Annotated in this window: 41 protein-coding genes and 1 pseudogene (2 of these 42 cut by a window edge); 19 read left to right on the top strand and 23 right to left on the bottom strand. The window is 60.5% G+C overall.

The window, feature by feature from the left end:
• From AOA61_RS18045 to AOA61_RS18025, 5 genes are all read left to right on the top strand, one after another.
• Nucleotides 1-1,296, top strand: the 3' portion of a protein-coding gene (locus AOA61_RS18045; protein WP_099602297.1) for a BatD family protein. It extends 345 nt beyond the left edge of the window; 1,296 of the gene's 1,641 nt are visible here — the last part of the coding sequence; its start codon lies off the left edge, out of view; it ends in the stop codon at nt 1,294-1,296.
• A gap of 181 nt (nt 1,297-1,477) precedes the next feature.
• Nucleotides 1,478-2,014, top strand: coding sequence for a hypothetical protein (locus AOA61_RS18040; protein WP_032887214.1), 537 nt, complete (start codon nt 1,478-1,480; stop codon nt 2,012-2,014).
• A gap of 168 nt (nt 2,015-2,182) precedes the next feature.
• On the top strand, nt 2,183-3,424 hold the full coding sequence (locus AOA61_RS18035) for an exonuclease SbcCD subunit D C-terminal domain-containing protein (protein WP_032887216.1): 1,242 nt from the start codon (nt 2,183-2,185) through the stop codon (nt 3,422-3,424).
• A complete protein-coding gene (locus AOA61_RS18030; protein WP_099602296.1) occupies nt 3,421-7,059 on the top strand; it encodes an AAA family ATPase in 3,639 nt (1,212 codons plus the stop codon). The genes AOA61_RS18035 and AOA61_RS18030 overlap by 4 nt, the downstream gene beginning before the upstream one ends.
• Nucleotides 7,056-7,649 carry a glutathione S-transferase gene (locus AOA61_RS18025; RefSeq protein WP_032887219.1) on the top strand — a complete coding sequence of 198 codons (594 nt, stop codon included), beginning with the start codon at nt 7,056-7,058 and terminating at the stop codon, nt 7,647-7,649. Before AOA61_RS18030 ends, AOA61_RS18025 begins: the two co-directional genes overlap by 4 nt.
• A 33-nt stretch (nt 7,650-7,682) precedes the next feature.
• Here AOA61_RS18025 and AOA61_RS18020 read toward each other — a convergent pair whose 3' ends face one another.
• The 3 genes from AOA61_RS18020 to AOA61_RS18010 form a co-directional block, all read right to left on the bottom strand.
• A complete protein-coding gene (locus AOA61_RS18020; RefSeq protein WP_032887221.1) occupies nt 7,683-7,862 on the bottom strand; it encodes a hypothetical protein in 180 nt (59 codons plus the stop codon).
• A gap of 156 nt (nt 7,863-8,018) precedes the next feature.
• Complete coding sequence (locus AOA61_RS18015) at nt 8,019-9,194, bottom strand: lactonase family protein (RefSeq protein ID WP_032887222.1); 1,176 nt, start codon at nt 9,192-9,194, stop codon at nt 8,019-8,021.
• On the bottom strand, nt 9,181-9,471 hold the full coding sequence (locus AOA61_RS18010; protein WP_032887223.1) for a DUF5629 family protein: 291 nt from the start codon (nt 9,469-9,471) through the stop codon (nt 9,181-9,183). Before AOA61_RS18010 ends, AOA61_RS18015 begins: the two co-directional genes overlap by 14 nt.
• 208 nt (nt 9,472-9,679) lie before the next feature.
• Between AOA61_RS18010 and AOA61_RS18000 the strand changes: the two genes are divergently transcribed.
• Both AOA61_RS18000 and AOA61_RS17995 read left to right on the top strand, forming a co-directional pair.
• Entirely contained in the window at nt 9,680-14,299 is a 4,620-nt protein-coding gene (locus AOA61_RS18000) for a hypothetical protein (RefSeq protein WP_143521219.1), read from the top strand.
• Nucleotides 14,300-14,413: 114 nt separating this feature from the next.
• The gene (locus AOA61_RS17995; protein ID WP_099602294.1) at nt 14,414-19,306 is read left to right on the top strand and encodes a DUF6543 domain-containing protein; all 4,893 of its coding nucleotides are present in this window, start codon (nt 14,414-14,416) and stop codon (nt 19,304-19,306) included.
• Between the two features lie 50 nt (nt 19,307-19,356).
• Here the strand turns inward: AOA61_RS17995 and AOA61_RS17990 are convergent, their stop codons facing one another.
• Nucleotides 19,357-21,732, bottom strand: a complete 2,376-nt coding sequence (locus tag AOA61_RS17990) for an RND family transporter (RefSeq protein ID WP_032886494.1) — start codon at nt 21,730-21,732, stop codon at nt 19,357-19,359.
• 15 nt (nt 21,733-21,747) lie between these two features.
• Nucleotides 21,748-22,788, bottom strand: a complete 1,041-nt coding sequence (locus tag AOA61_RS17985; protein WP_178075200.1) for a YCF48-related protein — start codon at nt 22,786-22,788, stop codon at nt 21,748-21,750.
• Nucleotides 22,789-23,095: 307 nt separating this feature from the next.
• On the opposite strand from AOA61_RS17985, the gene AOA61_RS17980 reads away from it, so the two are divergent.
• A complete protein-coding gene (locus AOA61_RS17980; RefSeq protein WP_032886496.1) occupies nt 23,096-24,211 on the top strand; it encodes a Gfo/Idh/MocA family protein in 1,116 nt (371 codons plus the stop codon).
• Between the two features lie 132 nt (nt 24,212-24,343).
• On the opposite strand, the gene AOA61_RS17975 is transcribed toward AOA61_RS17980, so the two are convergent.
• From AOA61_RS17975 to AOA61_RS17915, 11 genes are all read right to left on the bottom strand, one after another.
• Entirely contained in the window at nt 24,344-26,047 is a 1,704-nt protein-coding gene (locus tag AOA61_RS17975; protein ID WP_099602292.1) for an AMP-binding protein, read from the bottom strand.
• A gap of 31 nt (nt 26,048-26,078) precedes the next feature.
• Nucleotides 26,079-27,377, bottom strand: coding sequence for an acetyl-CoA C-acetyltransferase (locus AOA61_RS17970; protein ID WP_099602291.1), 1,299 nt, complete (start codon nt 27,375-27,377; stop codon nt 26,079-26,081).
• Nucleotides 27,374-28,264 carry a MaoC/PaaZ C-terminal domain-containing protein gene (locus AOA61_RS17965; RefSeq protein WP_099602290.1) on the bottom strand — a complete coding sequence of 297 codons (891 nt, stop codon included), beginning with the start codon at nt 28,262-28,264 and terminating at the stop codon, nt 27,374-27,376. The genes AOA61_RS17970 and AOA61_RS17965 overlap by 4 nt, the downstream gene beginning before the upstream one ends.
• Nucleotides 28,265-28,267: 3 nt before the next feature.
• A complete protein-coding gene (locus tag AOA61_RS17960) occupies nt 28,268-29,611 on the bottom strand; it encodes a 3-oxoacyl-ACP reductase (protein WP_099602289.1) in 1,344 nt (447 codons plus the stop codon).
• A gap of 149 nt (nt 29,612-29,760) precedes the next feature.
• On the bottom strand, nt 29,761-32,286 hold the full coding sequence (locus AOA61_RS17955) for an acyl-CoA dehydrogenase (RefSeq protein ID WP_099602288.1): 2,526 nt from the start codon (nt 32,284-32,286) through the stop codon (nt 29,761-29,763).
• 290 nt (nt 32,287-32,576) lie between these two features.
• A complete protein-coding gene (locus AOA61_RS17950) occupies nt 32,577-33,992 on the bottom strand; it encodes an outer membrane protein transport protein (RefSeq protein ID WP_099602287.1) in 1,416 nt (471 codons plus the stop codon).
• Nucleotides 33,993-34,119: 127 nt separating this feature from the next.
• Nucleotides 34,120-34,623 carry an alkane oxidation protein activator PraB gene (gene praB / locus AOA61_RS32490; protein WP_277419341.1) on the bottom strand — a complete coding sequence of 168 codons (504 nt, stop codon included), beginning with the start codon at nt 34,621-34,623 and terminating at the stop codon, nt 34,120-34,122.
• A 222-nt stretch (nt 34,624-34,845) separates the two neighbouring features.
• The gene (gene praB, locus AOA61_RS17935) at nt 34,846-35,349 is read right to left on the bottom strand and encodes an alkane oxidation protein activator PraB (protein WP_081797686.1); all 504 of its coding nucleotides are present in this window, start codon (nt 35,347-35,349) and stop codon (nt 34,846-34,848) included.
• A gap of 133 nt (nt 35,350-35,482) precedes the next feature.
• Complete coding sequence (gene praA / locus AOA61_RS17925; protein ID WP_032886505.1) at nt 35,483-35,977, bottom strand: alkane oxidation protein activator PraA; 495 nt, start codon at nt 35,975-35,977, stop codon at nt 35,483-35,485.
• 113 nt (nt 35,978-36,090) lie between these two features.
• Nucleotides 36,091-37,371: an alkane 1-monooxygenase gene (locus tag AOA61_RS17920; protein ID WP_095184567.1), complete on the bottom strand. Its 1,281-nt coding sequence runs from the start codon at nt 37,369-37,371 to the stop codon at nt 36,091-36,093.
• A gap of 294 nt (nt 37,372-37,665) precedes the next feature.
• Complete coding sequence (locus tag AOA61_RS17915; protein WP_032886507.1) at nt 37,666-38,655, bottom strand: alpha/beta fold hydrolase; 990 nt, start codon at nt 38,653-38,655, stop codon at nt 37,666-37,668.
• A gap of 276 nt (nt 38,656-38,931) precedes the next feature.
• On the opposite strand from AOA61_RS17915, the gene AOA61_RS17910 reads away from it, so the two are divergent.
• Genes AOA61_RS17910 through AOA61_RS17900 form a run of 3 tightly spaced genes read left to right on the top strand, consistent with a single transcriptional unit; the run spans nt 38,932 to nt 42,206 of the window.
• Nucleotides 38,932-40,470 carry an NAD(P)/FAD-dependent oxidoreductase gene (locus AOA61_RS17910; protein WP_095184565.1) on the top strand — a complete coding sequence of 513 codons (1,539 nt, stop codon included), beginning with the start codon at nt 38,932-38,934 and terminating at the stop codon, nt 40,468-40,470.
• Nucleotides 40,467-41,357 (top strand): SDR family oxidoreductase, encoded by an 891-nt coding sequence (locus AOA61_RS17905; protein WP_032886509.1) that lies wholly within the window; start codon nt 40,467-40,469, stop codon nt 41,355-41,357. Before AOA61_RS17910 ends, AOA61_RS17905 begins: the two co-directional genes overlap by 4 nt.
• A gap of 15 nt (nt 41,358-41,372) precedes the next feature.
• On the top strand, nt 41,373-42,206 hold the full coding sequence (locus AOA61_RS17900; RefSeq protein WP_099602284.1) for a metal-dependent hydrolase: 834 nt from the start codon (nt 41,373-41,375) through the stop codon (nt 42,204-42,206).
• On the opposite strand, the gene AOA61_RS17895 is transcribed toward AOA61_RS17900, so the two are convergent.
• Nucleotides 42,203-44,278, bottom strand: coding sequence for a PTS sugar transporter subunit IIC/EAL domain-containing protein (locus AOA61_RS17895; protein WP_095184563.1), 2,076 nt, complete (start codon nt 44,276-44,278; stop codon nt 42,203-42,205). The genes AOA61_RS17900 and AOA61_RS17895 overlap by 4 nt on opposite strands.
• Before the next feature lie 285 nt (nt 44,279-44,563).
• Here AOA61_RS17895 and AOA61_RS17890 point away from each other — a divergent pair, with 285 nt between their 5' ends.
• On the top strand, nt 44,564-44,893 hold the full coding sequence (locus tag AOA61_RS17890) for a DUF6388 family protein (protein ID WP_032886512.1): 330 nt from the start codon (nt 44,564-44,566) through the stop codon (nt 44,891-44,893).
• Between the two features lie 8 nt (nt 44,894-44,901).
• On the opposite strand, the gene AOA61_RS17885 is transcribed toward AOA61_RS17890, so the two are convergent.
• From AOA61_RS17885 to tssA, 5 genes and pseudogenes are all read right to left on the bottom strand, one after another.
• Nucleotides 44,902-45,744, bottom strand: a complete 843-nt coding sequence (locus AOA61_RS17885) for a serine/threonine-protein kinase (protein ID WP_099602283.1) — start codon at nt 45,742-45,744, stop codon at nt 44,902-44,904.
• Nucleotides 45,741-46,463, bottom strand: coding sequence for a PP2C family serine/threonine-protein phosphatase (locus AOA61_RS17880; RefSeq protein ID WP_099602282.1), 723 nt, complete (start codon nt 46,461-46,463; stop codon nt 45,741-45,743). The genes AOA61_RS17885 and AOA61_RS17880 overlap by 4 nt, the downstream gene beginning before the upstream one ends.
• Nucleotides 46,460-48,352, bottom strand: a pseudogene (tssM, locus tag AOA61_RS17875) (type VI secretion system membrane subunit TssM); the annotation flags it as partial. The gene AOA61_RS17880 and the pseudogene tssM, both read right to left, overlap by 4 nt.
• Nucleotides 48,353-48,439: 87 nt before the next feature.
• Nucleotides 48,440-48,937 carry a type VI secretion system contractile sheath small subunit gene (tssB, locus tag AOA61_RS17870; RefSeq protein ID WP_032886528.1) on the bottom strand — a complete coding sequence of 166 codons (498 nt, stop codon included), beginning with the start codon at nt 48,935-48,937 and terminating at the stop codon, nt 48,440-48,442.
• 29 nt (nt 48,938-48,966) lie between these two features.
• Nucleotides 48,967-50,514 (bottom strand): type VI secretion system protein TssA, encoded by a 1,548-nt coding sequence (gene tssA / locus AOA61_RS17865; protein ID WP_099602280.1) that lies wholly within the window; start codon nt 50,512-50,514, stop codon nt 48,967-48,969.
• 476 nt (nt 50,515-50,990) lie between these two features.
• On the opposite strand from tssA, the gene AOA61_RS17860 reads away from it, so the two are divergent.
• Complete coding sequence (locus tag AOA61_RS17860) at nt 50,991-51,506, top strand: Hcp family type VI secretion system effector (RefSeq protein ID WP_032886529.1); 516 nt, start codon at nt 50,991-50,993, stop codon at nt 51,504-51,506.
• 53 nt (nt 51,507-51,559) lie between these two features.
• Here the strand turns inward: AOA61_RS17860 and AOA61_RS17855 are convergent, their stop codons facing one another.
• The gene (locus AOA61_RS17855) at nt 51,560-52,381 is read right to left on the bottom strand and encodes an aldo/keto reductase (protein WP_032886530.1); all 822 of its coding nucleotides are present in this window, start codon (nt 52,379-52,381) and stop codon (nt 51,560-51,562) included.
• Between the two features lie 106 nt (nt 52,382-52,487).
• Here AOA61_RS17855 and AOA61_RS17850 point away from each other — a divergent pair, with 106 nt between their 5' ends.
• From AOA61_RS17850 to AOA61_RS17825, 6 genes are all read left to right on the top strand, one after another.
• Complete coding sequence (locus AOA61_RS17850; RefSeq protein WP_032886531.1) at nt 52,488-52,982, top strand: DUF1543 domain-containing protein; 495 nt, start codon at nt 52,488-52,490, stop codon at nt 52,980-52,982.
• Between the two features lie 89 nt (nt 52,983-53,071).
• Complete coding sequence (locus AOA61_RS17845; protein WP_005788801.1) at nt 53,072-53,353, top strand: peptidylprolyl isomerase; 282 nt, start codon at nt 53,072-53,074, stop codon at nt 53,351-53,353.
• A 130-nt stretch (nt 53,354-53,483) separates the two neighbouring features.
• Nucleotides 53,484-55,343, top strand: coding sequence for an extracellular solute-binding protein (locus tag AOA61_RS17840; RefSeq protein WP_032886532.1), 1,860 nt, complete (start codon nt 53,484-53,486; stop codon nt 55,341-55,343).
• Entirely contained in the window at nt 55,343-56,404 is a 1,062-nt protein-coding gene (locus AOA61_RS17835) for a microcin C ABC transporter permease YejB (RefSeq protein ID WP_032886533.1), read from the top strand. Before AOA61_RS17840 ends, AOA61_RS17835 begins: the two co-directional genes overlap by 1 nt.
• On the top strand, nt 56,404-57,426 hold the full coding sequence (locus AOA61_RS17830; RefSeq protein ID WP_034104518.1) for an ABC transporter permease: 1,023 nt from the start codon (nt 56,404-56,406) through the stop codon (nt 57,424-57,426). The genes AOA61_RS17835 and AOA61_RS17830 overlap by 1 nt, the downstream gene beginning before the upstream one ends.
• A gap of 10 nt (nt 57,427-57,436) precedes the next feature.
• A protein-coding gene (locus AOA61_RS17825; protein ID WP_099602279.1) for an ABC transporter ATP-binding protein crosses the window boundary here: on the top strand, nt 57,437-57,671 show its start. The gene runs 1,340 nt beyond the window's last position; 235 of the gene's 1,575 nt are visible here — the first part of the coding sequence; the start codon lies at nt 57,437-57,439; the stop codon falls past the right edge of the window.

Below are 57,671 nucleotides of genomic sequence, written 5' to 3'. Positions count from 1 at the left end.
CAAGTGGTGGAAACCGCCAGCCAGAACAGCAATGCCGAATTGGCACCCGTCTTTATCGAAGCCAACCTCGACCAGACCAGCGTGTACGTGCAGGCACAGGCGCTGCTGACCGTACGTGTTTACCACTCGGTGTCGCTGTATGACGACAGCAGCCTCACGCCGTTGCAGATTCCGGATGCCCGCGTGGAGCAACTGGGCGAGTCGCGCACGTACGAAAAAGTCATCAACAGCATCCGCCATGGCGTGATCGAAACCCGCTATGCGATCTACCCACAGCACAGCGGCGCCCTGGAACTGCCGACGCAGACCTTCAGCGCCACGCTGGTAGAATCGCGCCCGCCTCAGGAAAACACCCTTCAGGGCACCAAGCCCGGCAAGCTGATCCACGTGAGCTCGGCGCCGCTGACGTTGCAGGTCAAACCCAAGCCCGAGTTGTATCCCGCCGACACGCCCTGGTTGCCGGCGCGCAGCCTGACGCTGACCGAGGCCTGGAACCCAGAACCTGAACATGTGCAAGTCGGCGACTCTTTGACCCGCAGCCTCACGGTCAAGGCCGAGGGCCTGTCAAGTGCCCAACTGCCAGCCTTGCCCAGCACCGACATCAATGGCCTGCGCCGCTATCCCGACCAACCGGTGCTCGGCAACCAGACCAGCGACCGTGGCCTGATCGGCAGCCGCGAAGACCGCGAAGCCCTGGTGCCCAACCGTGTTGGCCCGCTGGAACTGCCGTCCGTGGAAGTGGTGTGGTGGAACACCCACGAAGACCACCTCGAACGCACCAGCCTGCCCGCCCGCACGCTGCAAGTGGCCAACAACCCCAGCCTGGTGGTGGACACCCCCGCCACGCCGACCATCATCACCGCGCCGGACGACAGCCGTTTGTGGCTGTGGCAACTGAGTACGCTGATCCTGGCCTGCACCACGCTGCTGGGCTTCGGCCTGTGGTGGCGTGCGCGCCGACAACCGGCGGTACTGCGCGCTGCACAAACCGGCCCGAGCCCGCGCACCTTGCTCGACGACCTCAAACGCGCAACCCAGGCCAACGACCCCCAGGCCACCCGCCAGGCGCTCGACGCCTGGGCACGCCAACAACCGGAAACCCTGGCCGACATGGCGGCGCGCTTTGTGCCGTTGTCGGACGCGTTGGATGGGCTCAACGGCGCGCTGTACAGCGAGAGCGGCCAATACTGGCTGGGCGAAGACCTATGGCGCGCGATAAAAGCCATCCCAATCGCCGAACGCGAGCTGGACTCATCGACCGACACCACCAGCCTGCCGCCGCTCTATCCCAAGTAGCCCATTGCCCAGCAAAAAACCCTCGCGATTGAGAGCCCACACGCCAGTCAATTTCCTACACGGGAGTTGACGCTTTCTGAACCAGCAGATTAGTCCGATTCAGCAAATACCTCCCCGCCAGTCAAACTTCTGCAGCGGTCGGCAATACCTGCCGTACGCTTGAAATCAGAGGATTTATTGGATGGACTTTTACCGAGGTGACGACCGCAACCCAGCGGACAGCGTGATTCGTAAACAAGGGTTCACCGCAAAACCGCCTATCCCGACCATGAACGGCAACCAGGCACGTCTATATCTCGCTCAACAATTCATGAAAGGAAACATGCGCCTTTCATGCCATGACGTGGGCATGACCTGGCGCGAACAAACCCCTGGCGGGCTGGTGGCAACCGCTCAAACGCAGGAGGGCGCATTCGCGAAAAGCTATTTCTACAAGATTTCAATCCCCGACCGTGAGCTCATGGCGTGGGAACTGACCAACAAGGGCGATCGAGAACGACAGATACCGTTGTCGAACGTCGGTACCACCCGCAAATACTGCATCATTCACAACGGCAACACCTATGAGACGGCAACAATTATCGCGCTTTGTCACCCGGTACATACCCGAGAGGCCACCTTCCTGACGGCGATTCCCGCGCAATACATTGTAGGAACGCGAACAGGCAAGGATGTCCTGAATGAAAGTTTGCCGTTTTCCCCCTTCACTCCGGCGTAAGCCAGCCAGCAAGCTGCCCGCCCCCGCCAGACACCTCACTCAGTCGACAAAGTTGCGTCGTTGGCTGAGTAGGTTCACTGCTCTGTAAGGTAAACTCCCCCTCCTTTTCACCGCCACTCTCTGTATACGGCGGCCACTCACTTCTCTATTTTTTTCACGGAGTTCGCCTTGCGTTTGTTCCACACCTCCGACTGGCACCTTGGCCAAAACCTCCACGGCCAGGAACGCGACTACGAACACGCTTGTTTCCTGGAATGGCTGCTGCGCCAGATCGGCGCCCAACATCCCGATGTGCTGCTGATCGCCGGCGATATCTTCGACACGGTCAACCCGCCGCTCAAGGCACAGGAGCGGCTGTATGACTTCATCATCAGCGCCCACGAGCAAAACCCCAAGCTGACCATTGTGATGATCGCCGGCAACCACGATTCCGGTTCGCGCATCGAGTTGCCTGCACCGTTGATGCGCCGTTTGCGCGCCCATGCCCTCGGGCGCGTGCTGTGGCTCGATGACGGCCAGTTGGACGCCGAACGCCTGCTGATTCCACTGCCGGATGCCAAAGGCAAGATCGCCGCGTGGTGCCTGGCATTGCCCTTCTTGCGCCCGGCGGAAGTGACCGGCGCGCACCTGGGTGACGACTACCTGCGCGGTATCGGCCAGGTACATGAATGGTTGATCGCCGCCGCCAACGCCAAACGCAAAAGAGGCCAGGCGCTGATTGCCATCAGCCACGCCCATATGGCCGGTGGTTCAGTGTCGGAAGACTCCGAGCGCAGCCTGATCATCGGCAATGCCGAGGCGCTGCCCGCCAACCTGTTCGACAAAAGTGTCGGCTATGTTGCCCTCGGCCACTTGCACAAGCCGCAAAAGGTGAACGGCGAAGAACGCATTCGCTACAGTGGCTCGCCGATCCCGCTGTCGTTTTCCGAGATCGGCTACAAACACCAGATTCTCGACGTGACGTTCCAGGGCGAACGACTGGTCAGCGTCGAACCGCTCCTGATCCCGCGCTCGGTCAACCTGCAACGGCTGGAGGCCGCGCCCCTGGCCGACATCCTCAAAGCGTTGGCGGACTTGCCCGATGTCGACCTGCTCGCCGAAACCCAGCGCCACCCCTGGCTCGAAGTACGTGTGCGCCTTGACGAGCCGCAGCCTGACCTGCGCCAGCAAATCGAAAGCGCCCTGCAAGGCAAGGCCGTGCGCCTGGTGCGCATCGCCGCCGAATACGCAGGCAAACGCGGCAGCGATGCCACTGACGAAGAACGCTTGATCGAACTCGACCAACTCACGCCGCAAGAGCTGTTCAGCCGCGCCTGGCAGGACAGCTACGGCAGCGAAGTGGATGAACAGACCTTGAAGGACTTCGCCGTGCTGCTCCAGGAAGTGCAACAGCAGGAGGAACAGCCATGAAAATTCTCGCCATCCGCCTGAAGAACCTCGCCTCCCTGGCCGGCCCGTTCGAGATCGACTTTACCGCCGAGCCCCTGGCCAGCGCGGGCTTGTTCGCAATTACCGGGCCTACCGGCGCCGGTAAAAGTACCCTGCTCGATGCGCTGTGCCTGGCGCTATTCGGCGCCGTGCCACGGCTGGGCGATACCGGCCAGGCGAAAATGCCGGATGCCGACAGCGATATTTCCATCGGCGACCCGCGCACCCTGATCCGTCGCGGCACCGGCGGCGGTTATGCCGAAGTGGATTTTGTCGGTGTCAGCGGCCGTCGCTATCGCGCGCGCTGGGAAGCCAATCGTGCCCGCGACAAAGCCAGTGGCAAACTGCAAAACAGCCGTCAAAGCCTGATTGACCTGGACAGCGACCAACTGCTGGCCAGCCAGAAGACCGAATACAAGACCCAGCTGGAACTGGCCCTGGGCCTGAATTTCGAGCAGTTCACCCGCGCCGTGCTGCTGGCGCAAAGTGAGTTCAGCGCGTTTCTCAAGGCCAACGACAACGAGCGCAGCGAACTGCTGGAAAAGCTCACCGATACCGCGTTGTACACCCAGCTCGGCCGTCGCGCCTTCGAAAAGGCCAAGGAGGCCAAGGACGCGCACAAACAGTTGCAGGACCAGGCCACCGGCGTAGTGCCCCTGGCCGCTGAAGCGCGCGCCGAACTGGATCAGCAACTGGCCGACGCCCAGCAACAGCTCAAGGCCCAGCAGGCCCAGCTCAAGCAACTGGAGTTGCAGCACACCTGGCTTAAGGAGTTGCGTGAGTGGCAGGATCGCCAACGCGCTGCCACCGAGCAGTTGCAACGCGCAGAGATAGATTGGGCTAACCAGGGCTCAGAGCGCCAGGACCTCAATCGCCTGGAGCAATTGGCACCGCAGCGCCATCATTTCGCACGCTTGAGTGAACTTGACACGTTGCTTCAGCCATTGGCCGTGCAGATTCAGCAGCATATCGAGCAGCAAAACGCCCTGCATAGCCGTCAGCAACAAGCCCAACAGCAACAATCGAACGCGCAAACGGCCCTGGCCCAGGCCTTGAAAAACCAGGCAGACGCTGTCCCGCTATTGCGCCAGGCCTTTGAAGCACAAAGCACCCTGGCTCACTTGACTCGGGACTTGAGCAAGCGCGCCGAGGAAAAACAGCAGCAGGAACACGCCTGCACCGAAGGCCACGCCCTGCTCAAGGGCCTGCAAGACAAACACACCCACGTCGCCGAGCGGCTGCAACGCTTGTCGGCCGAGCTTGAGTGCAATGCCGCACTCGCCCCTCTGAGCGATGCCTGGAACGCCTACCGTGACCGCCTGCAACAGCTGATGCTGATCAGCAACCGCCTGAAAAAAGGCCAGGCCGAACTGCCTCAACTGGAACAGCGCGCCACCACGGCCTCAGAGAAATTTTCCCAGCAACGCGAAGCCCTCGACCTGCTCTATCAAGAAGCCGGCGCCGAACCCCACGCCGTGGCCGAACAGGTGCAGTTGCTGGCCAGTCTGTTGCACGACAACCGCAAACAACAACGTGCCTTCGAAGACCTGATACGCCTGTGGGACAGCCAGCAGCAGTTGGACCAGCAAGCGGCTGCGCTCACGCAAAAGCTCGCCGATGCCGCGCAGAAACGGGAGCAGTTGAACCAGACAGGCCTGCAAACCAAGGCCGAACTGGCCGTGGCCGAACAGACCCTGACGGTGACCAAACACCTGCTGGAACGCCAGCGCCTGGCGCGCAGTGCGAGCGTCGAGGAACTGCGCGCACAGTTGCAGGATGACCAGCCGTGCCCGGTGTGCGGCAGCCATGAGCACCCGTATCATCAGCCCGAAGCGTTGCTGCACAGTCTCGGCCGCCATGATGAAAACGAAGAGGCCAGCGCGCAGAAAACCGTCGATACCCTCAAGGAAAAACTCAACGAACTGCGTGGTGAAGTGGGCGGTTTGATCGCCCAGCAAAAGGAATTCCTGCACCAGCAGGAGCAGTTGGCAAACCAACAGCAGGGCCTCACACCCAGCCTTGAGGCGCACCCATTGTCCGCCTCGCTGTTCAACCAGGACGTGGCCCAGCGAAGCAGTTGGTTGACCCAGCAACTGAGCCAACTGACCGAACGCACCACCCAGGACGAGCAACGCCAGAGCGCCCTGCTCAACCTGCAACAAAATGCCGGACGCCTGCAGCAGCAACTTCAGATCGCTCAGGATGCGAGCCAGCAGGCCCGCCAATTGATGCTGGATCAGCAGCGCGAACTGTCCAACGACCGCGAGCGTCTTGAAGAAGAACTACACGCCTTCGCCAGCCTCTTGCCGGCCGAGACCCTTGAAGGCTTGCGCAGCGAACCGGCCGCGACCTTTATGCTGCTCGACCAGCAGGTCAGTCAGCGCCTTGAACAACTGGGCCAACAACGCGATGAGCTGGTCGAGCAGCAGGAACGCCAGCAGGCCATCGAGAAAGAGCACACCCATCAGCAACATCGTCTGGCGCAGCTCGAGACACTAAGCCAACAAGTCAGCGAGCTGGCAGCGCAACAACAGGCCGCCCAGGAAACTCTCGGCACCTTGCTGGGCGAGCACGCCAGCGCCGAACAGTGGCAGCAGCAACTGGAACAGGCCGTGGTGCAATCGCGCCAGAGCGAAACCGACGCCAACCAACAGTTGCAGGTCCTGCACAACGAACTGATCCAACTGGCGGCCGATCTCAAGGCTCAACAGGAGCGTGCGCAAGCGCTGCATGCCGAGCAACAGGCCCTTGATACGCGCCTGGCTGAGTGGCGTGCCCAGCACCCGGAACTCGACGACACTGGCCTCACCCGCCTGCTGGCCTTCGACGACGCTCAGGTCAACGCCCTGCGCCAGCATCTGCAGGCCAGCGAAAAGGCCGTCGAACAAGCCAAGGTGTTGCTGCTGGAGCGCGAACAACGCCTTGCCGAGCACCAGTCCCTGCACAACGGCAACCTCGACGCCGAACAACTGGACAGCACCCTCGCCGCCCTCAACCAGCAATTGGCCGAGGGCGAAAAACAGGTCGCTGAATTACGCGCGCGCCAGTCCGAAGATCAGCGGCGCCAAGAAGCCAACGCGGCGCTGGCGCTGACCACCGCCAACGCCTATGAGGAATGGCAGCGTTGGGCACGTCTCGAATCGCTGATCGGCTCGGCCAGCGGCGACAAATTCCGCAAGCTCGCCCAGGCTTACAACCTCGACCTGCTGGTGCATCACGCCAACGTGCAATTGCGCCAACTGGTGCGCCGCTATCGCCTCAAGCGCGGCGGCAGCATGTTGGGGTTGCTGGTGATGGACACGGAAATGGGTGATGAACTTCGCTCTGTGCACTCGTTGTCCGGCGGCGAGACGTTCCTGGTGTCGCTGGCATTGGCCCTGGGCCTGGCATCGATGGCGTCGAGCACATTGAAGATCGAGTCGCTGTTTATCGACGAAGGCTTCGGCAGCTTGGACCCCGAGTCATTGCAATTGGCGATGGATGCACTGGACGGTTTGCAGGCCCAAGGTCGCAAGGTGGCGGTGATTTCCCACGTACAGGAAATGCACGAGCGCATCCCGGTGCAGATCCAGGTCATGCGCCAGGGCAATGGTTTGAGCACGCTGGAGGTCAAGTGAGCGAAGTGTTGCTGTATTCGTTTCGGCGCTGCCCGTACGCCATGCGCGCTCGTCTGGCGCTGCGCTACTCAGGGGTGTCGATGCGTATTGTCGAGGTGAGCCTCAAGGCCAAGCCGGCCGAGATGCTGGCGCTGTCGCCCAAGGGTACGGTGCCGGTGCTGGTGGTGGATGGCGTGGTCATCGACGAGAGCCTGGCGATCATGCAATGGGCCCTGGCGCAGCACGATCCTGACGATTGGTTGCTACAGGGCAACCCGGCCACGCTGGCATTGATCGCCGAGAATGATCTGGGGTTCAAACAGCACTTGAATCGATACAAGTACCCCGAACGCTACCCCGAGCAGCCGATGGAACATTATCGGGCCGAGGGTGAGGTGTTCTTGCAAAAGCTGGAAGGATTGCTGGCGCAGCGAGATTACTTGCTGGCCGATCACCTGAGCCTTGCCGATGTGGCACTGGCGCCGTTTGTGCGCCAGTTTGCCCATGTGGATCGGGAATGGTTTGCAGGGACGCCGTATCACCGGCTTCAGGCCTGGCTGCAACGCTTTCTGGAATCACCGTTGTTTATCGCGGTGATGGCCAAATCCTGAGCCCTACCACATCAGATCTCACGCACCTGTCGCTCAGTGCTGGGTTTTGTGATCCAGCGCCGCATAGAAGTTGGCACTTTGTTGCAGGTATTTCTGGGTGTACGCGGTGGTGCCGGACTGTTTGCCGCTGACTTCCACGCTGGCGGCGGCAGGCAAGGCAACGGTGGCGGAAACGGCGGAAGCGGCGATGATCGAGAAGAGATTGAAGTTCATGTCGGTAGCCCTTGTATTCGTTTGGTTGAGTGGCCTGGGAAGGCCTTGGAACTCAACTTACGCCCGAGGGTTAAACCTTAGAAATGCTTTGAAACATTAGCCGCTATTAATGCAATTAATACAAAGGCTCAGGCCCCGCACTGCGGGGCCTGTGGCTTATTGACGCACCAGGAACTTGAGGTCGCTGGGCGCATCGATCGGCAATTTCTGCACGGTTTTACCCAGCAGGCCGGTCTTGGGGTCGCGTTCGACGACCACGATTTCATTGCTTTTCTGGTTGGCGAACAGTAGGAACCTGCCGCTCGGGTCTAGGCTGAATTCGCGCGGATGGTCGCCTTCTACGGAACGGCGCTGCAGTTCCTTGAGGTGCCCGGTCGCCGGGTCGATGCTGAATACCAGCAGCTGATTGGCCGTGCCGCGGTTGCTCAGGTACAGGAATTTGCCGTCGCTGGATGCGTGCAACGCTGCGCCGGCCTTGTCCGACACCGGTTGCCCGGCGGCGAAATCTACCAACTGGGTCTGCGTAAGTGTGCCGTCATGGTAGTCAAACACCGCGACCTGGGCGCTCATTTCGGTCGTCAGCCAGGCGTGCTTGCCATCGGCGCTGAACAACAAGTGACGCGGCCCGCTGCCCGGTGGCAGTTGCACCGAGGCCGGGGAAGCCGGCGTCAGTGGTTGCTCGTGGTTGGCCTTGGGGTCATAGCGGTAAGCAAACACCTTGTCTGCCCCCAGGTCCTGCACGAACACGTACTTGCCATCCGGCGCCGACACCACCGAGTGCACATGGTTGGAAGCCTGGCGCTCGGGGTTGACCCGGCTGGCGGGGTGTCCGCTCAACTGCACCGGTGCCGACAGCTTGCCCTCGGCATCCACCGGCAGCACCGCCAGGCTGCCGCCCGGATCCTCCTTCACGGAATAGTTGGCGACAAACAAGTAACGTCCATCGGCGGCAATGCTGGAGTGAGTCGGCTCATTACCCAGGCTCTGCACCTGGTTGATCAGGGTCAGTTGCTGATTCTTCGGGTCGATGCGATAGCTGCTCACGCGGCCGACCGGGTCTTTCTGGCCTGGGCCGTTTTCATTGACCACGAACAGATGGGTCTGGTCCTTGGAAAGGGTCAGCCACGACGGATTGTCCGCCTTGGCCGCCAACACCGGCTGGCCCTGAAACCGGCCTGTGCGGCTGTCGAATTGCAGGCGGTAAATCCCTTCGCTGCTGCCGGCGGTGTAGCTGCCTACCAACAGTTCATAGGTCTCGGCCGGCGCGGCCTGTACCGACATCGCACCGACACTGCCCGCCATCAACAGGGGCCAGAATTTACGCATCATCATGCTCGTCTTCCTCGTCGTTATTGTTGCCGGTGAAAGCACTCATGCACACGAGACGGTGCTCGCCCGAGTCACCGGTGAGGGTCCAGCTTTGCAACGTTTCATCAAAGGTCGCGGCCTGTACTTGCGCCACGCTGAAAGACCAGCGCTTTTCAGCGCGTCCGTCGATGCAGGTGATCACCAGCGCCTGATCGTCGAGGGTGAAATCAAAGGCGTGCAACCCATCGACTTCGAGCATATCGGTGTTGGCAAGTTCAGTGAGGAGGCTAGCGGCAGTCATCGGGATCGTTCACGCAAAGAAAAGAGCGTGATGATAAGCCAATTCCTCACGCCCTTCCCCCATCGCGTTGCCCAACGATATCCGGATACCGCCAGCGCGTGCGCCGACTTGCCATTCTTGGTCCACATCCGTGGCGCATGGCCCACCGACCAGCACCCCGGCCACTGCGATTGAAGCCCGCATCCGCACGAAAAGGATTTTCATCCCTATGCAACCGTTATCGTCTCCTCCCCTAACCGTCCAGGCCGTCAGCCGCCAGTTCGCCACCCGCCCGAGCCTCATGCCCTTGGTCCAGACCCTGCTCGGCAACGCCCTGCGCGAACGCTACCCCTCGTTGAGCATTGACCTGGCCCTTACGCACCTGGCAATCCCGCAAGCGACTAAGGGCTGGACGTTTCAGCCATTGATGGACGTCATCTTCAATTACCTCGCCGGTATCGGGCCATTGGATCTCAGTGAGGCGTACGGTATCGATCACTACCTCTCGGACGTACCGCCCAAACGCCTGAAACTGCCGGGCCTGACCCGCGAAAAGCTGGAGATGACGGTGGTCCAATCGCTGATCCAGGATCTGTGTTCGACACTGCCCATTGCCGCACAGGACGCACTGGCCCATTACTGGAATGAGCCCTCGGGCACAGGCGGCAGCCGCTGGCGTTGGCTCAGCGACATGCTCATGACCACCCTGCAAGCCAGCGCCTTGCGTCAGACCGACCTGGATGCGGACGTGCGGCAGACCCTTGACCAACTCATTGGCACCCCGGACCGCGAACAGCGGATCGCGCGATATGGTGAGCACGCGGTATACGCCTACAGCCTGGAGACACAACTGGATAACGCAGGCCAAACCACGCGCGTGTTGTCAGAGCAGTTGCTACTGACGCGTGCCATCAACGGCAAGGCGCCGGTTCTGCTGTGTTCCCCCGGCGGGCGTGTCGAGGGGTTCTCGTCCATGGATGCCTTCACCCTTGCCTGGGGCGAGCGCGCCGCTGCCCAGTACGAGGCAGAGACGATCACCTGCAATCGTTACGAGCCCGAGGGCTCGATCTTTGATTACCAGGCCACGACGCTGTTTAACCTGCAAATGGAACGCCTGGCCGCTCTGAAACTGCCCCTGGAAAAACGGCAGGAAACCCTGCAGGCGCTGTACCTGCGGCTCACCGACCCCGGCGAGTTTTTCCTGGATGCGCAAGACGGCGCCGTCCGCACCCTCGATGCCGTGCGCGCTCGGTTGCCGGATGCCTTGCGCGATGCGGCCCCCGGATACCGTGAGCGATACCGGCAATACAGCCTGGCCCTGGCCACCGCCAAACAGCGGGCGGGTGGGCGCTCTTTTCTCACCGGCATCGACGATATCCACACCTACACCGTGCATGCCCTGCAGCAAGCACTTGACCATGAGGCGAGCGCTGCCGGTGACACCACCGGGCAAGTGGCCCTGCACCCTGATGACCTGCAACTGACGTTCGTCGTTGCCGCGGGCTACCCAGGCACCGTGGGTATTGTCGAACGTGTCCACATGAGCCTGACGGAACTGGCGCTCAAGAACCTGGCAGGCCTGCCCAGCGGAGAGTTGTCCATAGCCCATCGCCAGGGCACACCATTACCGGCCTGGTTGACCCGCGAAACGGTGATTGGCGGCAACGGATTGATCAAGCGCGTCGACATCGGCAAGCACTACCCCGAATTGCTCAAGCAAGCGCTGTTGAGCGACACGCCTCAGGCGCGGGAGCGGGAAACACTGTTCGCCGCTCAGCAGCCGATGCAACTGTGCTTGCTGGCGCTGGAACTGAGCCTCAAGGGCGAAGCCGGCATCACGCCACAAGGCGCCCGTATGGTGGCGGCGTTGATGCAAGGGAGCAGCGCCGAACAGAAGGTCGACGGCAAGCCAGTGGTGATCCGTCACCTGTCCTTTTTGCGCAGCCCCGGCGCAAAGGCCGACAAGGTCAGCGCCATGTACTTGATCGAGTTCCAGGACAGTGAACGCGGCCCGCATCTGCTTTACCGGCCCTTGTATGCCCAGGCATTGCAGGAGTTCTCCAGCCGGGCGGCGCTGTTCCAGGCCATTGCGCAACCGGGTGAATTGCAAACCAGTGTCCTGACCTGGTTATCCGATACCGCCCGACCGATTTACGACCACGGCGGTTTTCAGGAGCCCCATTATCTGCGTTTTGGCCAGGGCGATGAGTTCGCGCCGCGCCGCACGCCGCCACCGGCGACATTCGCCAGCGACGGCGCCAACGACGAACTGCACCAGTGCCTGGTCACCGGGCGGCTGATGACTTACCTGTTCAGCGACCACAGCCGGGCCTTGATTGAACAGGCCGAGCGCGAGTCCACGTCCAACAGTGAAAGTCGCTGGCAGGTGCTGATGGAGGGCGGGAGTTTGTTGTTCGGCAGCTTGCTTCAACCACTTCTGTCAGGCCCATCAATGATAGTGGGGTGGTTGTTGGCGCTGTACAGCAGCCTCAGCCAGGACATTCAGTTGCTGGACAGTTCATCCGCCACGTCTCGCGAGCAAGGCGCGATCGACCTGTTGCTCACTGTCGCAACACTGCTGCTGGAATCCCCGCTGGCCCCCACCGCCCCGCGCCCAGCCGTGGCGCCACGCGTGCCGCAGCGACGCCCGCAGGCATGGCCGGCGCCCGCACCTGCACGGATTCGCCAAGGCACCGTTGCATTGCCCGGCGTGCAGCCACAAGGCTTGCACACCGCGGTGGATTTCAGTTATGCCCAGGCCCGTTATCGCCTTACACCCAGCCAGCGCGCCAACCTCGCGTCACTCAAGGTGCCGATGCCGGGCGACCTGCCACAGCCGGTCTTGAATGGCCCGCGCAAGGGCTTGTACCTCATCGATAACCGCTGGCATGCGCAGGTCGACAGCGACCTGTTCCGCGTCAACCTGGAGGACGATGGCAGCGTGCGAATTACCGACCCCACCGATGCCCAACGGCCTGGCCCTTACCTGCGCGACGACGGCCAGGGCATCTGGTCAGTGGACTCCCGGCTGCGCCTGCGCGGTGGCATGCCGCCAAAGCGCATCGCTGCCGAGCGCGAGCGCAAGGCCAACCGCGTCAAGGCATTGGAGGACGACCTTCAGGCCTACTTGCAAACTCAGCCCGAGGTCGACAAGGCAGAAGCCCGGCTGGCCGGTTTAAGCGGCAAGCCACTGGCAGAGGCGCGTCAGCAGTACGATGCCGCCCTTGAGAAACAAAGCCAGCACCAGCAGCAGATCCTGGACAGCCTCAAGGAGCGTGAAGCCTTAAACGTTCCCTTATCGCTGACAAAAACCCTGGACCTGTTGCACGACGCCGTTCTCAATGCTCGTAAACATGTGGCCATTGCCGAGCTCGACAGAGAAGACCTGTACCGCGCCCACCCGCAGTTCCGGCGTGAAGGTCCCGGTTTCAATGTGGCAGTCGTGCTTGAACGCAACCGCTATCGCCAGTTCACGTCCCAACTGGCGGACATCAACGAGCGCAGTATCCGCTGGCTTGAACGCCAGGCGCGCCACCTTGAACACATGCAGTCAATGGGCTCCAGCGGCGCCAAACGATTCAACGAGATGACTGCCAATCGGGTGAACGAGATCAGCGCGCTGTCCATCAAGGACTTGCAACTGCGCACCTTGAAATACCTGAGCGTGAAGGATTTCGGGCACCCGCTGTTCAAGGCGATGGATAACATTGTCAGCCCGCTGCAGCAGCAGGTACGCACCCACGCCGAACTCAACGGCCTGGTGCTGTCGCCCAGTGATCGGCTGAGTGTGTTGGAAAGTCTGGTGGAGCATTACGGCCGTGCGCTGGATGGGTTGCTCGGGTTGGAAATTGTCGACGTCGAGGGCCTGGATGCGACGTTCAGCGGCCGGTTGCTGAACCTGGTCCGCGGGCTCTACGACGAGGTAACACAACGTCTGTCCAGGGAGGTCAGACCGATTGCACACACCAGCAGCCAGCCGCCCAGGCCTGTGCCGGCTCAGGCCCCGGCGGCCACATCGGCAAAACGGGTAATCAAGACCCGGCGCAGGGGCACGCTGATCGGCGACGTGCAGCGGGTGCACAACGTTGAAGTGGTCGAAGTACGCAACGAGAACACCCGGCAAGTGGTAGAGAGCTATTCACAGCAGGGCGATGTATGGGTCGAGTATGTGGTGCAGACGCCGCCCCAGGCGCCCGTCCCACCGCGCAGCCTGAGCCAGGTCAAGGGTGAAGCGCGCAAGTTGCTGGCCATGCTGGATGATCATCTGCGCAGGGCCGAGCATTACAAAAAAAGCAGCAGGCACCCCCAGGAGGTCCAGGAGGTCCTGGATTACGAAGCGGCTCGCTATGACAAACTCGCCACCGAGTTGGACCAGGCCATCGCCGCTCAGCCCGAGAGTGCCAGGACCACCGCTGACCAGGCACTGGCCAGCGACATGCGTAAGGCCGGTGAACGCTTGAGTGCCTTGGGCCAGACATTGCGGCACCAACTGAGCCTGGAACTGCCGCCCACCCACGGCAATCTGGAATACCTGCTCAACCAGCGCCAGGTCAACGTGGCCAAGTTGGGCGGGCGGACCCGATTGAAGGGTGAGCGCCAGGACTTCATCCAGGAGTACGCGATCAATGATCCCAAAGGCTACCCGGTGTGGTATGCGCATTTTCACTACCCCACCGCAGACACCGCAGGGGCCGATTACACCGCCGCGCACGTGAAAACCCGCGAACAGCGCAAGCAAAGCTATTACTCGTTGCTCGCCAAGGCGCAGGGCCCGCAGGCAGTGGTCGACGTACACCGAGGCTTGATTGGCAAGGCGCTGGCGCAGCGCTGGTTCTTATCGTTCCCGTAATAAACCGGCCCGAGCCGTTCGCGCACGTGTGCACTATCGGGCTACCGCATCAGGCGTGGCGTTGGCGTTAGGTTAGGCGGGCATTCGCTTATCCAACGTAAAGGAATACCTTTCATGCCAATCGTCACGCCGATCCCGGCGGAAAACCTGCTGAAAACCGTGATAAAGGGGCAGTTTTCAACGCGCCCCGCCCTGCGGTCGGTAGTTGCAGAAATGCTGGCCCGCACCCTGAAAGAACACTACCCGCCCCTGTCCATCGCCCCTTCGGATCTGTACATGGCGCTCCCCCGTGAGGGGGGCGGCCGAGCTCTGCGGCCGCTGCTGGATGTGGCGCTGCAATTCCTTGCCGACGGCCATTTTCCCGACCTTTCATTGAGTTACGGGTTGGACGCCTACCTGAGCGACGCCACCGGCAGCCGACTCACGTTTCAGGCCGATGGCGAGCGCAGCTACGATCTGAAAGTCTTCGAAAACGCGATACGGGAACTGCCCTTGATCCTGTTTGTCGGGGCCCAAGAGGCGCTGGCCGCGTATTGGGAACAGGACAGCGATACCGGCGTCAGTCGCTGGCAATGGTTGTCCGAAGTGCTGCGCGGCGCATTCAGGGCCAGCGCCGTCCGTCAATCGGGGGACGACACCCAGCAACTGCAGATACTCAGCACCCTGGCCGACTATCCCAGCCGAGAAACCAGGACCGAGCAGCCATGGCCTGCCAATGCGATCCACGCCTACACCCTGGAAACCCAGCTTGTACAAGGCAGCACATCACTGACGCAGCAGGCCAGCGATATTCTGCTGGTCAGCGGCACGCGCGTGCTGCTGTGCGGTTTATCCGGCCAGATCGATTCCTACGCCAGCCTGGATGCATTCGGCGAGGCATGGGGCAAACGCATGCAGGCAGAGGGGATGGCCGACACCATCACTTGGCGCCTGTACGAGCCCGATGGCGATATTTTCGAAGTGCAGGCGGCGCTGGTATTGGATCGGCAACTGGAGAACCTGGCCAATCTGCGCCTGCCTGCGGGCACCAGCGTCAAGGCGTTGGAACAGCAGTTTGCGGCAATCACCGACCTGGCCAGCCTGTTCACCGACTCACCCGCCATCGCCAGCCATCCCGCGCCGTCGATCGAGACGGCCCTGCCCGGCTGGCTGCAAAACGCCTCGGCGGCCGATCGTTTCGCGTTTTCTCAGTGCCTGCTCGAACAGGCCAGCCTTCGGCGTCTGAATCAAGGCAAACACTACCTCGATGATCTCGAGGATATTCGCAGCTATGCCGCCAGCCATCTGGATCACCAACTGTGCCTGGACCGCAACGCCACCGAACACGGCGAACGCAGCTGCAAGGAACTTGCCCGGGGCGCCTACCGGGCCGACGCACTGCAACTGACCTTCGAAGTGCCGGTGGGCACCCTGCAAAGTGGCTACATCGACCGCATGTCAATGAGCCTGGTCGACCTGGCGCTCAAGAACCTTTCAGGTAAACCTGCCGGCCGCATGACGGTGCGCCATGCGGATGGCCAACCGGTCGACAGCAGCCTGACCCCGGAGTACCTGCTCGCGCTGGTGCAGCGCATCGATGTCGGGCGCAACTACCCGGCTTACCTTCACCAGTCACTGCTGGGCGAGGACGCCCAGGCGCAAGAGCGCAAGCGGCTGTTCCTTGTGCAGCGTCCCATCGACCTGAAAACCCAGGCCCTGGAATACAAGATCAAAGGCCAGGGCGGGCTTACGTCGCGAGGGCTGCGCTATGTCGAAGCAGTGCTGGGCACCCACAGTACCGAGCGCTGGGCGGGCATGGATGAAGTGGTCATGCGTGTGCTCGCCTTTCAACGCAAGCCCGGCGCCAAGGCGGACGGGGTGCAAAATATGTTCATCATCGAGCCGCGCAACGGGCAGCCAGGCCCGCGCTTGTTGTATCGCCCGGCGTATCGGGATTCGCTGTTGGAATTCACCGACCGCGCCAGTCTGCTGGCCGCCATCGCCGAGCCCGGCGAGCTGCAGGACAGCGTCCTGGCCTGGATGGAAGACCCTGCCAGAGCGGTGTACAGCAACGGCGGGTTCCGGGAACCCCATTACGTGCGTGTCAGCGGCATAGGTTCCGAGTTCGACCCCTTGCCGTCCATTCCACGCCCCGCGACGCTGGCCCCGCCGAGTGATGAAAGCAGCGATCAAATCCTCCAGGCGCTGGGCAACAACCAACTGATGGACTACCTGTACGAGTGCGAAGCGCGGCAACTGCAGGAGCAAGCCGACCGCGACTCGACGTCCAACACCGAAAGCCGCTGGGCGCTGATTCTCGAAGGCCTGCAACTGGGCTTCAACACCTTGCTGATGCTGGTGCGTGGGCCCTTGGCAGCGGTGGGCTGGTTCATGCAGTTGGCCCTGAGCCTCAAGCAGGACATACCAGCCCTGGAAAGCCAAGACCCGATTGCCCGTGAACTGGCGTGGGTCGACCTGCTGCTCAACACCAGCATGGTTCTGATTCACCTGGGGATACCCGATCACGTAGCGCAGCCCCCTGCGCAAGCGGAGATCCCACGGTTGCCATTGCAACATCCGCAGGGCCAGGCCATCTCGACCCCGGCCGTGGTGCAACGGGGCATCATCGGCTTGCCTGCCGAACCGCCCGGCGGCGGCCGCACCCTGTTGGATATCGACCGCTCCCTGGCCAGCGACAGGGCCGCGACACGTTTGTTAAGGAAACTGCTGGAGGTCAATGTGCCCTGGCCTGAACACGCCCCGGACCCCGTCGCGCTCGGCCCTTATCGCGGGTTGTTCAAGATCGGCCAGCGCTGGCACGCCACGGTGGGCGGCCTGCTGTTTCGCGTCAACATTACCCCGGACGCGGACGACGTATTCATCATTGACCCGAACAAACCCGATCACCCCGGCATCAAGCTGCGCACCGATGGCAAGGGCCACTGGACCCTAGACCGCGGGCTCAAGCTGGCGGGCGGCGGGCCCAAGCGCCTGGCAACGCTGCGCGAGGAGAATCGTCGCCAGGCGGTGCAATTGAAGGACCGGATGGACACGCTCAATGCGCAGATTTCCCCGGACATGGCCGAGTTCAGAGATTGGTTGACCCGCCTTAACAATAACCGCGCGGTCCTGATCAAGCAGACCACTACGTTGAAACTGGTGTGGAACCTGCTGCAAAAAGCCACCGATGCGCAGAGACCCGCGATCGAAGCACGGCATCAGCAGGAGATAGCGGCCTATTCGAAGGCGCGCACCGACTATGAGGTGGTCCTGGATAAACTCGAGCAGAGTTACGCCAAGGTACTGCCAAAGCGCATCGAGCTGTACAAGGTAGGTCAGGACCTGCAGAAATACGCGGGTGCCGGCCCCCATGTCCAGGACCAGGCCATCACGCTCAAAACGCTTTGGGACGAGCAAATGCGCACGCATGTCCACCTGCAGAAATGGGCCGACACCTTTATGTTCACTGAGCGTGGCGAGCCCATGAGCCACCTGGCCAGCCGGATGCGCGAGGAACTGCGCGAAGGTCGCCCCTGGGCGTATAACGAACATGTGACCCGCTCGATTGAACTGGCGGACGTCGTTCAACGCATGGCGGCCCGCTCGCGCGAGATGGAAACCACCCTTGAGTTGCTGGAACAGGACTCCGTGGCCGGACGTGTGTTGCGCACGCAAGCGTTGTCCAAAATTACGACGTTCCAGCACTTTTTTGCGCAGAATTTGGAGATGCATGCGCTGATCCCGCTCTCGTGGGTGGTCGTGAAATTGTCGGCGCTGGAGGTGTCGCCGCTGGAGGCGCTGTACATCGACCATCTAAACAATTCGAGCCTGGGCCAGGCCTTGCTGTCACATACCGAAGTGCGCAGCAGCAGCGGTTATCCGCTGGATGAGCAACGATTGCTGTACGGCACAATCCTGGACAAGTACCGCAGCTACGAGCAGGCCATCGAGGCGCTCACGTTCATCAATCCGCAACGCGTACACCCCGTGGCCGAACGCCTGCTGGCCGGGCTGAGTCGGGCGCGGACGCTGGCTGAAAACGAGCTGGAAAGTGTGGTGCGCAGCCAGGAAGCACTGGAGGTCGAAGCATCCGCCGCCACGTTGCTCAGGCCGAAAGAGCCGGCCAAACGCATCTTCAAAACCCGTACGCGCACGTACTGGATCGGCGAGCTGAAACCTGTCGATGGTCTACACCCTCGCGAACGGCTCACCATTACCAATAGCCTGACCGGTGAACCCCTGACCACCTTCGACGCGGATGATGCCGGCAGTTGGGTGGAAACGCCCCAGCAACCCATGGCCGCCCCCGAACCGGCGGCGCCGGCCTCTACCCTGGCAATGCTCAAAGACCAGGGCGAGAAAGTGCTGCGGCAACGCCCCGAGATCGAACGGCTGATCAGTGCCCAACAGAAGAAGCTGGAGTCCGCCCTCACCCGGCAAGACGTCAACCCGGCCGACTGGGATGAGTTGCTCACCGGACAGGCCGATAGACTCAACGCACTTGCGGATGAAATCGCACGGGATCACAGCGACCAGCCCAGGGCGCAGGACGCCATCGATCGCTACCGCGCCAACGCCAGGGACATGCAGCGCATGGCCACACGACTGTGCAGCGACGCCTACAAACGCCAGTGGCCAACCCTGGAAAGCCTCGATTACCTCTGGCGACACAAGGAGATCGATATCAACCTGACCAGCCTGGCAGACCCGCAGCGGCCAACCCTCAGCGGGGATTTCTTCACCGAATACGCGGTGTACGACAAAGCGCAAAAGCCGCCCAGTGTGCTGTGGTATGCCCACTTTCACTACGCCACCGCCGACGCGCCGCCTGAGCGCTATACGCGAGCCCACTTGAAACTGGCCAGCCAGCGCAAATACACGCAAAAGGATTTGCTCAAGGAACATGTCCAGGCGAAATTGCGCAGTGAGCAGGCGGCAGGGGCCGACCCGGTGGAAAGAATCCTGTACGTATTGATCGCGCCGCCCCAGGACCAGCTCTTCCTGGCTATCGCGCCAACAATCAATTGACCCACAACGTCCGGCGTCGCTGACGCCGGACGTTGTGCACCGCCTTGGGTTCAGTGGGCAAACAGCGAATTGCCCTTCTGCCCCGCCAGCTTCTCGGGTTTGATCAGGAAGCGCGCCAGTGCCGGCAGCAGCCACAGTGCACCGAACATGTTCCACAGCAGCATGAAGGTGAGCATCAGGCCCATGTCGGCCTGGAACTTGATGGCCGAGAAGATCCAGGTGCACACGCCGATGGCCAGGCATAGGCCGGTAAACAGCACGGCTTTACCGGTGGATTTGAGCGTCTGGTAATAGGCTTCCTGCAACGGCAACCCGGCACGCAGGAAACTTTCCAGGCGGCTGTAGATGTAGATGCCGTAGTCCACGCCAATCCCCACGCCCAACGCCACCACCGGCAAGGTCGCGACCTTGACGCCGATGCCCATGAACGCCATCAGCGCGTTGCCCAGTACCGAGGTGAGCACCAGTGGCAGCACGATGCACAGGGTCGCGGCCCACGAGCGGAAGGTGATCATGCACATGGTCGCCACGCACAGGTACACCAGGATCAGGATGGTCAGTTCCGACTCCTTGATGACCTCGTTGGTGGCAGCTTCGATCCCGGCGTTACCGGCGGCGAGGATGAATTCCAGGCCGTCCTTGTTGTTTTCCTTGGCGAAGTCCTGCACCGCATGCACGGCGCGGTCGAGGGTTTCGGCCTTGTGGTCGTTGAGGAACACCAGCACCGGCGCCAGTGAGCAGTTGTTGTTGTACAGGCCGTCGGCGCGGGCAATGGAGTTGTTCAGCACGTCCGGGTTACGCGACAGGGTTTCCCATTTCAGGTTGCCCTCGTTCATGCCCTTGATCATCTGCTTGGACACGGTCACCAGCGAGATCGCCGACTGCACGCCCTCGGTGTTCTGCATCTTCCACATCAACTGATCGATGGGCGCCATGGCTTCATACCGCGAGCAGCCTTCGGCCTTGGTCTTGACCATCACCACCAGCACGTCGGAGCTGGTGGAGTAATTGCTGATGATGAAGTTGTTGTCTTTGTTGTAGCGCGAGTCCGGGCGCAGCTCCGGTGCACCTTGGTCCAAGTCGCCGATCTTGAGGTTCTGGCTGTACCAGAGGCCGCCGCCAAAGGCAACCAGGGCCAGCAGGACCGACACTGGCGCGACTTTGGCGCTGGCGAATTTGGACAGCAGGCGCCAGAACGGATGCTCGCGGTTTGCGTCTTTCTTGCTCTTGGCGATGGCGCGCTTGCTGATGCCGACATAGGAAATCGCCACCGGCAGCAGGATCAAGTTGGTGAACACGATCACCGCCACGCCGATGGACGCGCCGATGGCCAGTTCACGGATCACGCCGATGTCGATGATCAACAGCGTAATGAACCCGACCGCATCCGCCAGGATCGCGATCATCCCCGGCAGGAACAGTTGACGAAAGGTCCGCCGTGCAGCCGTCAACGCGTTGTCGGCCTCGCTGGATTGCAGGGCGATACCGTTGATCTTCTGCACGCCATGGGAAATACCGATGGCGAAAATCAGGAACGGCACCAGCATCGAATACGGGTCCAGCCCGAAGCCGAAGAAGTGCATCAACCCCAGTTGCCAGACCACCGCAACCAAGGTGGTGCTCAACACCGCGATGGTGCTGCGCAGGCAGTTGGTGAACCACAGCAGCAGAATCAGGGTGATGACGAATGCGATGCCGAAGAACAGCACCACCATTACCAGGCCGTCGATCAGGTCGCCGACCTTCTTGGCAAAGCCCACGATGTGGATCTTGACGTTGGGGTTCTGGGCTTCGAACTTGTCGCGGATCTTGTCTTCGAGTTCATGGGAGAACTTGCGATAGTCCAGGGCCAGCAACTTGCCCTGATCCTGTGGGTCCGGATAGGACTCCAGCAGCGGGATATCCACGATGCTCGACTTGAAATCGTTGGCGACCAAGCGCCCGACCTGGCCGGACTTGAGTACGTTATTGCGCAGTTGATCGAGGCTTTGCGCCGAGCCGTTGTAGCTTTGGGGGATCACCTCACCGCCGGCGAACCCCTCTTCGGTCACTTCGGTCCAGCGCACGCTAGGACTCCACAGCGACTTGAGGCCCGAGCGGTCGACGCCGGAGATGTAGAACACCTCGTCGTTGATCTGCCTCAGGGTCTCCATGTACTCCTTCGTGAAGATGTCACCGTCCTTGGCCTCCACCGAGATGCGCACGGTGTTGCCCAGGTTGGCCAAGTCGTTGCGGTGTTCCATCATCTTTTCGATGAAGGGGTGCTTGAGGGGGATCATCTTTTCAAAGCTGGTGGACGGACGAATCAGCGTCGCCTGCCAGAACAGGAACACGCTCACCAGCAGGCAGATGACGATCACTGCCGGGCGATTGTTGAAAATCAGGCGCTCAAGAAAGGTCGCTTTATCGTTGTGATGACTGCTCATTCTGTCCCCGCCTTCTTATTGTTTTACGAGCTCAGCGCCAGTCGGCGTCGATACGCGAACGCCACCCTGCCCGGCCAGAATCAAGTTGCCATTGCCCGCCGCCGTCACCGACGACAGTGAAATACGGTCAGGGCGGTTGAACACGCTGAAGGTCTGACCATCGTCGTGGCTGACCACCACGCTGCCACCGTTGCCGACCACCACGATTGCGCCGTCATCCAGCAAGGTCGCGCCCGACAAACCAAACTCCAAGGCGCCACGGGTGGCGTTCAACTCAACCTGCTCCCAGGTGCTGCCGAAATCGGTGGAACGGTACAGATTGCCGCGCAGGCCGAAGGCCAGCAGGGTTTGCGGTTGCGCGGTGCTGATTACACCGAACAGCGAACCTTCATAAGGGCCTTCGAGTTTTTCCCAGGTCTGCCCGTCGTCACTGGAGCGGAACATGCTGCCCTGCTCGCCGACGATAAACAGGCCGGCGTCTTTGATCTGGGCGATGGCGTTGAGGTGGAACTGGTCTTCGTTGTCGAGGCGGTCGCTGACGTCGTTCCAGCTCTTGCCGCCATCGGTGGTTTCGATCAATGCACCGTAAGCGCCGACGGCCAGGCCGTGATTGGCGTCTTTGAACCACACATCGAGCAGCGGCGCTTCGCGCTTGAGGTCCTGGTATTGCTGGGCCCAGGTGGCGCCGCCGTCGGTGCTGGCGAGAATTTGCGCATCGTGGCCTACCGCCCAGCCATGTTTGTCGTCGACGAAAAACACTGCCGTGAGCAATTGGCGGGTGGGGACTTTGGCTTGGGTCCAGGTAGAGCCCTGGTTATCGGAATAGAGGATATGCCCGCGATCACCGACGGCTACCAGGCGCTTGCCGGCATGCACCACGTCGATCATCAGGCCTTTGGCGGCCTTGGGGGACTCAATCGCAAACGCTGGCGTTGCGGGGGTATCGCTGGCTGCCAGCACCGGTGTCGTCAACGCAGCACCGGCCAGCAACGAGAGCGCTGTGGCCAGCAACGCAACCCTGCGTGCGGCGCGTGGGCGGCAAACAACCCAACCCATGACAGGCTCACTCATAGACCTTTCTCCCATTTATTATTGTTAGGTCTTGCCTTCCCGGGCTCTGAAACCTGCAATCTAGAGCGCCTGAAGGAAGCAGGGGCCATCCTATCGGGCTTTGGAATCGTCTGACAATCGGCGCTACGTTATCTTTTGTTAACTGGCGGCTTTTGGCCACTTGGTGAATATAGCTGCATTCGCCAAGGTGATTACCGAGGCGTTAATGAATTTTTATTCCATCTATTGAAATATAGGAATTTTTATTCCATTAATGTACATCCTGAAAACAATAATCCAAAGGACCACGGCTATGCGTGAACTCGGAATCGGCTTGATCGGCACAGGCTTCATGGGCCGCGCCCACGCCTTGGCGTTCAACAATGCCCGGGCGGTGTTTGAACTGCCTGTCACCCTGAAGCTGGCCGCCCTGGCCGATGCCGACACCGAACGCGCCCAGCACTGCGCCTCGTCCTGGGGGTTTGATCACGCCCATGGCGACTGGCAGGCGCTGATCAACGACCCCAAGGTCGATATCGTGGCCATCACCACCCCCAACCACCTGCACTACCCCATGGCGATGGCCGCGATTGCCGCCGGCAAAGCGGTGTATTGCGAAAAACCCCTGGCCGTGAGCCTGGAACAGGCCGACGCCATGCGCCGCGCCGCCAGTGCCGCCGGGGTAGTAACCCGGGTGGGCTACAACTATCAACACAACCCGATGATCACCTTGGCGCGGCAATTGATCGCCAGTGGCGAGTTGGGTGACCTCATCAGCTTCCAGGGCGAGTTCAGCGAAGACTTTATGGCTGACCCAACATCACCCTGGTCCTGGCGCTGCGAAGTGGAACACGCCGGCGGCGCCCTGGCGGACTTGGGCAGCCACTTGCTGTCGATGGCGCGCTATCTGGTCGGGGATGTGGTCAGCGTCTGCGCCGATACCCAGACCGTCCACGTTCAACGCCCGGCTGTCAAAGGCAGCAACGAACTCAAACCTATCGCCGTGGATGACCAGGTACACGCCCTGCTGCGTTTCGCCAATGGCGCGCGCGGCACGGTGAGCAGCAGTTGGCTCAAACATGGCTACAAGAACCACTTGAGCTTCGAGATCAGCGGCACCAAAGGCACCTTGGCGTTCGATCAGGAGCGCTTGAATGAGCTTCGCCTGTGCCGTGTCGGCCAGGACGGCTTCCAACGCTTGCTGGCCGGCCCTTCCCTGCCCGGTTATGCGGCGTTCAGCCCGGCAGCGGGACACCAACTTGGCTACAACGAGTTAAAGACCCTGGAAGTGCAAGAATTGATCATGGCCGTCGCAGGCCAGGGGACCGATGGCACCGACTTTGAAGCGGCGTGGGAGGTGGAGCGGTTGGCGACGGCGATTCGCGTGGCTGCCCAGGAAGAACGTTGGGTCAACGTGAACTCGGTTTGAACATGTGGGAGGGGGCTTGCTCCCGATGGCGGTGTGTCAGACGAAGATGTCCCAACTGGGCCACCGCCATCGGGAGCAAGCCCCCTCCCACATTTAGATCACTTACACATTTAGATCGCCTACACATTTAAATCAGCGCAAGGCTCGGCGCAGCACTTTACCCACGGTGGTTTTAGGCAACTCGGTGGTGCGAAACTCCACATACCTGGGCACCTTGTAGCCCGTCAGGTATTCCCGGCAATGGGCGAGGATCTGTTCCTGGGTCAGGTTCGGGTCCTTGCGCACCACGATGATCTTCACTTTCTCGCCCGTGACGCCGTCCTCCACGCCAATCGCGGCTACTTCGCCTACGCCAGGGTGCATCGCCACCACGTCTTCGATTTCATTCGGATACACGTTGAAGCCCGAGACCAGGATCATGTCCTTCTTGCGATCCACCAGGCGGATATAGCCGCGCTCGTCCATCACACCAATATCGCCGGTGGACAACCAGCCCTGCGCATCCAGCACCTCGGCGGTTGCCTCGGGGCGTTTCCAGTAGCCCTGCATCACCTGCGGGCCACGCACTTGCAGTTCGCCCTGCTCGCCAATGTCGGCGAGTTCACCGTCCTCACGCATAAAGCGCACCCAGGTGGACGGCAACGGCACACCGATGCTGCCGGTGAATTCCATCTCGCGCATGCGCGCAATGTTGATCGGGCTGATGCTCACTACCGGCGAGCACTCGGTCAGGCCATAACCTTCGATGATCGGCAGCCCAGTGACTTCCTTCCAGCGCTTGGCCACCGCCGTATGCGTGGCCATGCCGCCGGCGATCACCATGCGCAGGTCGGAAAAGTCCCGCGCGCAGAACTCCTTGTTTTCCAGCAAGCCGTTAAACAGTGTGTTGACCCCGGCAATGCCGTTGAAGCGCTCCTTGCGCAGGATCATCTGCACCCGCTTCACATCCCGAGGGTTCGCGATGAGGATGTTGCGCCCGCCCAGGCACATGAACATCAGGCAGTTCACCGTCAGGGAAAAGATGTGGTACAGCGGCAGCAACGTGACGTTGGTTTCCTGCTTGTGTTGGTCCAGTTGGTCGCCGACCCACGCCTTGGCCTGCAGCAGGTTGGCGATGATATTACGGTGGCTGAGCATCACGCCTTTGGCGTCGCCAGTGGTGCCGCCGGTGTATTGCAGGAAGGCCAGGTCATCCAGGGCCATGCTCACCGGAAAGTGGTTGAGGGCCCGCCCCTGTTTCAACACCCGATTGAAACGTACCGCCCCCGGCAGCTTGAACGCGGGTACCTGCTTCTGCACGCTGCGCAGGATGAAGTTCATTGCCGCGCCCTTGAAGGTGCCGAGCAAGTCGCCGATGGCCGCGATTACCACGCGCTTGACGCTGCTGCCAGCCACAACCTTCTCCAGGGTGTGGGCGAAGTTTTCGAAGATCACCACCGTCTCGGCGCCGCTGTCCTTGAGCAAGTGTTTGAGTTCGTGGGCGGTGTACAGCGGGTTGACGTTGACCACCACCGCGCCAGCCAGGATGGTGCCGAGCAGGCAGATCGGGTACTGCAAGCAATTGGGCATCATCAGCGCCACACGGTCGCCCGGCTGTACGCCCTGGCCCTGGAGCCAGGCGGCAAACGCAATGCCTTGGACCTGCCAGTCGGCGTAAGTCATTTCGGTGCCGATGCTGACGTAAGCCACGCGCTCACGGAATTTTTCCAGGTGCTCCAGGAATACTTCCCGCAGCGATGGGTATTCCTCAATCGCGGCATCAATGTCTGCCGGGACGCCGGGCAGATAAGCGTTCAACCACACGCGTTCGGTGTGTTCCTGGCTGATAGCGTTCATGGCAGTCTCCTTATTGTTATTTTGGGTAGCGCTACTTTTCGACAATGGCGGTAATGCCCAGCCCGCCCGCTGCACAGATCGAGATCAACCCGCGCCCGCCGCCGCGCTCGTGGATGGCCTTGGCCAACGCCGCCAATTGCCGGCCACCGGTGGCGGCAAACGGATGACCGCAGCCGAGGGAACCGCCGTTGACGTTCATTTTGGCGCGGTCGATGACGCCCAGCGGCGCGTCGAGGCCCAGGCGTTCGCGGCAATAGTCGGCGTCTTCCCAGGCCTTGAGGGTGCACAACACCTGAGCGGCAAAGGCTTCGTGGATTTCGAAAAAATCGAAGTCGGCAAAGCTCAGGCCTTCGCGCTTGAGCATCCGCGGCACGGCATAGACCGGGGCCATCAGCAGGCCTTCGGTGCCGTCGACAAAACTCACCGCGGCGGTTTCGCCGGTGCGTAGGTAAGCCAGCACCGGCCAGCCGTTCGCGGCCGCCCACTCTTCGCTGGCCAGCAGCACCACCGAGGCGCCATCGGTCAGGGGCGTGGAGTTGCCCGCTGTGAGCGTGCCGTTCTGGCGGTCGTAGGCTGGGGATAGACCGGCGAGTTTTTCCAGGCTGGCGTCGGCCCGCAGATTGTTGTCACGGGTCAGGCCGCGGTGGGGGCTGATCAGGTCCTCGAAGAAACCGCGTTTGTACGCGGCATCCAGGCGTTGGTGGCTAGTGAGGGTCAGCTCATCTTGGGCCAGGCGCTTGATCTGCCAGCGCTTGGCCATTTCTTCGCAGTGCTCGCCCATGGACAAACCGGTGCGCGGCTCGCCGTTGCGTGGCAGCAGCGGTTTGAAGAACATCGACGGCCGCGCCTTCAGCAAAGCCTTGAGGTTGTCGCCCAAGCCCTTGGCGCGGTTGGCTGCGAGCAAGGTATGGCGCAAGGATTCGTTGATGCCGATGGGGGCGTCGGAGGTGGTATCGGCGCCACCGGCAATGCCTACTTCGATCTGGCCCAGGGCGATTTTATTCGCCACCAACAATGCCGCTTCCAGGCCCGTGCCGCAGGCTTGTTGCAGATCGTAGGCCGGGGTCTCGGGGGACAAGGTGGTTGATAGCAGGGACTCACGTGCGAGGTTGAAATCCCGCGAATGCTTGATCACCGCGCCGGCGGCAAACTCGCCCAGGCGCTGGCCATGCAGGTTGTAACGGTCGACCAAGCCTTGCAGCGCCGCTACCAGCAAATCCTGGTTGCTGTCGTGGGCGTACACCGTGTTGGAACGGGCAAAAGGGATACGGTTGCCGCCGATAATCGCCACGCGGCGGGTCGGGGCCGGATTGAAGCTGTAGTCACTCATGTATGGCTCTCATTCCAGACAAATAGCCCCCGCATATGGGGTTTGTCGCCGGCGAAATTGCGCACTTCGAATTCGCGACGCGGGCCGTTCACAGGGTGTTGCCACAGGGCAACTTGGCCGGGCAAAAAGATCGGCAACTTGAAGTCGCAATGGGCTTCGGCCTGATCCAATCCACCGGGCGGTTGCTGGGCGGCCAAAGCGCGGCCAAGCGTCCACATGCCGTGGGCGATGGCGCGGCGGAAACCGAAGAGTTTTGCGCCGATCACCGAGGTGTGGATTGGGTTGAAATCCCCCGAAACCTTGGCGAAGCGCCGGCCCAGGTCGGCGGGTAAAACCCAGCGCTGGGTGCGCAGCAGGCCGTGTTCCTGCAATGGCAACGCGTCGCCCCAGGGCTCGCCAATCGGGTCTTTTACGTCGCGGCGTAGGTAGAGGCTGTCGCTTTCCCACGCCAGGGTGCCGGCGCTGTAAGCGCGTGTGGCGATGCTCAGCGCCTGGCCCTTGGGATGGGCGACCCAGCGCTCGGCATACACCTCCAGGCGCAAGGCCTGACCTTCGTGCAGGCGCTGGTGCTGACGAATGCGATTGGCCAAGTGCACCATGCCGCTGGCCGGGTACGGGAAGCTTGGCCGGGTCAACAGCATCAAGTGCAGCGGGAACGCCAGCACATGGGGATAGGACAGCGGCACACCCTGCTCGCGCCGGAACCCGCAGGCACGGCCATAGGCGGCGATGCCGGCGGCGGATAACCCCACCGCCGAGCGCACCAGCCGCTCCTTGGGCAGTACCGGCGCGCCGTCGAACTTGGGCTTACGCAGGGCGCGCACGCCATCCAGCAACAACTGGGTGCGCGAGGGCGGCGGGTCGATAATCTGGGTCACGTAGTCCATGGCTCAGGCTCCCAGCAGACTTTGGCCGCACACACGAACGACCTGGCCATTGACGCCACCCGACGCGGGATGCGCCAACCAGGCGATGGTCTCGGCCACATCGATGGGCTGCCCGCCCTGGCTCATAGAGTTCATGCGCCGCCCTGCTTCGCGAATCATCAGGGGGATCTTTGCTGTCATCTGGGTCTCGATAAACCCCGGCGCCACGGCATTCACCGTCACCTGCTGCGTGGCGGCGCGCGTCGCGAGGCCTTGCACCAGGCCGATCACGCCAGCCTTGGAGGTGGCGTAGTTGCTTTGGCCAAGGTTGCCGGCAATACCGGAAATCGATGACACACACACAATGCGCCCACCGGGATTAAGCCCCTGGTTTTCCATCAATGCGGTGCTCAGGTGCAACGGTGCTTCGAGGTTGACCGCCAACACATCGCGCCAGGCCGCTTCGGGCATTTTTGCGATGGTCTTGTCGCGGGTGATGCCGGCGTTGTGCGCCACCACATCGAACGCGCCGTATTGGCTGACGTGGGCCAGCAACGACGAGGCTGCGTCCGGCGCGGTGATGTCCAGGGGCAACGCTGAACCATCGACGCTGGCGGCGGCCTGTTCCAACGATTGCTGGGCCTGGGGCACGTCCACACACACCACGTGCGCACCTTCACGTGCCAAGACCTGGGCGATGGCCAAGCCGATGCCACGGGAAGCGCCAGTGACCAGTGCACGTCGGCCAGCGAAAGGCTTGTCCCAGTTGACACTAGGGTTGCCATCTACCGGTTTTTCCAATCGCACCACTTGCCCCGACACATAGGCCGAACGGCGCGACAGGAAGAAACGCAGGCTGCTGTCCAACCCGTCTTCGGCGCCTGGCGCAACATAAAGCAACTGGACGGTGATCGCCCGACGCAGCTCCTTGGCCAGCGAACGCACCAGCCCTTCGAGGGCGCGTTGGGCGACGGCGTGGGGCAAGTCCGCGCAATGCTCCGGTGCAGTGCCGAGCACCACCACCCGTGCGTGTTGGCCCAGGCGCTTGGCGTTGGCGTGGAAGAATACGTACAGCTCATCCAACTGTTTAAGGTCGACCACCGCGCTGGCGTCATACACCGCGCCCTGGGCCTTGACCGTGGACGGCGCCTTGAGCGTTGCCGGGGTAGCCGCGACCGTGTCGGTGGCGCTGAAGACCTGGTGCACCTGGGAGGCCAGGCGCCCTGCCCCGGCGACAATCACCGGATTAGCCAGGCCCGGCTGACCGCTGCGATGGCGTTGCAACGGCACGGGCTGGGGCAAGCCCACTGCCTGGGCCAGGCGACGGCCCCAGGGGGAATTGACGAACGATAGGTAGCTGTCACTCATATCAGCATTCACTCACAACACATTCTGACCTTGTAAACCCGATCCATGTGGGAGGGGCATGCCCCCGATAGCGGTGGTTCAGCCAATGAGTCGGTGACTGATGGATTGCTATCGGGTGCAAGCGCCCTCCCACACTGGCCGCGTTTGTCCTAGTTGACCGAGGCGTTTTCGCTTTGGCTGCTGCGCCGCTTGGTGGCCGGTTCCAACGCCTGCTTGCGCTGCTGCAAGGCCTCCAGCAAACCAAAGTCCTGCGGGAAGTCATCCACCTGGATACCGTGGTCGGCGTATTCCACATAGCGCGCGAGCAAGGCGTCTTCGTCGTCGCTGATCAAGTCCAGCGCCCTGGCCTTGACGCGCCAGGTGGTGAAAGCCGTGGCGGAAATAGGCATCGGTTCGAGCACGCCTTGCTTGATGGCAGGCTTGAGCCGGGCGTCGATCAGCTCCACTTGTGGCAGCAGACGGAAGCCCAACTCGCCATACGCCAACTTGTCGATTTCCGGACGTGGAATGTAGGAATTGGCCAACAACCGGTCACGGGTATCGCCCGGTGTCTGCACCACATCGGCCACCTGGGCCAGTAGGCGATCCGACGGTTTGCGCAGCGGAATGCCGAACGGGAACGTCAGGCCGCGCACCACGGCGGCGGCGGCTTTGGAGGGGTAGTTTTCCAGCACTTCGGCAAGGGCTTCATGAGCACGCACTAGCGCATCCTGAGCCGACCAGTGCACCAGCGGCAGGTCTGACTGAGGCCGGCCGTCATCCTCGAAACGCTTGAGCACGCAGGACAAAATGTACAGCTGCGACAGAATATCCCCCAGACGCCCGGTGATACTTTCCTTGCGCTTGAGGGCACCGCCCAGCACACCCATGGAAATGTCCGAGATCAGCGCCAGCACCACCGACAGACGATTGGCCTGGCGGTAGTAGGACGCCAGCGCGGGGTCGGTCTTGGCAGGTGCGGAAATCAGACGGCCGCCTGTCAGCGAATGCACCGCCGCACGTACGGTGTTGGCCAGCACGAAACTCACGTGGCCGAACATCGCGCTGTCAAAGTCTTCCAGCGCCTTGCGCCGGTCCGGGTTGCGCGCCGCTTCCATCTCACGGAACACATAGGGATGGCAACGGATCAGGCCCTGGCCAAAGATGATGAGGCAGCGCGTCATGATATTCGCGCCTTCCACCGTGATGGCGATGGGGCTTTGCTGATACGCACGGGCCAGGAAGTTATTCGGGCCCATGCAAATGCCCTTGCCGGCGACGATGTCCATGCCGTCGTTGACGATGATTCGCGCACGCTCGGTGACGTGGTACTTCGCAATGGCGGAGATCACCGAAGGTTTCTCGCCGGCATCCAGGGACGCTACCGAGACCTTGCGCACCGCATCGCAGGCATACAAATGCCCGGCCATGCGCGCCAGAGGTGCCTGCACCCCTTCGAACTTGCCGATGGGCAGGCCGAACTGCTTGCGCATCGCGGCATAAGCCGTAGTGCCACGCACCGCAACCTTGGCCAGGCCGACGTTGGCCGACGGCAACGAAATGGCACGGCCTGCTGCTAGGCACTCCATCAGCATGCGCCAGCCATTACCGACTTGCTCACGGCCGCCGATCACCCATTCCAACGGGATGAAGACGTCCTTGCCGGTGGTTGGGCCGTTCTGGAATACGGCGTTAAGTGGCCAATGGCGGCGACCGCTGTTTACGCCGGGGTGGGACGTGGGGATCAGTGCGCAGGTGATGCCGAGCGAACCTTTCGGGCCCAGCAAGCCGTCCGGGTCTTCAGCGCGAAACGCCAGGCCCAGCACGGTGGCGATGGGGCCGAGGGTGATATAGCGCTTGTCCCAAGTCACTTTGAAACCCAGCACTTCTTCGCCCTCGTGCATGCCCTTGCAGACAATACCCAGGTCCGGAATGGCCCCGGCATCCGAGCCCGCATACGGGCTGGTCAGGGCAAAGCACGGGATGTCTTCACCCCGAGCCAGGCGCGGCAGGTAGTAATTACGTTGGGCGTCGGTGCCGTAGTGCAACAACAGCTCGGCCGGGCCGAGGGAGTTGGGCACCATCACCGAAATCGCCGCCGCCGAGCAGCGCGTCGACAGCTTCATCACCACTTGCGAATGGGCATAGTGGGAGAAGCCTTTGCCGCCGTACTGCTTGGGAATGATCATGCCGAGGAAACCGGCATCCTTGGTGTACTGCCAGCCTTCGGGGGACATGTCCTGCCAGACCTGGGTGGTTTCCCAGTCGTTGGCGATGTCGCACAAGGTTTCCACTTCATTGTCGAGGAAGGCTTGCTCCTCGGCGCTGAGGCTGGCCGGCGCGGCTTGCAACAGGCGCTGCCAATCGGGTTTGCCGCTGAACAACTCGGCGTCCCACCACACGGTACCGGACTCGATAGCCGCACGCTCGGTGTCGGACATTGCCGGCATGATCGTGCGAAAGAGGCCGAGGGCCTTGCTGGTGAGCAAGGTGCGACGCAGGGGTTTGATCGTCATCAGCAACGCGGGCGCTATCACCAGCAGCGCCGCGACGCTGGCCCCAAAACCTGCCACCACGTTGAACACGTAACCCAGTGCCAACCAGATCAAGCCGGCCCCTAACCACAGGGTCGCGGCAGCTTGTCGATACGCCAGGGCAATCGCGGCTGCGAAACCCACCAATAACCAGATAACCATGGGGATACCTCTACTCGATTCAGGGCGTGGTTTACGTGCGCAAGGTCGAATTGACCTGCGGCGTAAAGCCACACTACAAACTTGGAAAGCTAATTTCAAATTTTGTTTTGAAATTTTTATTTAATGCTTGAGCGAAAAAAAATAGCGACTGAACCTGTCAGCCGAATCAACGCGAATTGGACGAAATCGGAACGGGTCGCGTGGGCGACCCCTTCATTGCATTACCGGTGAAAAACCTGCAGAAAGATGCGCTGACTGCGGGCTTCGCACCGGCACGGCGTAACACAGGATCAGAAGTTGTAAGTGACCCCCAGGCTCACGACATCGCCATAGGCTTCGGCCTTGCCGTCCAGGGTTGCCCCCCCGAGACGATCCTGGTTCTGGGTTTTCAACTTGGCTTTTTCCACGAACTGGTGGGAGTAGGAGCCGTCGATGCCCAGGCCTGGAATCGCTCTGATTTTGTAACCGAAGCCCAGCGAGGTGAAGATCCGGTCGCCATCCGGGATACGCGGGTCGCGGGTGGAGTTACGGGTAGGTGTCTGGTCCGTCGCAACACCGGCGCGCAACGTGAAATCATCGGTGAGCTTATAGTCGCCGCCGAGAGACACCATCCAGGCGTCCTTGTAGTTGTAAGGGATGGCAACGATGGTCGACCCCTCAGACTTCAGGGTCAGGTTTTTGAATGACGACCATTGGGTCCACAAGACACTGGCACCGAGGGTAAAACGATCATTGAACTGGTGAACCCAATCAATCGCTGCGCTGGCAGGAACGTCCAATTGGGTGGAGGCTTTACCGTTCATTTGAAGGTTGAGACCTGGATACAAAATGCCCGGCAACCCGGCATCGATCAGGCCCTGGGAGCCTTCGTCAGCGTAGATGTTGTATTTGCCTTCAAGCTTGTTCTTGATCTTGGCGTGGTAGTTCAAACCCAGCGTGTCTTGTGGGGTTGGCTTCCAGGCCAGGCCGGCAAACCAGCCCACCGAGGTATTGTCGACTTTGACTCGCATGAGCGAGTAGCCAATGCCCGCCGGGAATGGAATCGAATTCGGAGCAAGTGCAGCGGCGGCATAGAGGTCAACGTTCTGGCTGACGAAGCCTTTGGTGTGCTGAACAATCGCACCACCGCCGATGGAAAACTCATCGTTGACCTTGAACGAAAGCGACCCCGTCAACCCGACGGTTTCGATGCGCGTGTCAACCGCAAAATCCCGGCCCTTCCAGTCATTGTCCCAGGTGGTACGTGCGCCCATGGGCACCACTTGGCTGAGACCGAAAGCGAAACGGTCACCGATCGGCATGACCATGAATCCGGTCGGCACCCAGGCGGTAAAACCGCCCTGCCCTCCATCACCATCGCGGGGCACGGAATTGAACTCAAAGGTATCGGGGTTAACAGTCGTGGTGGAGGTCGGATTGCCTGCGTAGTCTTTGGCGGTACCTTTGTAGTGAATATTGATACGCGCGTAGTCAACGTTGAACTGCGAGATATTGTGATCAATGAACGCCATCGCCGCCGGGTTGTTGTAAGCCGATGACGGATCATCCTTAAACATCGAACCACCACCGAACGCGCGGCCCCAGCCTTCCGCCCCGAACGTCGGAGTAGAGAACCCACCGGCTTGCGCACTGCCGGTTATAACCATCAGGCCGCCGATAACGGCCAGGTTTATTAACGTGCGTGCGTGTGCTTTCTTATTATTCATGCCCGACTCCTTATAGTTGTTAAGCACCGATATCGGTTTTTCCGAACCCGGTTTACTTCAACAAGTGCCTCTTGCCAGGCACTTGCTCACTGCAATTCATGACCGTCCCATCCAGCACCCAGGCCATTTACGGAGAAACAGTAAACGCCGGACTGGGTGAAGCAGTGAGACCTGTGATCGTGCAAGCACCCACGGTTTGAGGGCTTGTGATGCTCAGGGTGTTAGTAGAGTTTTTCCAGATAACACTGATGTTCACTGGAGAACTGCTGCAGTCCGATCCAACCTTTAACTTCAACGCACCAAGAGTTCCAGGGAACACGTCGGGGCCGCTACCTGTCAGCTTCAAACGCCACACAAAATTACTCGCGACAGGAATTGAGCATATGGGGTTTGAACCGCTGAACACGGCACTGGTAATCGCTGCAACTGATCCATCAGATGCAACCGAACCGGCCATCGCGAAGTTGCAAGTCACTGGTACATTAAGACTAAGGGGAGACTTTATAGTAATAGTGCCCGCTGTGGTAAATGCGCTACCGGCAGGGGCAATAGTGGCCGCACTGGCCGTCGATATGGCCCCACCGCAAAGAGCAAAGAGTGTTACACAACCGAACGTTTTCAAGCTTTTCATTGTTATTCCTCACAGGGTTTGGCGAGTCACTTCGCCTATGCGTAGCGCCACTGATCAGATGAAATGCTAAAGCCCAATAGACTGCGTGCGGCTGTTCTCTTAATACTCATGCGCCACTCCTTATTGTTGTATTCCACCCTTGCAAACTTTTTCAAACAAGTGCCTCTTACGAGGCACTTGCCAGTTTCAACGTGTGATCATCACGTCAAGTACTCAGGGTACTTATGGGCTAACGGTGAACGCTGGACTTGGAACAGCGGTAAGGGCGGTAATTGTGCAAGAGCCCACGGTTTGAGGCGTAGAAATACCCAGCGTGTTGGTGGAGTTCTTCCAGTTGACCGCGATGGTCACCGGCGTAGCGCTGCAGTCAGAGGCGATTTTGAATTTCACACCCGAAACAGTGCCGGTGAACGCGTCAGGCCCGGTACCAGCGACCGTCAGCGGCCATGGCAGGTTGCTCAACACTGGAACGCCGCACAGCGGGTTAGAACCGCTGACCGTGGCGCCGGTAATCGAAGCTCCAGCACCACCACTCGCCACGGTACCGGTGAAGATAATGTTGCAAGTGACCGGGATATTCAGGGACGCCGGCGACTTAACGGTGATAGAGCCCGAGGTGGTAAAAGCGGCACCAGCAGGTGCAATGGTCGCGGCGTTTGCCATCGAAACGGCACCAAAGCACAGAGCAAAAGAAGTTGCACAAACGAGGGTTTTCAAACTTTTCATTGTTTTTCCTCACATGTAATGGCGAGTCATTCGCCAGGGGGTAATGGCCATGAACGAGAGGTCACGGTGAAACTGCAGAACTTCCCTTTCCAGCCAAATCTCAATTCAATTACCGCTCTAAACGTGGACGGCGTTATTCAACTACTTTGAAGGTGGGCGGCATCTTGATCGACACCGTCTTGATCTTGCAGTCTTCGCCAATGGGCACATTGGCCGCTTCCAACTTTCCGGTGGCGTTGTCCCACGTGCCATCAGCGGTAGAAGGCCCGCACTTGCCGCCCAGTCCGAAGGCGTGCACATCCACGCTGATATTCGACATGGAACCGCTTTTGGTGTCTTTGGCCACCAGCACCCACGGCAAGTTGGTGGCTTCGACCCGGCTGCACTTGAGGCCGCCATCGAACTCAACTTTGTCGACATTCACGGATGAACCATCGGCAGCGACTTTGCCCGCGACCTTAATGGTGCAGTCGGCGCTGATCAGCGCCCCCTTGGAAAAACTGATGGGGCCTTGGGCGGTGAACGCACTGCCGGCCGGTTCGATACGGGCGGCCTGGGCCTGGTGATAAACGATCAGGCCCAGTGCAGCCAATAGAATATGGGTAGTGAACTTGGCAGGTGATTGCATGGTGTACGTCCTTCCCTTTAATTATTGTTGTTCGGGTCAAACCACTTACTCGGGGCGATAAAATCCTGCGCGGCATTTAAGGCCCCGAGTACACAACTGGGTATTACTTCATGTCAGAACGGCTTGGCGCTGTTGCTGTACTTCTCCAGATACTTCAAACGTTGTGAGGGCTGAAGATTGGTCAGGCTGATATCCCCGGCGTAATGATTAAGCACCCGATGGTCCATGCGCCGGCGCCATAAGTAAGGTACATAGGCCCAGACAATCATGCTCGCGTACCCATAGGGCAGTTGCGGCGATTCATCAAAGTGGCGCAGCGACTGATAACTGCGCGTGGGGTTGGCGTGGTGGTCGGAGTGCCGCTGCAACTGGAACAGAAAGATATTGGTGACAATCCGATTACTGTTCCAGGAGTGACGAGGCGAGCAGCGTTCATAACGACCATTGGGTAACTTCTGGCGTTTCAGGCCGTAGTGTTCGACATAGTTCACGACTTCCAGCAACGAGAACCCGTAGATGCCCTGGATAATCAAGAAGGGAATCACCGCCGCCCCCAGCCAGGCAATCATCGCGCCCCACAGCACTACGCTGTACATCCAGGCACTGAGTACACCGTTCTTCCAGTGCCAGGCCGGCAGGCCGAGTTTGCGCAAGCGTTCACGCTCCAGGTTCCACGCTGAGTGCGCACTGAACCACACCGAGCGCGGTAGGAAGGCCCAGAAACTTTCGCCCAGGCGCGAGCTGGCCGGGTCTTCTGGCGTGGCGACACGCACATGGTGACCACGGTTGTGCTCGGTGTAGAAGTGCCCGTAGAAGGTCGGTGCCAATGTGACCTTGGCCAGGAACACTTCCAAGGCGTTGGGTTTGTGCCCCAGTTCATGGGCAGTGTTGATGGCAATGCCGGTGGCGGCGCCGGTCGACATGGCCATGCCCAAGTAGGTGAACCAGCTCGGTGCGCCATGCAGTTGCGTGCGATCGGTGATGTAACTGGCGGCGTGGACCAGCCAGTTGGAAGGATCAAGGTGAGCGGTGGCGTGCAACAGACCACCTTGGATGATCCATTCGATGCCGCCGGCAGCCAGCCAGCCGGTAATGATCACTGACGAGATGACGAACAGCACGCCGGTGTAGACGATCCAGCGGTAGTAGCGTTGGGTTTCCAGATGGCTGACCGCCGACTCGGGCGGGTTGCTCACGTCTTCGCCGAGCAGGCCGTCAATCAGTGGGATCAGCCCGAAGATCACCAGCACGCCGACCCACCATAACTGCTGGACGCCGGTGAAAATGGCAAGGGAGCCGGACAACAGAGGTGTGGCCAACGGCATGATGCCCAACCACCACAGGTGGCGCTTGCCATCGGTCCACACGCTTGGCGCTGCCAAAGTCTGGTTCATGGCAGCCTCCTTGGCAGGGAGGTGGAAAACAGGTTCAGGGAGCGAAGAAGGCTCCGGGAAATCAACCATGCGATAAAAGACGTTTTTTTCATTTTTATTCGCTCTTAGGCATTTCAAAAATCATTTCAAAACAAACATTGAAATATTTTTTTAAATAAATAACGCGGAATCGTTAGGTCGTCAACTACTTTTTCGAAGCCTTTTTTACGTGACCGAGCAGTCTCTTTTTCAGCCGTTTGGTCAGGTCTCTAGGGCAAGCATTTGCGCCGTTCGAACCCGCAATGAGGACCACGATTATTTGTTCGCCAGGGCAAAGGGCGGGTGCAGGACTGTGGCCGTTTGCGCCGGACGCGCGCGCTTGGCCACCTGCAATACCGCTTCAACCACTCGCGCCGTGGCGGTGATCGGTAGCATATGGCCGCGTCCCTCCACCACTTGCAGCTTGAGGCCTGGCACTTTGTCGGCGAGGGCCTGGCCGTGTTTGCGAAAGTCCAGCACCTTGTCTCGCGCGCCATAGATCAGGCCGATGGGCAGCGTCAGTTGCGAGTAGCGCTTGACCATGTCCGGCAGGAAGTCGTTGACCTGTGCGATCTCGCTGGAGGCTGCATAAAAGTTGTCGGGGCGCATGCCCAGCAGCCCGCCGCCCTGGGTGGCGAAATCTTCGGGAGCGGTGTCCGGGGCGAATACGCCCTTGACCACCGAACGCCGGGTCAACAGGCCAATGGGCACGGTGAGGGTATGGGCGACCCAGCGCCGTAACCAGGCCGGTCGCACCGCCAGCGACCAGAACACCAACGGCAAGGTGGGTTGGGGATGGGTCAGCGGCGCCACCAGCACCAGACCGGATACGGCCTCGGGGTGGTCGAGGGCCAGGGCCAGGGATATCGCTCCGCCCAGGGAATGCCCCAACACCAGGGGCTTTTCCAGGCCCAGTGCTCGCATAAACGCTGCGACCTGCCGCGCCTGGGCCGGCAGGTCCGCTGCCGTGCCTTTATGACGCGTGGAATAACCCGACCCGGGACGGTCGAGGGTGATCACCCGAAAATGCTCACGCAACTGGCCGGACAAGGCATAGGTCAGGTTGCGACTGCTGCCCATCAGCCCGTGAATCATCACCAGGGGTGGGCCTTTGCCCTCTTCTACATAATGAAAGCGCTCGCCATCGACCTCCACCAAGCGCCCATTGATGGGGACAGCGGCTTCGATGCGCCGTGTCATCCAGGCGCTGAAGCCCCATAACACCGCACTTGCGCCCGCCGCAGCGGCAACCCACTCCACAGCCATAGCTCGGTCCTCTGCTTCCCTGCTGCTGGCGACCCGACCGGAATTGGTCAAGGCCTCAGCCATCGCCCGCCCCCTGGACTATGACCTCATGCGGACCGTGCTCGTCCGTCGGACAAGTGGTGCATACCAAACATGGTCCTAGCGTAGGCGATATTTTCAGGTAGATTATTTAAAATCTTTTTTAAAATAATTAATTCAATTTTTCTTTGCAATGGTGTTTTATCTAAAAGACAAAACAAAAACAGGAGCACATCCGATGCCCATCAAGGACAGCCTATGAATGCCCACAGTGAATCCATCGACATCGCCATCATCGGTTCAGGCTTCGCCGGCCTGTGCATGGCCATCAAACTCAAAGAGGCCGGATTCACCGACTTCTTTATCGCCGAACAGGCCGAGACCCTCGGCGGTACTTGGCGGGACAACCACTACCCAGGCTGCGCCTGCGATGTGCAGTCCCATGTGTATTCGTTTTCCTTTGCGCCCAACCCGAACTGGACGCGACAGTTCGCGCGCCAAGCGGAAATCCGCGCCTACCTGGAGCAATGCGCTGTGCGCTTCGGCCTGGCGCCTTACCTGCGTTTCAACAAGGGCCTTGAGCGCGCAGTATTCGATGAACAGCAGCAACGCTGGCAATTGAGCTTCAGCGATGGCCGGCACGTGAGCGCACGGGTGCTGGTATCAGGTATGGGCGGCTTGTCGCGCCCGGCGCTGCCGGAGATTCCAGGCCTGGAGAACTTCAAGGGCAAGCGCTTCCACTCCCAGCAGTGGGACCATGACTATTCCTTGAAAGGTAAACGCGTGGCGGTGATCGGCACCGGCGCCAGTGCCATCCAGTTCGTGCCGCAGATTGCGCCGCAGGTGGCCCACCTGGACCTGTTCCAGCGCACGCCACCGTGGATCATGCCCAAGCCTGACCGGGCAATTTCGCCCCTCGAACGCTGGCTGTTCAAGCACCTGCCTTTCACCCAGCGCCTGGTGCGGGGCGCCTTTTACTGGGCGCTGGAAGGTCGCGTAGTGGGCTTTGCCCTGCACCCGAGGCTGATGAAGATGGTGCAGAAAATCGCCCAACGCCATCTGCACAAGCAAGTGGCCCGCCCGTCCCTGCGCAAGACCCTGACGCCGGACTACACCATCGGCTGCAAGCGCGTGCTGATCTCCAATGACTACTACCCGGCGCTGTCGCGCAGCAATGTCGAGGTGGTCACCGACCGCGTGCTGCGCATCGAAGCCGACGGCGTGATCACCGCCGACGGCATCAAGCACCCGGCCGATTGCCTGATCTTCGGCACCGGCTTCCAAGCTACCGACCCCGTGCCCCGCGACTGCATCATCGGGCGCGACGGTGTGGACCTGATGGACGCCTGGCACGACGGCGCCCATGCCTACAAGGGCACGACGGTACCGGGTTATCCCAACCTGTTTTTGATCGTCGGGCCCAATACCGGTCTGGGGCATAACTCGATGATCCTGATGATCGAGGCGCAGGTGACCTACATCCTCGACGCACTCAAGCAGATGCAGCGCCAGCGCATCGCCACAGTGGACGTCAAGCCAGCGGTGGAACAAGCGTACAACCGCCAACTGCAGGACCAACTCAAGCGCACCATCTGGAACACCGGCGGTTGCCAGAGCTGGTACCTAGACCCGCGCACCGGCAAAAACACCACCCTGTGGCCCGGCTCCACGTGGCGCTTCAAGCAGGTCACGCGACAGTTTGCGCTCAAGGACTATGAAGTCGATCGGTTACCGCTCAATACGCCCGCCCGTCCCGCGGCGGCCGCCCATTCCACCGCAGAAGGCAGCCTGTCATGAAGTCATTCAACGGTCGCGTGGCGGCCATCACTGGCGCGGCATCCGGCATGGGTCGCGCGTTGGCTCTGGCACTCGCGCGGGAAGGTTGCCATCTGGCGCTGGCGGACAAAAACGCCTCAGGCCTGGAGCAAACCCTGACGCTGATCAAGACCTCCACCCTGTCACCCGTGATGATCACCACCCAGGTGCTGGACGTGTCCGATCGCCAGGCCATGGAAGAATGGGCCGCGCGCTGCATGGCTGAGCACGGCCAGGTCAACCTAGTGTTCAACAATGCCGGGGTGGCCCTCTCCAGCACCGTGGAGGGCGTGGACTATGCCGACCTGGAATGGATTGTCGGCATCAACTTCTGGGGAGTAGTCCACGGCACCAAGGCGTTCCTGCCCTATCTCAAAGCCAGCGGCGAAGGTCATGTAATCAACACCTCCAGCGTGTTTGGCCTGTTTGCCCAACCGGGAATGAGCGGCTACAACGCCACTAAATTCGCCGTGCGCGGCTTCACCGAAGCACTGCGCCAGGAACTGGACCTGCAACGCTGCGGCGTATCGGCCACCTGCGTTCACCCCGGTGGCATTCGGACCGACATCTGCCGCAGCAGCCGCATTGACGCGAACATGACCGGCTTCCTGATCCACAGCGAACAGCAAGCCCGCGCCGATTTCGAAAAACTCTTCATCACCGATGCCGACCAGGCCGCCAAAGTGATCCTCCAAGGCATCCGCAAAAACAAACGCCGCGTGCTGATCGGCCGCGATGCGTATTTCCTCGACCTGCTCGCCCGTTGCCTGCCCGCGGCCTATCAAGCGTTGGTGGTGTTCGCCAGCAAACGCATGGCGCCCAAGCAACGCAGGCCAGTATTTGAAACCAATGACGAACCCCGTCTCTGAACAGGAGCACGCACTATGCTGCCTATCCGCCGCGACGTCCGTTTTGTCCTGCCCGCCGAGCGCATCACCAACTGGCACGAACAGGGCCCGTTCATCACGCATTTTTTCAATGCCCTGTCCCTGCTGTTTCCCCAGGGCGAGCTGTTTTTCATGGACAGCGTGCGCCACTACCGCCAGCGCGTGGAGGACCCTGCGCTGAAAAAAGAGATCCAGGGCTTTATCGGTCAGGAGGCGATGCACAGCCGTGAACACGTGGCCTATAACGACCTGATGCAAGCGGCAGGGCTGCCGGCACACACCCTGGACCGTCGTCTCAAGTTCGTCCTGGACCTGCAGAAAAAACACTTTCCGCCCGCCTTCAACCTGGCAATCACCATTGCCCTTGAGCACTACACAGCGATGCTTGCGGAAATCCTGCTCAGCGATCCGTCCCGCTTTGGCGACTCACTCAAGGGCTACCAGCAGATGTGGTACTGGCACGCTCTAGAGGAAACCGAACACAAGGCTGTGGCCTTCGACGTGTGGAATACGGTGATCAAGCCCGGCCCCAAGCGCTATCTGCTGCGCACCGGCGCCATGCTGACCACCACGGTGTTCTTCTGGCTGGTCGTACTGGATTTCCACGTACGCCTCTTGATCGCAGACCGTAAGGCCGGTGGGCACCTCAAAGGCTTCTGGCGCATGCTGAAGTTTCTGTATGGGCCCAAGGGAGTTTTCCCACGGATGCTGCGGCCTTGGCTGCACTACTTCAAACCCGGCTTTCATCCATGGGACCACGATAACCGCGCGCGCCTGGAGGGCATCGACAGCCTGATCGAAGACATCGAACAGACTCAGCGCGGCTACTAGGCTTGCGCCAAGGCTTCACGCTCGCGCACAAAGCCTTCCAACTGATCGCCCGGCAGTGCCTTGCTGAAATACCAGCCCTGGATAATCAACTCAGGGCCGGTGTTCAGGAAGGCCAACTGCTCGGCGGTCTCCACGCCCTCCACCACCACGCCCAGGTTCAGCGCTTCGCAGAAACGCAGCATGCCGGTCAGCACTTGGGCGCCTTTGGGATCGTGTTGGGCCACCACGAAACTGCGATCGATTTTGATGAAGTCCACCGGGAATTGGTGCAGATAGCTCAGGGCCGAAAACCCGGTGCCGAAGTCATCGATATAGACCTTGGCGCCGATGTCCTGCAATTTGCGGATGGTCTGGCGCGTGGCCGGGATGTCGCTGATCAGCGCGTCTTCGGTGATTTCCACCGACACCTGCCCATGGGCCTGAGCGAGGATTTCCACGAGGCGTTCGCCATAGGCCGCGTCGGTCAGGGTCGCGCTGGAAATGTTGATGGTCATGGGCAGCGCAAAACCGAGCTTTTGCCACTTCTGATACTGACGAATCGCTTGGGACGCCACCCACACGTCCACGTCCGGCATCAGCCGCGCCTGCGCCAACCATTGCAGGAATTCCCACGGCGAATGCACGGTGCCCTGGGCATCGCGGGCGCGCATCAGCGCTTCGCAGCCAGTACACAGGCCGGTGCGTGTCGAGACCTGCGGCTGGAATTCAAGGTAGAACTCGTAGTCGCTGATCTGTTGGATGTGGCTCAGTTCATTGGCTTGGCGCGCGAAGGTCCTGTGGGACGCCAGCACCGGGTCCAGCTCGCGCAGCCGGCCTTTCTCTTCGAGGCCTCGGAAGGTCATGTCGAGGGATTTCAGGTACACCGTGCCACCTTCAGCGGCCTGGCGATGGATTGCACGTACATACGGCGCGTACACCAGGGTGCCCAGGGCCAATAGCGTTACTTGCAGCGCGACTGCGGCCAGATCGCCGTGGGTGCTCAGGTAGGCATTGAGCAATACCGGGGAAGTGAACGGCACGCTGGCCACCGCCGGAGATACCCACCCCAACTCCACCACGGTCAACGCGACCATTGCGTTCAGGGCAGGGACTACCAGAAACGGAATGAACAGGCGTGGGTTGAGGATGATCGGCAGGCCGAACAGCAGGACTTCACTGACGTTGAACAGCGAGAGCGGCAAGCTCGCCACGGCCAGCAGGCGCATCGACTGACTCTTGGAAAACAGCAGGATTGCCACCAGCAAGCACAATGCACCGCCCGAGCCGCCGATAAAGGCAAAACTGCCCAATAGGCCGCTGTTGAGTACATATTTGATCGGCTCACCTGCTGCCAGCGCGGCGCCGTTGAGCACCACCGCCTGATCCAGTACGTCGAACAGCGGTTGCATGGCGTACACGCCGTGGATCCCGAAAAACCACAGCAGCGAGTTCATCAACGTGACAAACAAACCGCTGCCATAGGGCGACTCCAGGGCTTCAATCACCTGGGGCCCCTGCAACTGCGCCACGTAAGGAATCTGCAGCAACAAAGACAGCGCCACCACCAGCGCCAGAGCGGTGATGGCACCGGGCACCACCATATTGATCGTACCCCGCAGGTTGTGCCCTACCAGGTCTTCATTGACCAGGCGGGTCCAGCGGTAGCGGTACAGCCAGGCCATGGCCGGCACATTCAGCAGCGGTGAGGCAATGGCGATAAACAGGACGAACGTGGCAGACGCGCGGGGGTATTCGCGCAGGATAAAGGTCGCGACCACTACATGAGCCAGGCACAGAAACGCCACCGGTAACTGCGGCAGGCGGTACTGGATCGCCAGCATGTAACCGATGGAAGCCGCCACCAGCAGCGGAATCACTGAACTGATCTGGTTGTGCAACCCTGCGAGGAGCGCTACCACTTGCGGATCGAACCCCAGTACCCGCGCACATTCGGACAGGATCAGAAAACCCGCTGACACCAGCAGGCACGGCAGGATCCACAGCAGCCCTTCGCGGATCGCACGCAACGACTCGGTACTGGCCAAGGCAGCCAGACGCTGGGTGAAGAACAGTTTGAACAGCGTTTGCGCCATGACCCACCCTCTGCCCATCGCCCTCTGCCCATGGAAGGCAGTGCCCAAAATACCGGGGCTAACGCTACACGTCCTGACACCGGGAGCGAAAGCCTTTTGCCATGTTCAGGGCGGAAATTTCAGCAATGAATAGCTGGCAACGCCGGTTTTTTTTCAATTGTTGAATGTTGTGACCTGGGCCGATCCTGGAATCTGCTTCAATACCTGTTGTCTGCGCTTAATGCGCATATGGCTCGTCTCGGGCCAAAAACTGAAGCCTGATTCCATCTGATTTGGAGCACACCCTTGTCACCACCTGGCGATAACCACCAGCTCGCGCTGGACCGATTCTTGAACGAACACCCCGATGTGGCCGCAGAACTGAACACCCTGAACCCGCTGGCCGCCCAGGCCAAGGGCGAAACCCTGGCACAGTACCGCGCCGAACGGCTGCATGAAGCGTTTGAGGCAGAAGCCGAACGCCAGGGTCTCTTTGCATGGGAGTTGACGCTCAAACTGACCACCGACTCCTCCGAGGACTTCGAGGCCCTGCGCCTGGAAGTGCACAAGGAAGTGGCGCAGATGGCCGGACTGAGTTGGGTCGAATACTGCCAACTGCACGATTTGAACGGCTGATACGCCCACTAAAAAAACCAGTGGCGTCGCCGTCCATTTATCGCTTCGCACAATTCTTCGGCCGAAAGGGTGCGTCGTTCAGGGTCCACCTCCAACGCAGAACGCAACGCGGACCAGCACTGGCGGGGCAGTTGTCGTGGCCTCGGCAATGGCTTATTCAACTGCCCCTTGCCGGGGAGGTTTCCCTGGGCGAGTTCATAGATCACACAGGCCGCGCCATACAGATCGGCCTTGGCAGACAGGCGCCCGCCCGCCAGCAATTCCGGTGCCGCATACGCCGGTGTCCAGGCGTTTAAGCGGCTGCGACTCAAGCCAGGCAAACCTGCAGCCTGCTGTGCCTCGCCATGCCCCAAACCAAAATCGAACAACTGCACACCCTGCTCGCCCACCATGATATTGGCGGGCTTCACGTCGCCATGCAGAACGCCCTGCTGGTGGGCATACGCCAGCGCATCCAAGAGTTGCATTGCGATGGGTTTCAGCTCCCTCCAAGGCAATCCATCAGGGCACTCCTTGAGCAGCCGGTCCAGGGTCATACCGGTGAGCAACTCCATGGTGAAGAATGCAACCTGGCGCGGGGTGTCAACCTCGAAGGAAAACGTTCTGACCACATGATCGTGGCGCAGGCTTCGGGTCAGGGCGAACTCGCTGTACAGCAATACATGGCCGTCGGGGGATTCGGCGAGCGTATCGCCCAGCAGCTTCAGCGCCACCCATGCGTTGGGCTCGCCGAACGCCTCGTGCAGCAGATCACGGGCGCGGTAAACCACGCCCATCCCGCCTGTGCCCAATTCGCGTTCGAGGTGATAGCGTCCTGCAAGCAGGTTCGGTGGGCCGGTGACTGCACTCATGGCTGAACCACCACGGCCGTCAGGTCATCCCGCGCGGCCCCTCGCATCACGTTGGTAAATAAGCGATCCACGACCTGCAAGGGTGTCCCCACACTCAGGGCACTGCCCAGTTCGCCGTGGCTGAGTCCCTGATACAAACCATCGCTGCACAACAAAAATACATCCCCCGGCTCGATACCGAGTTCCAGCACTGCCAGGCTCAGTGGCTGTCGGCCGCCAATGGCACGGGTCAACGCCTTGGCATCCGGATGGGCCTGGGCCTGCTCCAGGCTCAACTGCTGCTTGTCCATCAGGTGCTGCCACAGCGAGTGGTCCCGCGACAGTTGGTACAACCGCTGCCCCCGCCACAGATAGCAACGGCTATCCCCGACCCAAATGCACGCGGCGCGATTGCCCTCGCGCAGTAGCACCACCACGGTGCTGCCCATGATGCCCTCGGCGGCTTGATTTATTGCTTGCCCCATTTCACTGTCGAGCGCTCGCAAACACCGCCGCACGGCCTCGACCCGTTCGTCAAAGCTGCCCTGATCAGGTAACGAAGCCAGGCTGCTGATTACCCAGCGGCTGGCCACATCCCCAGCCTGATGGCCACCCATACCGTCGGCTACTGCCCAACACCCCCGCTGGGGGCAGTCGAGAAACGCGTCCTCGTTGCGCAAACGCGCCTTGCCCCGGGCCGTTCGCCCAGCACTGTATCCCGCGGTATGTGCCTGGTTCACAGTTGCTCCGGCAAGCGGAATGTGCGCCAGTTCGCCATTTGGAACGGACCGAGACTGCGCTGACTGCTGAGCAGGAAGTTGGCGCGCATGCCATCGAGTTCGGCCTTGATCAGCTGTGCGCCCTGACCAATCGCTGGCTCACTTTGCATCAGCTCGAAAAATCGAAACAACGACCAGGGGCCCGCGTTTTTTTCAATCCCCAACGGCCGCTGCACACCCCTCTCCAGTACCAGGCTGCTACGGCCATTATCCGTCTCGCCCGGCCACTGGAACGCCATAGGCACAATCGGACCATGACGGTATTCAAGGTGTTGATCCCCAATGCTCAAGACGGCACGGCTGACTGCCTGATCAAGGCTATAGGGAGCCAGCGTGAACCGCACCGCCCAGTCCCCCTGATCTTCGGTGAAGAAGCCCTGGCGGATCATCTGGGCTCTGGTCAGTTGGTCCAACAGTGAGCGCGACAGCCCCAGGCTACGGCCATCGAGTCCCCGTAGGCGATAACGACTGCCCTCGGCACTGACAAAGGACCGCAGGTAGCTTTCATAAAAGCTCGCCATGGCGCCCTGGGGTTTGAAAAACGCCTGGAAATCGCCAAGGGCGACATCACTGGTGGCAGTGGCATCGAACGGATACCGATGCTGGATCGCCTTGGCGTAAAAGCCATAGACCTCACTTTGGTAGCGCTGATTGATATACACATAGGCATCGTCGAGCAGTAGTCGCCAGCTGTCATCGGCAATGCCTTCAAACCAGCCTTTGAGCGGCAGCGGCAAGCGCGCAGCAGCATCACGCAGGCTACCCAACAACGGCTGTTGCCCTTCCATACGCTGCCTGACCATCGTAAATACCGCCTGCTCCGGCACGCCTTCGCGGTTCAGGGCCGCCAGTTGCAGATGCCATCCATCGAGCAGCCGTAAAGCCTGCGTCAGCTCAACGCCGGGGTTTTGTTCCGCATCCAGCAATTGATGCAGAGGTTCGAACCGACGCTGCAGCGCGCGTCGGGCAGAGTCAGGTGCAGCCTGCCCCTGCAGTTGGCTGAGCAACACACTGGAAGCGGAAGTCTCCACATCCACGACCTGTTGGGTAACGGCCTCAAGGCGATCAGTGGCCGAGAGCAAGCGCGTATTTTCCCGAACCTGTTGCAACAGTTGCACCAACGGCGACTGCGCTGACGCCAGGCTGGCAAGCCCGTCCGCATGCTGCCTCAGGCTGTTACTTTCCTGCAGACGAACTTGGCCAAGGGCCTCACTCCACGTATCAGCGTACTCACTGAAATAGCGCTGCTCCAACTCCAGCATCAAACGCCGCAAATCCAGTGCACTCAGATCTGCGCCCTCCCCGATGACCCAATTATCCTGAGCGATGGAGTTAACCAGGCGCGGGCCTTGCCTTTCAAAATACTGCACATACCGTTTGGTGTAGAAGCCGGGTATGGGCTGCTCGGCAGTGACAAACCCCCGCCCCTCGGCCAGGCGAAGAGGCTCAAGACTTCTCGCCTGGTCACGCAGCACCCGGTAGACCACGCCTGCCAAGGATTCACCACGCAACTCCTGGCGAGCCTCAGCAACCAGTTCAACGTCCGAGGACGTCTCGAACGAAAGCCCCAGTAATCGTGCAAGGTGTTCATTCAACCGATTCTGCGTCGCAGCATCACCGGCATAACGCACCGACCAATGACCGGCTACACGCTGCGCCAGCCAACCGTTATCGCGACGCTCACGCAGACTGAGCATCAGGTATGCCCGCAGGCTATCCAGCAGTTCCTCGCGGTCGCCAAGACTGGCTCGCACCTGTTCTTCCAGCATTGAGGAGACCAGAGGCAGCAACTGCTCACGCAGTGAATCTTCATAGGCACTGACCAGCAGCGGCCGACTCAACTCCCCTTGTCGAGGATGCTGCACTCATCAGTGCTGTGTACAGGTATCGGAGTGTGTTGAGTCGTCATGGCACCAGTGTCCTTTTACTGAGAAATATCAGGCGATTTGGCTGTTCAGGCCCAACTCTGCCAATACCCTGGCACGGGAGTCGTCATCGGCCAGAGCCTGTTCGATGGCTTTACGAAAGCTCGGCGTGTTGCCCAGCGGTCCCTTCAACGCCATCAACGCCTCACGCAGGGCCATCAGCTTGTGTAACTCGGGGATCTGCTCCACCAGGTTTGCGGGGTTGAAATCCTTCATCGAATTAATGCGTACCTGGATGGCGAGTTCTTCAACTTCGGCGCACTCCTGGAGACGGTTGGGTACATTCAGCGTGAGGCTCAGCGCCTGTTTGGCCAGCACCTCATCAAGGGTGTTCTTGTCGATGGCGATGGGTTTGCGATCTTCAAGCTTGCGCAGGTCCTCACGCTGGGTGAAGTCCCCCAGCACCAGCAGTTTCAACGGCAGCTCGACTTCTTCCTGAGCACCACCGATGGCGGGTTTGAAGGTGATATTGATGCGTTCCTTGGGTGCTACCGAACCTTCTTTGGCCATGGTATTTCTCCTTTTTTTGGCTCGTGAGCCTATTCAAGTACCGCTTCAAGATCGAAGAGGCACAGCCTGCGGTGGGTCTCTTCCTTGCGCTCGCGCACGGCATGGTTTTGCGGCATCAGGTCGCAGCAGCGATGCAAGAGTTGGGTGACTTGAAACGCCAGCTCCGGTTCCCAGCGCTCCAGGCCCGAGCGTTGCAGCTCGACATCCAAATGTTCGAGCAGGATCTTCGCCAGTTCATGCTTGCCCGCGTGGACACATAAACGCGCCTGGGCCAGGCGCCAGTAAAAGCGTGCTCGATCACTGCGGGCGGCGTGCAAGCCTTGCTTGAGCTGTTGCACGGCGGCCTTGAGTCCCTCTTTGCCCAGCCGAGGCAATACATCCTGCAAAGCGATCTCCCAGGGCTCGGCATCGGCCACCACACCGGGCACTTCAGGCGCTTGCAGGTGATGGGAAACATGCAGTGCGATCCAGTCGCGAGTACTGCTGTTGGCAAAAGGAGCGCCATCGTGAAAACGAAACGCCGGTAAATCCGGCAAGCGTTGCAGCAACAGGGCAAAGCTCACTTCCAGTTCGGTCATGGCCTGCTTCGCCTGCTGAGCCTCCAGGCATTGCCAGATCATGTGCAGCCCGTCGAACCAGAACATGGCACCTGAGAAGCAAGCCTCAAGTTCAACCAGCAGATCGGCGTGATGCCCCTGGCAAAACCGCTCCTGGTAGCGTTTGAGCGTGTCGCAGGGCGGCGCGTACAGCGCGGTGACGCGCTCATTGTTGGCGTCCGGATAGCGGACGATGGCCAGCCATGCCAGCGTTCGGCTCAGGTGCAAGGCCCGCAAGTCGGTAGCGTTGTGGCGCAACCACCAGGTACACAACGGACGGGCTTGTTCTTGCAAGGCACGCAACAATTTATGCGCGTCCTTTTCGTTGTTGACCGTCAGCTCGGTTTTCAACAACGGGGTGGTGGCCTGTTTGACGTGTGCAATCACGGCACTCACCCCTGTGACGGCGGGATGACCCTGCGCCGCAAGCTCCATCCGCTGGTCCAGTTGCCTGCGAATCGGTAGCAAGAGCGGCGCGCCCTCGCCCAAATGGGCAGTCCAGAGCTCATCAAGGCGGGAGAGTTGTTCCAGCAACGCTCGGAATAAAGGCTGCTGGTCCTGAAGCGAAAGGCTTTGAACAAGCAGTGTCTCAAGGCGCAAGACCAACCAGCCGAACGCCGCGCTGCGGGTGCGCAGCTTTTGTGGGTGCACCGTGGACCAATGATGCTCACAGAGATGACGCAGCAACCCGAGCCCTGCCAGCAGACCGGCAAAGGATTCGCGCTGGTACAGCGCCCACGTCAGCCAGACAGCCACGCGCAGATCTTTGGACTGCTCACGCAGCAGGCATTCGCTGATGTTCAGAGTCTTTTGCCAGTCCGGCTGGCCAGCGCCATGAATGGACTGCATCTTTCCCAGTTCAGACTCCAGGGCTTCATACTCACTCGAATACCGTATATCACCGCCAGCAAAACTTGTTTGCGAACAGGGTAGTTTGGCAAGTTCAAGATAATGAACGCAGAGTTTATCCGAGTATCCCATTTAGGACCGCACGCAATTAATCAAGGTACGAACAACAAACTAAGCAAACTTAAAATTCGCACTAGAATGTCATCTTGGCTTCGCTCGACTCGCCACGAAGTTCGCAAACCTTAGCCATGCCAATAACATTCAGCAAGCAATAACCACATACTTAAGACTTGTCCTACGGGCGACGTAAACTGAGGCATATGCTGGATATTGCGCAATAAAACCAGCCTATCGAATCGAATATCAGCGAAAATCAATTGCCAGGCGCCCTATCGGCATGAGCAATTAAATGCGCACTTATGCGCAATTAATACCCGACAAACCGCCTCCAAACCCTCAATAACTTTCTACATGCCGCGCAGACACTCAACGGACACCAAGTACTTATTGGTTCCCACACTTTCAGGCACGTTTCTTGTTATAGGCATTTCTCCAACCGGCGCAGTCGCCGGTGTGAACGACCTTTCAATCAGGCAAGGAAACCCGTCATGCCAACACCCGCGTATCTCTCTATCACCGGCGTCAAACAGGGTTTGATTACGGCAGGCACATTTACTCAGGACTCTGTAGGCAACACTTATCAGCAGGGCCATGCAGACCAGATCCTGGTCCAGGCCTTTTCCCACCAAGTAGTCGTTCCGCGGGACCCACAGTCCGGTCAACCAACCGGCCAGAGGGTTCACAAACCGCTGATGATCAGTAAGGTCTTCGATAAGTCATCACCACTCCTGTTCAGCGCCTTGACCAGCGGTGAGCAGGTCACGTGCCGCCTGGAATGGATGCGCAGCACATCTGCCGGAGCACAGGAGCACTACTTCACCATCGAACTGGAAGGGGCAACCATCGTGGACATCCAATCACGCATGCCCAACTGCCAGGACCCGAGCAATGCCCACTTCACACACTTGGAGGACGTGTACTTCACCTATCGCAAGATCGTATGGACCCACGAAGTGTCCGGCACGTCCGGGTCGGATGACTGGCGCAGCCCGGTAGCCGGTTAACCCGGCCCCACGCAGGAACGGGCGCCAGGGACGGCGCCGTTTCTGCCAGCGGCTTAGACCATCGCCAGCGGATGCTTGCGCTTGGGCGCGCCGAAGACGCGGTCGATGGCGTCTAGATCATGCTCATCGAGCACCAGTTTGGCGGCGGCTGCGTTCAGTCGCACGTGCTCCGGCGACACAGCCTTGGGAATGGCGATCACACCCTCTTGGCGCAACACCCAGGCCAGAGCGACCTGCGCCGGTGTGACCTCATGACGATGGGCGATCTGCTTGAGCGTCGCGCTGGACAGTAACTCACCGCCTTGCGCGATCGGGCAGTACGCCATCAAGGGCAAGTGATGTTGTTGCCACCAGGGCAGCAGATCGAACTCGATGCCGCGCTCTTCGATGTTGTAGAGCACCTGATTGGTTGCACAGGCTGGGGAGGCAAGCTCCTGCAGGTCTGCCACGTCGAAGTTGGAGACACCCCAACGACCGATCTTGCCGGCTTCGCGCAGACGCTCGAAGGCTTCAACGGTTTCTTCAAGCGGGTATTGGCCACGCCAGTGCAGCAAGTACAGGTCGATGTAGTCAGTGCCCAGCCGCTGGAGGCTGGCTTCGCAGGCCCGCGGCACACCCTTGTGGCTGGCATTGTGCGGGTAGACTTTGCTCACGAGGAACACCTGGTCACGTTTACCGCGGATAGCTTCGCCAACCACCGTTTCGGCGCCGCCCTCGCCGTACATTTCGGCGGTATCGATCAGGGTCATGCCCTCGTCGATCCCCAGTTGCAACGCGGCGACTTCGGCGCGGTGCTGGTCCGGGTTTTCGCCCATGCGCCAGGTTCCCTGGCCGATGACAGGGACGGGAACGCCGGCCAGATCAATAGTACGCATGACAACCTCCTGATGAGTTCGCGGATTAACAGTGTGGCATTGGTCGGACAAAAGGGTTCAATCGAAGTATGGTTGCCCTTTGCCAAGTCGCGAGGAAAGACCCGCAATGCTGTTTATCGTGATGCTCGGGGGCAAGCACCCCAGGGCGAAAATCGAAGTTCACGATGTGGTGTTCGCCGCTGCGGATACGCTGGAAGCCACTTACCCGCAATTGCGCGACGGTTGGTTTGGCAGCCCCAAGGGCGTGCATATCGATTCCTGGATGGCCGTGGATGGCGTCGACGGCTGGAAGGTCGAACTCAGCCACCTGGCGCCCCAGGCCGGCGCCCATCACTTGTACTTCATCAACCTTGGCGGGTACGAAGCGAACACCTTTGGCGAGGCCCATCATTACCTGCTGGTGGTCGCGCGCAACAAACAGGAAGCCACCCGCATGGGCAAGCAACAGATGCTGGGGCATTGGTCCCAGGGTCACACCGACGGCGTGCTGGATATCGATGACTGCCTGCCCATCGACCTGGTCGACGGGCGCTACCTGCACCTCGTCCAGGCACCACACCGGGCAATCCTGCAGCGCAACGACTATATCGTGCTGCCCTGAGACCGGCCGATCAAATACCGGGAACTTTGCCAGGAAATAACCGCCTGAATCCGGTACGCTCACCCTTTTTACTCAAGGAGTTACTCCCCATGGCCAAAGCCACCGCCCGTCACATCCTCGTTTCCACTGAAGACAAGTGCAACGAACTCAAGGCCCAAATCGAAGGCGGCGCCGATTTCGCAGAAATCGCCAAAGCCAACTCCAGCTGCCCATCCAGCCGTCAAGGCGGCGACCTGGGTTCGTTCGGTCCAGGCCAAATGGTTAAAGAATTCGACACCGTAGTTTTCAGCGCCCCGGTCAACACCGTGCAAGGCCCGGTGAAAACCCAGTTCGGCTACCACCTGCTGGAAGTCACCAGCCGCCAGGACTGATCCAGTCCACGCTGATGCTACAAACAACGGCCCGCCTTTTGGTGGGCCGTTGTGCATGTGATGACTGGCGACGCTGATGCCGTTAGCGTACAAATCCCTATTCCTGTTCTTCCGGCGTTCAAGACTGATAATGCGATTGGCCTTTTCGACTCTATTTCGCTCTACCCTCGCCCTGCTGCTGGCCAGCACCGCCGTGATCGCGGCCCCCCAACCGTCACTGACGGTGTACGGCGAACCGGCCAAGTACCCCGCCGGTTTTACCCATTTCGACTACGCCAACCCCAACGCGCCCAAGGGCGGCAGCCTGCGGCGTTCGGCCATCGAAATCGGACGCTTCGATCATGTGCTGCCCTATATCGACAAAGGCATCGGCGTGTCACAGGTTGACGGCTGGCTCTACGCGCCCCTCGCCCTGCGCTCTCTGGACGAACCCTATACGGTCTACGGCCTGGTCGCCGAAAAAATGGAGCGCGCCGAGGACGGCCTGTCCCTGCGTTTCTACCTGAACCCCAAGGCGCGCTTTGCCGACGGCAAACCCATCACCGCCGAAGACGTTCGCTACAGCTTTGATTTATTAATGACCCAAGGCAGCCTGCGTTTTCGCACACTGTTCGCCGACGTCAAGCACGTCGAAGTGGAAGGTGAGCGCCAGGTGCGCTTCGACTTTTCCAGCAACGAAAACCGCACCCTCCCCCTTGATATCGCCACCCTGCCGGTGTTCCCGGAGCACTGGTGGAAGACCCGCGACTTCGCCAATGGCGGCGGCTACGAAGCCCCACTGGGCAGCGGCCCGTACAAAGTCAGCAAGGTCGACTCCGGCAACACCATTACCTTTACTCGCGACCCGGACTGGTGGGGCAAAGACTTGCCCGTCAGCCGTGGCCTTTACAACTTCGATCACCTGAGCCTGGAGTTTTTCGGTGATACCGAAGTTGCCCGCCAGGTGCTGCGAGGCGGCGCCTACGATTTCAATCGTGAATTTTCCGCCACCGGCTACTCCATCGGCTACAACGGCCCTGCCCTGGACGATGGCCGCCTGCAACGCGCTCACCTGGCCAAGGAAATGCCGCAACCGGCCCAAGGCTATGTCTTCAACGTGCAGAAGCCGGTATTCAAAGACCGCCGCGTGCGCCAGGCCTTGGCAATGCTGTGGGATTTCGAATGGGCCAACCGGCAGATGATGCGAAATATGTACATTCGTCAGCAGAGTTTCTTCTCTAATAGCCCGCTGGCGGCTACCCAACTGCCCACCCAGGAAGAGCTTGCGATTCTTGAACCGTTGCGTGGGCAGATCCCTGACGAGGTGTTTACCCAAGTGTTCAAGGCACCGGTCACCGACGGCAGCGGCATGATCCGTGACAAACAGCTCCAAGCCCTGGCCCTGCTGGAAGAGGCCGGTTGGAAACCCAACGGCGACAAGCTGGTAAACGCCGAAGGCGAACCGCTTGAGTTCACCTTCCTCAATGCGCAGGCCGGTCTGGAGCGACTGTTACTACCGTACAAACGCAACCTGGCGCAGATCGGCATCACCCTTAATATCCGTCGCATCGACTCCTCTCAGTACGTCAACCGTTTGATGACACGGGACTACGACATGATCGTCACCGGGTTCCCTGTCACCACCTCGCCGGGCATGGAGCTGTACAACTACTTTGGTTCCAGCGCCGCTTTTGATTCGGGCGCAAACAACTACATGGTGCTCAAGGACCCGGCGGTTGACGCCTTGATCAAAGGTCTGGTCAAAGCCGACACACAGGCGCAGATGCTCACCTACGCCCATGCTCTGGACCGGGTGCTGCAATGGAATTACCTATGGATCCCCAATTACTACCCGCCCGGTACGTCCGCCGCCTGGTGGAACCGTTTCGGCCGCCCGGCCATCGAGGCCAAGAATGACGAGGCCCTGGAAACCTGGTGGGAAGTCAGCCCCACACCTCTGACCACTGAGCAGATGAATGCCGAACTGAAAAAACGCGGAGGAGCGCGCTGATGTTTGCCTATATCGTGCGGCGCCTGCTGCTGATCATCCCAACCCTGGTGATCATCCTGCTGGTGAATTTCGTGATCGTGCAGGCCGCCCCCGGTGGCCCGGTGGAACAAGCCATCGCCCACTTGCAGGGGATTGGCGGCGGCGGTGTCGGCGGCTCATCCGGCGAAGGCATCAGCAGCGGCTCGCGGTCCAGTCGGGGCCTGGACCCGAAGCTGATCAAGGACATTGAAAAACAGTACGGCTTCGACAAGTCCGCACCGGAACGCCTATGGCTGATGCTCAAGAGCTATGCCCAGTTGGATTTCGGCAACAGCTTCTTTCGCGGCTCGACGGTGATCGACCTGATCCTGGAAAAGATGCCCGTCACCATTTCCCTCGGGCTGTGGGCCACGCTGATCACTTATCTGGTGTCGATCCCGCTGGGGATACGTAAGGCGGTACGCCACGGCAGCAGCTTTGATGTGTGGAGCAGCACTGCCATCGTGATCGGCTATGCGATGCCAGCGTTCCTGTTCGCGATGTTCCTGATCGTGGTGTTCGCCGGCGGCACCTCCCTGAACTGGTTCCCGGTTCGCGGACTGGTGTCGGAGAACTTCGAAGAGCTGAGCACCGTGGGCAAGATCGCCGACTACTTCTGGCACCTGGTGTTGCCGGTGACGTCTTTGGTAATCGGCGGATTCGCCACCCTGACCATTCTCACCAAAAACTCGTTCCTCAATGAAATCACCCGCCAATACGTGGTGACCGCGCGGGCCAAAGGCTTGAGCGAACGACGGGTGCTGTATGGCCATGTGTTCCGCAACGCCATGCTGCTGGTGATCTCGGGGATTCCCCAGGCATTTATCAGCGTGTTTTTTGCAGGATCCTTGCTGATCGAGGTGATTTTCTCCCTGGATGGCCTCGGTCGCATGAGCTACGAAGCGGCGGTTTCGCGGGATTACCCGGTGGTGTTCGGTTCGCTGTTTATCTTCACCCTGTTCGGCCTGCTGATAAAACTCATCGGTGACCTCTGCTACACCCTGGTGGACCCGCGTATCGACTTCGCCGCGAGGAACGCCTGATGCTTAACTTGTCTCCCGTGGCACGCCGACGCTTCGAGCGTTTCAAGAAAAATCGCCGTGGCTGGTGGTCGCTGTGGCTGTTTATCGGCCTCTTTATCCTGACCCTCGGCGGCGAACTGATCGCCAACGACAAACCCCTGGTGCTGAGTTTCAAGAACGAACTGTATTTCCCGGTGTTCAAGCGTTACACCGAGCAGCAGTTCGGCGGCCAGCTGCCGTTCCAGGCCGACTACCGCAGCGACTATGTGCAAAAGCTGATCAAACAGGACGGCGGCTGGATGTTGTTCCCGCCGATCCCTTTCAGCGATGACACCCCCAACTACGAACTGACCCGCCCTGCCCCCAGCCCGCCCTCGGCGGTGAACTGGCTGGGCACCGATGACCAGTCCCGCGACGTGCTGGCGAGGGTCATTTTCGGCGCGCGGGTGTCGATCCTGTTCGCCCTGGCGCTGACGGCCATCAGCGCAGCCATTGGCATCGCCGCCGGGGCCTTGCAGGGTTACTACGGCGGCTGGGTCGACCTGATCGGCCAGCGGGTACTTGAGGTCTGGTCCGGTCTGCCGGTGCTGTACCTGCTGATCATTCTGTCGGGCTTTGTCGAGCCCAATTTCTGGTGGTTGCTGGGGATCATGGCGCTGTTTTCCTGGCTGGCCCTGGTGGACGTGGTGCGCGCCGAGTTCCTGCGCGGGCGCAACCTGGAGTACGTCAAGGCCGCACGGGCGCTGGGCCTGGGCGATGGCAAGATCATCCGCCGACATATCCTGCCGAATGCGATGACCGCCACCTTGAGCTACCTGCCGTTTATTTTGACCGGCGCGATTTCCACCTTGAGCGCTCTGGATTTCCTCGGCTTCGGCATGCCGGCGGGCAGCGCATCCCTAGGCGAACTGATCGCCCAGGGCAAGCAGAACCTGCAAGCGCCATGGCTGGGCCTGACGGCGTTTTTCACCTTGGCGCTGATTCTGTCGCTGCTGGTCTTTATTGGCGAGGCGTTGCGTGACGCCTTCGACCCACGTTCATGAGTGAGTCCCTATGAACCTGATCGAAATCCGCGACCTCAGTGTCGCCTTCAGCGGCCAGACCGTGGTGCGTAACCTGAGCCTGGACGTGCGCCCCGGCGAGTGTTTGGCACTGGTGGGCGAGTCGGGCTCGGGCAAGTCGGTGACGGCCCATTCGATCCTGCAATTGCTGCCCGAAGCCGGCACAGCTACCACGGGCTCGGTTAAATATCGCGGCCAGGAGTTGATCGGCGCGTCGACGGCGACCC

The organism is Pseudomonas sp. 2995-1, from assembly GCF_002742505.1.
GTDB classification, from domain to species: Bacteria; Pseudomonadota; Gammaproteobacteria; order Pseudomonadales; family Pseudomonadaceae; genus Aquipseudomonas; species Aquipseudomonas sivasensis.
Note: the sequence above shows the minus strand (reverse complement) of the source record. Positions and strands in the feature narration are given on the sequence as shown.

Coding starts and splice junctions, on each gene's coding strand:
- AOA61_RS18040 (WP_032887214.1), top strand. CDS start 1,478: ATGGACTTTTACCGAGGTGACGACCGCAACCCAGCGGACAGCGTGATT.
- AOA61_RS18030 (WP_099602296.1), top strand. CDS start 3,421: ATGAAAATTCTCGCCATCCGCCTGAAGAACCTCGCCTCCCTGGCCGGC.
- AOA61_RS18020 (WP_032887221.1), bottom strand. CDS start 7,862: ATGAACTTCAATCTCTTCTCGATCATCGCCGCTTCCGCCGTTTCCGCC.
- AOA61_RS18015 (WP_032887222.1), bottom strand. CDS start 9,194: ATGATGATGCGTAAATTCTGGCCCCTGTTGATGGCGGGCAGTGTCGGT.
- AOA61_RS18010 (WP_032887223.1), bottom strand. CDS start 9,471: ATGACTGCCGCTAGCCTCCTCACTGAACTTGCCAACACCGATATGCTC.
- AOA61_RS18000 (WP_143521219.1), top strand. CDS start 9,680: ATGCAACCGTTATCGTCTCCTCCCCTAACCGTCCAGGCCGTCAGCCGC.
- AOA61_RS17995 (WP_099602294.1), top strand. CDS start 14,414: ATGCCAATCGTCACGCCGATCCCGGCGGAAAACCTGCTGAAAACCGTG.
- AOA61_RS17990 (WP_032886494.1), bottom strand. CDS start 21,732: ATGAGCAGTCATCACAACGATAAAGCGACCTTTCTTGAGCGCCTGATT.
- AOA61_RS17985 (WP_178075200.1), bottom strand. CDS start 22,788: ATGGGTTGGGTTGTTTGCCGCCCACGCGCCGCACGCAGGGTTGCGTTG.
- AOA61_RS17980 (WP_032886496.1), top strand. CDS start 23,096: ATGCGTGAACTCGGAATCGGCTTGATCGGCACAGGCTTCATGGGCCGC.
- AOA61_RS17975 (WP_099602292.1), bottom strand. CDS start 26,047: ATGAACGCTATCAGCCAGGAACACACCGAACGCGTGTGGTTGAACGCT.
- AOA61_RS17970 (WP_099602291.1), bottom strand. CDS start 27,377: ATGAGTGACTACAGCTTCAATCCGGCCCCGACCCGCCGCGTGGCGATT.
- AOA61_RS17965 (WP_099602290.1), bottom strand. CDS start 28,264: ATGGACTACGTGACCCAGATTATCGACCCGCCGCCCTCGCGCACCCAG.
- AOA61_RS17960 (WP_099602289.1), bottom strand. CDS start 29,611: ATGAGTGACAGCTACCTATCGTTCGTCAATTCCCCCTGGGGCCGTCGC.
- AOA61_RS17955 (WP_099602288.1), bottom strand. CDS start 32,286: ATGGTTATCTGGTTATTGGTGGGTTTCGCAGCCGCGATTGCCCTGGCG.
- AOA61_RS17950 (WP_099602287.1), bottom strand. CDS start 33,992: ATGAATAATAAGAAAGCACACGCACGCACGTTAATAAACCTGGCCGTT.
- praB (WP_277419341.1), bottom strand. CDS start 34,623: ATGAAAAGCTTGAAAACGTTCGGTTGTGTAACACTCTTTGCTCTTTGC.
- praB (WP_081797686.1), bottom strand. CDS start 35,349: ATGAAAAGTTTGAAAACCCTCGTTTGTGCAACTTCTTTTGCTCTGTGC.
- praA (WP_032886505.1), bottom strand. CDS start 35,977: ATGCAATCACCTGCCAAGTTCACTACCCATATTCTATTGGCTGCACTG.
- AOA61_RS17920 (WP_095184567.1), bottom strand. CDS start 37,371: ATGAACCAGACTTTGGCAGCGCCAAGCGTGTGGACCGATGGCAAGCGC.
- AOA61_RS17915 (WP_032886507.1), bottom strand. CDS start 38,655: ATGGCTGTGGAGTGGGTTGCCGCTGCGGCGGGCGCAAGTGCGGTGTTA.
- AOA61_RS17910 (WP_095184565.1), top strand. CDS start 38,932: ATGAATGCCCACAGTGAATCCATCGACATCGCCATCATCGGTTCAGGC.
- AOA61_RS17905 (WP_032886509.1), top strand. CDS start 40,467: ATGAAGTCATTCAACGGTCGCGTGGCGGCCATCACTGGCGCGGCATCC.
- AOA61_RS17900 (WP_099602284.1), top strand. CDS start 41,373: ATGCTGCCTATCCGCCGCGACGTCCGTTTTGTCCTGCCCGCCGAGCGC.
- AOA61_RS17895 (WP_095184563.1), bottom strand. CDS start 44,278: ATGGCGCAAACGCTGTTCAAACTGTTCTTCACCCAGCGTCTGGCTGCC.
- AOA61_RS17885 (WP_099602283.1), bottom strand. CDS start 45,744: ATGAGTGCAGTCACCGGCCCACCGAACCTGCTTGCAGGACGCTATCAC.
- tssB (WP_032886528.1), bottom strand. CDS start 48,937: ATGGCCAAAGAAGGTTCGGTAGCACCCAAGGAACGCATCAATATCACC.
- tssA (WP_099602280.1), bottom strand. CDS start 50,514: ATGGGATACTCGGATAAACTCTGCGTTCATTATCTTGAACTTGCCAAA.
- AOA61_RS17860 (WP_032886529.1), top strand. CDS start 50,991: ATGCCAACACCCGCGTATCTCTCTATCACCGGCGTCAAACAGGGTTTG.
- AOA61_RS17855 (WP_032886530.1), bottom strand. CDS start 52,381: ATGCGTACTATTGATCTGGCCGGCGTTCCCGTCCCTGTCATCGGCCAG.
- AOA61_RS17850 (WP_032886531.1), top strand. CDS start 52,488: ATGCTGTTTATCGTGATGCTCGGGGGCAAGCACCCCAGGGCGAAAATC.
- AOA61_RS17845 (WP_005788801.1), top strand. CDS start 53,072: ATGGCCAAAGCCACCGCCCGTCACATCCTCGTTTCCACTGAAGACAAG.
- AOA61_RS17840 (WP_032886532.1), top strand. CDS start 53,484: ATGCGATTGGCCTTTTCGACTCTATTTCGCTCTACCCTCGCCCTGCTG.
- AOA61_RS17835 (WP_032886533.1), top strand. CDS start 55,343: ATGTTTGCCTATATCGTGCGGCGCCTGCTGCTGATCATCCCAACCCTG.
- AOA61_RS17830 (WP_034104518.1), top strand. CDS start 56,404: ATGCTTAACTTGTCTCCCGTGGCACGCCGACGCTTCGAGCGTTTCAAG.